Source organism: Burkholderia savannae, from assembly GCF_001524445.2.
In the GTDB taxonomy this organism is placed as follows: domain Bacteria; phylum Pseudomonadota; class Gammaproteobacteria; order Burkholderiales; family Burkholderiaceae; genus Burkholderia; species Burkholderia savannae.
In genome coordinates this window covers 2,974,801-3,030,070 of sequence record NZ_CP013417.1, presented here as the reverse complement: position 1 = coordinate 3,030,070, position 55,270 = coordinate 2,974,801, and the positions used below count along the sequence as shown (strand labels likewise).

The 55,270-nt window shown below is 66.6% G+C and carries 55 protein-coding genes, 1 tRNA gene and 2 pseudogenes (2 of these 58 running past the window's edge); 32 read left to right on the top strand and 26 right to left on the bottom strand.

Annotated features, from left to right (window positions below; translation table 11 throughout):
- The 3 genes from WS78_RS14965 to nadC form a co-directional block, all read left to right on the top strand.
- On the top strand, positions 1–970 hold the 3' portion of the coding sequence (locus WS78_RS14965; RefSeq protein WP_038745263.1) for a DesA family fatty acid desaturase. Its footprint begins 227 nt before the window's first position; only the last 970 of its 1,197 coding nucleotides appear in the window; its start codon lies off the left edge, out of view; the stop codon is at positions 968–970.
- Positions 971–1,140: 170 nt separating this feature from the next.
- Positions 1,141–2,277, top strand: coding sequence for a quinolinate synthase NadA (gene nadA / locus WS78_RS14960; protein ID WP_059574824.1), 1,137 nt, complete (start codon positions 1,141–1,143; stop codon positions 2,275–2,277).
- The gene (nadC, locus tag WS78_RS14955; RefSeq protein ID WP_038745259.1) at positions 2,274–3,158 is read left to right on the top strand and encodes a carboxylating nicotinate-nucleotide diphosphorylase; all 885 of its coding nucleotides are present in this window, start codon (positions 2,274–2,276) and stop codon (positions 3,156–3,158) included. Before nadA ends, nadC begins: the two co-directional genes overlap by 4 nt.
- Before the next feature lie 140 nt (positions 3,159–3,298).
- Here the strand turns inward: nadC and nadB are convergent, their stop codons facing one another.
- The 4 genes from nadB to radC all read right to left on the bottom strand — a co-directional run bounded on the left by nadB (position 3,299) and on the right by radC (position 6,585).
- Positions 3,299–4,900 carry an L-aspartate oxidase gene (nadB, locus tag WS78_RS14950; protein WP_038745317.1) on the bottom strand — a complete coding sequence of 534 codons (1,602 nt, stop codon included), beginning with the start codon at positions 4,898–4,900 and terminating at the stop codon, positions 3,299–3,301.
- Positions 4,901–5,068: 168 nt separating this feature from the next.
- Positions 5,069–5,236 carry a 50S ribosomal protein L33 gene (gene rpmG, locus WS78_RS14945; protein ID WP_004185395.1) on the bottom strand — a complete coding sequence of 56 codons (168 nt, stop codon included), beginning with the start codon at positions 5,234–5,236 and terminating at the stop codon, positions 5,069–5,071.
- Positions 5,237–5,253: 17 nt separating this feature from the next.
- Positions 5,254–5,487, bottom strand: a complete 234-nt coding sequence (gene rpmB, locus WS78_RS14940) for a 50S ribosomal protein L28 (RefSeq protein ID WP_004186391.1) — start codon at positions 5,485–5,487, stop codon at positions 5,254–5,256.
- A 300-nt stretch (positions 5,488–5,787) separates the two neighbouring features.
- Positions 5,788–6,585 carry a RadC family protein gene (gene radC, locus WS78_RS14935; protein ID WP_059574859.1) on the bottom strand — a complete coding sequence of 266 codons (798 nt, stop codon included), beginning with the start codon at positions 6,583–6,585 and terminating at the stop codon, positions 5,788–5,790.
- A 137-nt stretch (positions 6,586–6,722) separates the two neighbouring features.
- On the opposite strand from radC, the gene WS78_RS14930 reads away from it, so the two are divergent.
- From WS78_RS14930 to WS78_RS14890, 8 genes are all read left to right on the top strand, one after another.
- Positions 6,723–7,178, top strand: a complete 456-nt coding sequence (locus tag WS78_RS14930) for an FKBP-type peptidyl-prolyl cis-trans isomerase (protein ID WP_038745257.1) — start codon at positions 6,723–6,725, stop codon at positions 7,176–7,178.
- A 2-nt stretch (positions 7,179–7,180) separates the two neighbouring features.
- Positions 7,181–8,161, top strand: coding sequence for a 4-hydroxy-3-methylbut-2-enyl diphosphate reductase (ispH, locus tag WS78_RS14925; protein WP_059574822.1), 981 nt, complete (start codon positions 7,181–7,183; stop codon positions 8,159–8,161).
- Positions 8,162–8,438: 277 nt separating this feature from the next.
- Positions 8,439–8,942, top strand: a complete 504-nt coding sequence (locus WS78_RS14920) for a hypothetical protein (protein WP_059574820.1) — start codon at positions 8,439–8,441, stop codon at positions 8,940–8,942.
- Positions 8,943–9,163: 221 nt separating this feature from the next.
- Positions 9,164–10,114 (top strand): branched-chain amino acid ABC transporter permease, encoded by a 951-nt coding sequence (locus WS78_RS14915; RefSeq protein WP_038745252.1) that lies wholly within the window; start codon positions 9,164–9,166, stop codon positions 10,112–10,114.
- Positions 10,115–10,124: 10 nt separating this feature from the next.
- The gene (locus WS78_RS14910; protein ID WP_038745313.1) at positions 10,125–11,294 is read left to right on the top strand and encodes an ABC transporter permease subunit; all 1,170 of its coding nucleotides are present in this window, start codon (positions 10,125–10,127) and stop codon (positions 11,292–11,294) included.
- 62 nt (positions 11,295–11,356) lie between these two features.
- Complete coding sequence (locus tag WS78_RS14905; protein WP_038745250.1) at positions 11,357–12,130, top strand: ABC transporter ATP-binding protein; 774 nt, start codon at positions 11,357–11,359, stop codon at positions 12,128–12,130.
- A complete protein-coding gene (locus WS78_RS14900; RefSeq protein WP_038745248.1) occupies positions 12,130–12,846 on the top strand; it encodes an ABC transporter ATP-binding protein in 717 nt (238 codons plus the stop codon). The genes WS78_RS14905 and WS78_RS14900 overlap by 1 nt, the downstream gene beginning before the upstream one ends.
- Before the next feature lie 320 nt (positions 12,847–13,166).
- Positions 13,167–13,835: a DUF2278 family protein gene (locus tag WS78_RS14890; RefSeq protein ID WP_059574818.1), complete on the top strand. Its 669-nt coding sequence runs from the start codon at positions 13,167–13,169 to the stop codon at positions 13,833–13,835.
- A 240-nt stretch (positions 13,836–14,075) separates the two neighbouring features.
- Here the strand turns inward: WS78_RS14890 and WS78_RS14885 are convergent, their stop codons facing one another.
- From WS78_RS14885 to WS78_RS14875, 3 genes are all read right to left on the bottom strand, one after another.
- On the bottom strand, positions 14,076–14,534 hold the full coding sequence (locus WS78_RS14885) for a GNAT family acetyltransferase (RefSeq protein WP_059574816.1): 459 nt from the start codon (positions 14,532–14,534) through the stop codon (positions 14,076–14,078).
- A gap of 5 nt (positions 14,535–14,539) precedes the next feature.
- Entirely contained in the window at positions 14,540–15,724 is a 1,185-nt protein-coding gene (locus tag WS78_RS14880; protein WP_038745242.1) for an acetylornithine transaminase, read from the bottom strand.
- A gap of 279 nt (positions 15,725–16,003) precedes the next feature.
- On the bottom strand, positions 16,004–17,035 hold the full coding sequence (locus WS78_RS14875; RefSeq protein ID WP_059574814.1) for a CDP-6-deoxy-delta-3,4-glucoseen reductase: 1,032 nt from the start codon (positions 17,033–17,035) through the stop codon (positions 16,004–16,006).
- A 28-nt stretch (positions 17,036–17,063) separates the two neighbouring features.
- Between WS78_RS14875 and WS78_RS14870 the strand changes: the two genes are divergently transcribed.
- Complete coding sequence (locus tag WS78_RS14870) at positions 17,064–18,146, top strand: NAD-dependent epimerase/dehydratase family protein (protein WP_038745311.1); 1,083 nt, start codon at positions 17,064–17,066, stop codon at positions 18,144–18,146.
- Here the strand turns inward: WS78_RS14870 and WS78_RS14865 are convergent.
- Positions 18,139–18,327 (bottom strand): hypothetical protein, encoded by a 189-nt coding sequence (locus WS78_RS14865; RefSeq protein WP_038745238.1) that lies wholly within the window; start codon positions 18,325–18,327, stop codon positions 18,139–18,141. The genes WS78_RS14870 and WS78_RS14865 overlap by 8 nt on opposite strands.
- Positions 18,328–18,444: 117 nt before the next feature.
- Complete coding sequence (locus WS78_RS14860) at positions 18,445–19,167, bottom strand: 16S rRNA pseudouridine(516) synthase (RefSeq protein WP_059574812.1); 723 nt, start codon at positions 19,165–19,167, stop codon at positions 18,445–18,447.
- Between the two features lie 151 nt (positions 19,168–19,318).
- On the opposite strand from WS78_RS14860, the gene copC reads away from it, so the two are divergent.
- Positions 19,319–19,690 (top strand): copper homeostasis periplasmic binding protein CopC, encoded by a 372-nt coding sequence (gene copC / locus WS78_RS14855; RefSeq protein ID WP_038745235.1) that lies wholly within the window; start codon positions 19,319–19,321, stop codon positions 19,688–19,690.
- Here copC and WS78_RS35920 read toward each other — a convergent pair.
- The 3 genes from WS78_RS35920 to WS78_RS14845 form a co-directional block, all read right to left on the bottom strand.
- Positions 19,677–20,042, bottom strand: a complete 366-nt coding sequence (locus WS78_RS35920; protein WP_145986804.1) for a hypothetical protein — start codon at positions 20,040–20,042, stop codon at positions 19,677–19,679. The genes copC and WS78_RS35920 overlap by 14 nt on opposite strands.
- Positions 20,043–20,144: 102 nt before the next feature.
- Entirely contained in the window at positions 20,145–21,107 is a 963-nt protein-coding gene (locus tag WS78_RS14850; RefSeq protein WP_059574810.1) for a LysR family transcriptional regulator, read from the bottom strand.
- A 209-nt stretch (positions 21,108–21,316) separates the two neighbouring features.
- Positions 21,317–22,210 carry a LysR family transcriptional regulator gene (locus tag WS78_RS14845; RefSeq protein WP_059574808.1) on the bottom strand — a complete coding sequence of 298 codons (894 nt, stop codon included), beginning with the start codon at positions 22,208–22,210 and terminating at the stop codon, positions 21,317–21,319.
- A gap of 110 nt (positions 22,211–22,320) precedes the next feature.
- On the opposite strand from WS78_RS14845, the gene WS78_RS14840 reads away from it, so the two are divergent.
- Positions 22,321–23,211, top strand: coding sequence for an alpha/beta fold hydrolase (locus WS78_RS14840; protein WP_038745228.1), 891 nt, complete (start codon positions 22,321–22,323; stop codon positions 23,209–23,211).
- A gap of 124 nt (positions 23,212–23,335) precedes the next feature.
- On the opposite strand, the pseudogene WS78_RS14835 reads toward WS78_RS14840, so the two are convergent.
- The 3 genes and pseudogenes from WS78_RS14835 to WS78_RS14825 form a co-directional block, all read right to left on the bottom strand.
- Positions 23,336–24,008 (bottom strand): annotated as a pseudogene (locus WS78_RS14835) (MOSC domain-containing protein).
- A pseudogene (locus WS78_RS35915) lies at positions 23,996–24,124 on the bottom strand (dihydrodipicolinate synthase family protein); the annotation flags it as partial. The pseudogenes WS78_RS14835 and WS78_RS35915, both read right to left, overlap by 13 nt.
- 762 nt (positions 24,125–24,886) lie before the next feature.
- Positions 24,887–25,462, bottom strand: coding sequence for a recombinase family protein (locus WS78_RS14825; RefSeq protein ID WP_059574806.1), 576 nt, complete (start codon positions 25,460–25,462; stop codon positions 24,887–24,889).
- 27 nt (positions 25,463–25,489) lie between these two features.
- On the opposite strand from WS78_RS14825, the gene WS78_RS14820 reads away from it, so the two are divergent.
- Positions 25,490–25,957, top strand: coding sequence for an NUDIX hydrolase (locus WS78_RS14820; protein WP_156437519.1), 468 nt, complete (start codon positions 25,490–25,492; stop codon positions 25,955–25,957).
- 198 nt (positions 25,958–26,155) lie between these two features.
- Complete coding sequence (locus WS78_RS14815; RefSeq protein WP_059574857.1) at positions 26,156–27,106, top strand: universal stress protein; 951 nt, start codon at positions 26,156–26,158, stop codon at positions 27,104–27,106.
- Between the two features lie 12 nt (positions 27,107–27,118).
- On the opposite strand, the gene WS78_RS14810 is transcribed toward WS78_RS14815, so the two are convergent.
- On the bottom strand, positions 27,119–29,410 hold the full coding sequence (locus WS78_RS14810; protein ID WP_059574855.1) for a heavy metal translocating P-type ATPase: 2,292 nt from the start codon (positions 29,408–29,410) through the stop codon (positions 27,119–27,121).
- Between the two features lie 228 nt (positions 29,411–29,638).
- On the opposite strand from WS78_RS14810, the gene WS78_RS14805 reads away from it, so the two are divergent.
- The 7 genes from WS78_RS14805 to WS78_RS14770 all read left to right on the top strand — a co-directional run bounded on the left by WS78_RS14805 (position 29,639) and on the right by WS78_RS14770 (position 36,462).
- Positions 29,639–30,256: a hypothetical protein gene (locus WS78_RS14805; RefSeq protein ID WP_059574802.1), complete on the top strand. Its 618-nt coding sequence runs from the start codon at positions 29,639–29,641 to the stop codon at positions 30,254–30,256.
- A gap of 1,109 nt (positions 30,257–31,365) precedes the next feature.
- Positions 31,366–31,557 carry a helix-turn-helix transcriptional regulator gene (locus tag WS78_RS14800; protein ID WP_059608741.1) on the top strand — a complete coding sequence of 64 codons (192 nt, stop codon included), beginning with the start codon at positions 31,366–31,368 and terminating at the stop codon, positions 31,555–31,557.
- Positions 31,554–32,078 (top strand): hypothetical protein, encoded by a 525-nt coding sequence (locus WS78_RS14795; protein WP_059574799.1) that lies wholly within the window; start codon positions 31,554–31,556, stop codon positions 32,076–32,078. Before WS78_RS14800 ends, WS78_RS14795 begins: the two co-directional genes overlap by 4 nt.
- Before the next feature lie 504 nt (positions 32,079–32,582).
- A complete protein-coding gene (locus WS78_RS14785) occupies positions 32,583–32,795 on the top strand; it encodes a hypothetical protein (protein WP_059574797.1) in 213 nt (70 codons plus the stop codon).
- Positions 32,788–33,135 carry a hypothetical protein gene (locus WS78_RS14780; RefSeq protein WP_059574795.1) on the top strand — a complete coding sequence of 116 codons (348 nt, stop codon included), beginning with the start codon at positions 32,788–32,790 and terminating at the stop codon, positions 33,133–33,135. The genes WS78_RS14785 and WS78_RS14780 overlap by 8 nt, the downstream gene beginning before the upstream one ends.
- A gap of 9 nt (positions 33,136–33,144) precedes the next feature.
- Entirely contained in the window at positions 33,145–33,471 is a 327-nt protein-coding gene (locus WS78_RS14775; protein ID WP_059574793.1) for a hypothetical protein, read from the top strand.
- A 126-nt stretch (positions 33,472–33,597) separates the two neighbouring features.
- On the top strand, positions 33,598–36,462 hold the full coding sequence (locus WS78_RS14770; protein ID WP_059574791.1) for a DUF927 domain-containing protein: 2,865 nt from the start codon (positions 33,598–33,600) through the stop codon (positions 36,460–36,462).
- A gap of 621 nt (positions 36,463–37,083) precedes the next feature.
- On the opposite strand, the gene WS78_RS14765 is transcribed toward WS78_RS14770, so the two are convergent.
- The 4 genes from WS78_RS14765 to WS78_RS14745 all read right to left on the bottom strand — a co-directional run bounded on the left by WS78_RS14765 (position 37,084) and on the right by WS78_RS14745 (position 40,865).
- On the bottom strand, positions 37,084–38,298 hold the full coding sequence (locus WS78_RS14765) for a tyrosine-type recombinase/integrase (RefSeq protein ID WP_059574790.1): 1,215 nt from the start codon (positions 38,296–38,298) through the stop codon (positions 37,084–37,086).
- Positions 38,299–38,470: 172 nt separating this feature from the next.
- Positions 38,471–38,555, bottom strand: a tRNA-Leu gene (locus tag WS78_RS14755).
- A gap of 129 nt (positions 38,556–38,684) precedes the next feature.
- Positions 38,685–39,845, bottom strand: a complete 1,161-nt coding sequence (locus WS78_RS14750; RefSeq protein WP_059574853.1) for an ABC transporter substrate-binding protein — start codon at positions 39,843–39,845, stop codon at positions 38,685–38,687.
- A gap of 78 nt (positions 39,846–39,923) precedes the next feature.
- Positions 39,924–40,865, bottom strand: coding sequence for a CysB family HTH-type transcriptional regulator (locus tag WS78_RS14745; RefSeq protein WP_038745226.1), 942 nt, complete (start codon positions 40,863–40,865; stop codon positions 39,924–39,926).
- A gap of 219 nt (positions 40,866–41,084) precedes the next feature.
- On the opposite strand from WS78_RS14745, the gene WS78_RS14740 reads away from it, so the two are divergent.
- The 6 genes from WS78_RS14740 (at position 41,085) to cobA (ending at position 47,284) form a co-directional block, all read left to right on the top strand.
- Positions 41,085–42,764 carry a nitrite/sulfite reductase gene (locus WS78_RS14740; protein WP_038745224.1) on the top strand — a complete coding sequence of 560 codons (1,680 nt, stop codon included), beginning with the start codon at positions 41,085–41,087 and terminating at the stop codon, positions 42,762–42,764.
- Between the two features lie 22 nt (positions 42,765–42,786).
- Positions 42,787–43,329 (top strand): DUF934 domain-containing protein, encoded by a 543-nt coding sequence (locus WS78_RS14735; RefSeq protein ID WP_059574788.1) that lies wholly within the window; start codon positions 42,787–42,789, stop codon positions 43,327–43,329.
- Positions 43,326–44,075 (top strand): phosphoadenylyl-sulfate reductase, encoded by a 750-nt coding sequence (locus tag WS78_RS14730; RefSeq protein ID WP_059574786.1) that lies wholly within the window; start codon positions 43,326–43,328, stop codon positions 44,073–44,075. Before WS78_RS14735 ends, WS78_RS14730 begins: the two co-directional genes overlap by 4 nt.
- 77 nt (positions 44,076–44,152) lie before the next feature.
- Positions 44,153–45,115, top strand: a complete 963-nt coding sequence (gene cysD / locus WS78_RS14725; protein WP_059574783.1) for a sulfate adenylyltransferase subunit CysD — start codon at positions 44,153–44,155, stop codon at positions 45,113–45,115.
- 22 nt (positions 45,116–45,137) lie between these two features.
- Entirely contained in the window at positions 45,138–46,454 is a 1,317-nt protein-coding gene (locus WS78_RS14720; protein ID WP_038745217.1) for a sulfate adenylyltransferase subunit 1, read from the top strand.
- 59 nt (positions 46,455–46,513) lie between these two features.
- Positions 46,514–47,284: a uroporphyrinogen-III C-methyltransferase gene (cobA, locus tag WS78_RS14715; RefSeq protein ID WP_038745307.1), complete on the top strand. Its 771-nt coding sequence runs from the start codon at positions 46,514–46,516 to the stop codon at positions 47,282–47,284.
- A 245-nt stretch (positions 47,285–47,529) separates the two neighbouring features.
- Here the strand turns inward: cobA and WS78_RS35910 are convergent, their stop codons facing one another.
- From WS78_RS35910 to lptF, 4 genes are all read right to left on the bottom strand, one after another.
- Entirely contained in the window at positions 47,530–47,703 is a 174-nt protein-coding gene (locus WS78_RS35910) for a hypothetical protein (protein ID WP_156432263.1), read from the bottom strand.
- 193 nt (positions 47,704–47,896) lie between these two features.
- A complete protein-coding gene (locus WS78_RS14705) occupies positions 47,897–48,283 on the bottom strand; it encodes a sirohydrochlorin chelatase (RefSeq protein WP_038745305.1) in 387 nt (128 codons plus the stop codon).
- 40 nt (positions 48,284–48,323) lie between these two features.
- Positions 48,324–49,475 carry an LPS export ABC transporter permease LptG gene (gene lptG, locus WS78_RS14700; protein ID WP_038745215.1) on the bottom strand — a complete coding sequence of 384 codons (1,152 nt, stop codon included), beginning with the start codon at positions 49,473–49,475 and terminating at the stop codon, positions 48,324–48,326.
- 3 nt (positions 49,476–49,478) lie between these two features.
- Positions 49,479–50,576, bottom strand: a complete 1,098-nt coding sequence (gene lptF, locus WS78_RS14695) for an LPS export ABC transporter permease LptF (protein ID WP_038745214.1) — start codon at positions 50,574–50,576, stop codon at positions 49,479–49,481.
- Between the two features lie 120 nt (positions 50,577–50,696).
- Here lptF and WS78_RS14690 point away from each other — a divergent pair, with 120 nt between their 5' ends.
- Genes WS78_RS14690 through WS78_RS14680 form a run of 3 tightly spaced genes read left to right on the top strand, consistent with a single transcriptional unit; the run spans position 50,697 to position 53,386 of the window.
- Positions 50,697–52,208: a leucyl aminopeptidase gene (locus tag WS78_RS14690; RefSeq protein ID WP_038745212.1), complete on the top strand. Its 1,512-nt coding sequence runs from the start codon at positions 50,697–50,699 to the stop codon at positions 52,206–52,208.
- Positions 52,209–52,251: 43 nt separating this feature from the next.
- The gene (locus WS78_RS14685; protein ID WP_038745210.1) at positions 52,252–52,668 is read left to right on the top strand and encodes a DNA polymerase III subunit chi; all 417 of its coding nucleotides are present in this window, start codon (positions 52,252–52,254) and stop codon (positions 52,666–52,668) included.
- Between the two features lie 22 nt (positions 52,669–52,690).
- Positions 52,691–53,386, top strand: coding sequence for a DUF2486 family protein (locus tag WS78_RS14680; RefSeq protein WP_059574781.1), 696 nt, complete (start codon positions 52,691–52,693; stop codon positions 53,384–53,386).
- A 139-nt stretch (positions 53,387–53,525) separates the two neighbouring features.
- Here WS78_RS14680 and WS78_RS14675 read toward each other — a convergent pair whose 3' ends face one another.
- Both WS78_RS14675 and ilvD read right to left on the bottom strand, forming a co-directional pair.
- Positions 53,526–53,849, bottom strand: a complete 324-nt coding sequence (locus tag WS78_RS14675) for a c-type cytochrome (RefSeq protein ID WP_038745303.1) — start codon at positions 53,847–53,849, stop codon at positions 53,526–53,528.
- 134 nt (positions 53,850–53,983) lie between these two features.
- Positions 53,984–55,270 carry the 3' portion of a dihydroxy-acid dehydratase gene (gene ilvD / locus WS78_RS14670; RefSeq protein ID WP_059574779.1) on the bottom strand. 387 nt of this gene lie beyond the right edge of the window, so 1,287 of the gene's 1,674 nt are visible here — the last part of the coding sequence; its start codon lies beyond the right edge, outside the window; it ends in the stop codon at positions 53,984–53,986.

Genomic DNA, 55,270 nt, shown 5'->3' with positions numbered 1-55,270 from the left:
GATCCACCGCAAGCACCACGCGAAGTGCGAGACCGAGGAAGATCCGCACAGCCCGCAGACGCGCGGCATCTGGAAGGTGCTGCTCGAAGGCGCCGAGCTGTATCGCGCGGAAGCGAAGAACGAGGAGACGATGCGCAAGTACGGCCACGGCACGCCGAACGATTGGCTCGAGCGCAATCTCTACTCGAAGTACCCGATTCTCGGCGTGAGCCTGATGATGGTGATCGACGTCGCGCTGTTCGGTTTGGTCGGCCTCACCGTGTGGGCGGTCCAGATGGTGTGGATTCCGTTCTGGGCGGCGGGCGTCGTCAACGGCCTCGGCCACTTCTGGGGCTATCGCAACTTCAACGCGGCCGACGCGAGCACGAACCTGTTCCCGTGGGGCATCGTGATCGGCGGCGAGGAACTGCACAACAACCACCATACGTTCGCCACGTCGGCGAAGCTGTCGAACAAGTGGTACGAGTTCGACATCGGCTGGATGTACATCCGCATCATGTCGGCGTTCGGGCTCGCGAAGGTGAAGAAGATCGCGCCGACGCCGCGCCTCGCCGCGCGCAAGACGGTGCTCGACCAGGAAACGCTGCAGGCCGTGCTGTCGAACCGCTACGAAGTGATGGCGCGTTACGCGAAGACGCTCAAGCGCGCGTACAAGCAGGAGCTCGTGCACCTGAAGGAGCTCGGCGCACGCGAGAAGTATCAGCTGATGCGCGGCGCGCGCAAGTGGTTCCATAAGGAAGAGGCGGGCCTCGACGAGCCGCAGAAGCGGATGCTGCCGGAGATCTTCGCGAACAGCCAGAAGCTGCATACGTTCTTCGAGTTGCGCACGGAACTTGCCGCGATCTGGGAGCGTTCGAACGCGTCGCGCGAACAGCTGCTCGCGCAGCTGCAGGACTGGTGCCATCGCGCCGAGCAAAGCGGCATCAAGGCGCTGCAAGAGTTCGCGACGCGCCTGCGCCGCTACGCCTGAGTCGTTCGCGCCGAAATCGATTAGAATTTCAGGACGTCACAAACCCCGCGCTGGCGGGGTTTTTTCTTTTGGGCGCGCCGTTCGACGACGGCGGCCGATCAGCAGGGCTGAGCTTTGCACAGAACCGGAACAAGCGCTGAGGCGATAACGCCGGTCGATAGGAGATGAGGATGCAATCGGCGATCAAACCCGTCGAGTACGACCGCCCGCTCGCGGCAGGGGCGGCCTGCGGCGTAGGCGAGGCGTGGGCGAAGGTGCCCGAGCCGCTCGCCGCCGGCGAGCGCGACGCGCTGAAGGCGCGGATCAAGGCGTTGCTCGAACGCGAGAAGGCCGTGCTGGTCGCGCACTATTATGTCGACGCGGATCTGCAGGAACTCGCGGACGAGACGGGCGGCTGCGTCGCCGATTCGCTCGAGATGGCCCGCTTCGGGCGCGATCACGACGCGCGCACGCTCGTCGTGGCCGGCGTGCGCTTCATGGGCGAAACCGCGAAGATCCTGAGCCCGGACAAGCGCGTGCTGATGCCCGACCTCGACGCGACGTGCTCGCTCGATCTCGGCTGCCCGGTCGACGAATTCTCGCGGTTCTGCGACGCGCATCCGGACCGCACGGTCGTCGTCTATGCGAACACGAGCGCCGCGGTGAAGGCGCGCGCCGACTGGATGGTCACGTCGTCGATCGGCCTCGAGATCGTCGCCGATCTGCATGCGCGCGGCGAGAAGATCATCTGGGCGCCGGACCGGCACCTGGGCGGCTACATCCAGAAGAAGACGGGCGCGGACATGCTGATGTGGCAGGGCTCGTGCCTCGTGCACGACGAATTCAAGGGCATCGAGCTCGATCTGCTGCGCCGCGAGTATCCGGACGCGAAGATTCTCGTGCATCCCGAATCGCCGGAGAACGTCGTCGCGCTCGCGGACGTCGTCGGTTCGACGACGCAGCTGATCGACGCGGCCGTGAAGCTCGACGCGCAGCGCTTCATCGTCGCGACCGATCTCGGCATTCTGCACAAGATGCGGCTCGCGGCGCCGGGCAAGACCTTCATCGAGGCGCCGACGGCCGGCAACAGCGCAACGTGCAAGAGCTGTGCGCACTGCCCGTGGATGGCGATGAACGCGCTGTCGAACCTGGCCGAGGTGCTCGAGCGCGGCCACAACGAGATCTTCGTCGATGCCGCGATCGCCGAGCGCGCGCGCGTGCCGATCGACCGGATGCTCGATTTCGCCGCGCGACGCAAGCAGCGCGTGCAGGCGAGCGGCGACCTGCAGCGCGACCAGTCGCTCTTCGCGAACGTGGGGGCGGCATGACGAACGACGCAGTGTCGCCGCTCTTCGCGGAAATCTCGCGCGAATACGGCGCCGCATTCGACGCGGCGATCGCACGCAACGTGGCCGACACGCTCGCCGAGGACGTCGGCAGTGGCGATCAGACCGGGCGTCTCGTGCCGGACGGCGCGCCGCGCCGCGCGCGCGTGATCGTGCGCGAGGAGGCCGTGCTGTGCGGCGTGCCGTGGTTCGTTGCGGTGATGCGCGCGGTCGATTCGTCGATAGAAATCGACTGGCGGTATCGCGAAGGCGACCGGATGGCGGCGGATTCGATCGTCTGCGAACTGCGCGGCCCCGCGCGCGCGCTGCTGACGGCCGAGCGCAACGCGCTCAATTTCCTGCAACTGCTGTCGGGCGTCGCGACCGCGACGCGCCGCTACGTCGACCGGATCGCGGATACGCGCACGCGCATTCTCGACACGCGCAAGACGCTGCCGGGCCTGCGGCTCGCGCAGAAATACGCGGTGCGCGTCGGCGGCGGCGCGAACCAGCGGCTCGCGCTCTACGCGGGCATCCTGATCAAGGAGAATCACATCGCGGCGGCGGGCGGCGTCGGCGAGGCGCTCGACGCGGCGTTCGCGCTGAACGCCGACGTGCCGGTGCAGATCGAGGTCGAGACGCTCGATCAGCTGCGCACGGCGCTCGCGCACGGCGCGCAGTCGGTGCTGCTCGACAACTTCACGCTCGACATGATGCGCGACGCGGTGCGCGTTACCGAAGGCCGTGCGGTGCTCGAGGTGTCGGGCGGCGTGAACTTCGACACGGTGCGCGCGATCGCGGAGACGGGCGTCGACCGGATCTCGATCGGCGCGTTGACGAAGGACGTGCGCGCAACCGACTACTCGATGCGCATCGTCGAATGACGTGATGGCGGCGCGCGTCCGGCTCGCCGGACGTGCGGCTCGGCCGAGGAAAAAGGCTGCCGGCGCATTGCGCGCCGGCGGCCTTTTTTTGTCGCGCCGGTTTCGAGGCGCTTCGTGGCGCGCGGCAGGCCGTTGGGCCGTTATTTCGGCACGCGCCGCGGCGGGGTGAGCACGGTCGGCAGCGCCTTGGGCAGCGCGTGCGGCCAGTCGCGGCTGTAGTGCAGCCCGCGGCTTTCGTGGCGCGCCCGCGCGCTGTCGACGATCAGCGACGCAACGTCGACGAGATTACGCAGCTCGAGCAGATCGCGGCTCACGCGGAAGTGCGCGTAGTACTCGTGGATCTCGTCGCGCAACAGCTTCAGGCGATGCTGAGCGCGCTCGAGGCGCTTGTCGGTGCGCACGATGCCGACGTAGTTCCACATCAGGCGGCGCAGTTCGTCCCAGTTGTGCGCAACGACCACTTCCTCGTCCGCATCGGCGACGCGACTCTCGTCCCACGCGGGCAGCGGGCCGTGCGTCGCCGAATCGTAGCCGGCGCTTTCGATCGCGTCGGCGGTCGCGCGGCCGATCACGAGGCATTCGAGGAGCGAATTGCTCGCGAGGCGATTCGCGCCGTGCAGGCCGGTGTAGGACGTTTCGCCGACGGCGTACAGGCCGGCGATGTCGGTGCGTCCGGCCAGGTCCGTGACGACGCCGCCGCACGTGTAATGCGCGGCCGGCACGACCGGGATCGGCTCCTTCGAGATGTCGATGCCGAACTCGAGGCAGCGCGCGAAGATCGTCGGGAAGTGCTCGCGCAGGAACGCTTCGGGCTGGTGGCTGATGTCGAGATACACGCAGTCGATTCCGCGCTTCTTGATCTCGAAGTCGATCGCGCGCGCGACGATGTCGCGCGGCGCGAGTTCCTCGCGCGAATCGTGCGCGGGCATGAAGCGGGTGCCGTCCGGCAGCTTCAGGAGGCCGCCTTCGCCGCGCACCGCCTCGGAAATGAGGAACGACTTCGCGTACGGATGGAACAGGCACGTCGGATGGAACTGGATGAACTCCATGTTCGCGACCCGGGCGCCCGCGCGCCACGCCATCGCGATGCCGTCGCCCGTCGCGGTGTCGGGGTTCGTCGTGTACAGATAGACTTTGCCGGCGCCGCCCGTCGCGAGCACCGTGTGCGGCGCCTCGATCGTCATCGTCTGTCCGGTGCTCACGTCGAGCGCGTAGAGGCCGACGCAGCGCCGGCCCGGCAGGCCGGGCAGCCCGAGGCGATCGGACGTGATGAGATCGATCGCGTGGTGATCCTCGAAGAACGTGATGTTCGGGTGCGCGCGGGCGCGCTCGGACAGCGTCGCGAGCACCGCGTGGCCCGTCGCGTCGGCCGCGTGGATGATGCGGCGATGGCTGTGGCCGCCTTCGCGGGTCAGATGGAAGCCGAGCTCCGCGGCGTCGTCCTTCGTGAACGGCACGCCTTGCGAGATCAGCCATTCGATCGCTTCGCGGCCGTGCTCGACGATGTAGCGCGTGGCCGCCTCGTCGCACAAGCCGCCGCCCGCGATCAACGTGTCGTTCACGTGGTTCTCGACGCTGTCCGCCGAATCGAGCACCGCGGCGATGCCGCCTTGCGCGTAGTCGCTCGCGCCCTCCATCAACGAGCGTTTCGCGATCAGCGCGACGCGCCGCGTTTGCGCGAGATTGAGCGCGACCGACAAGCCGGCGAGGCCGCTGCCCACGATCGCCACATCGAAATTCATCTGCATCTCCGTTTCTTGCGCGTTTCGTCTTATCTTTTCCGCCATGCGCAATGCGGGCGGAAAGGGCAGAGCATACCGCGCCGAAGAAGCGGGTGTGCGCGCGCCAATGCAAAAAGCCCCGCGATTGCGGGGCTTTTCGTCATCGTCAGGCTCTTTGAAACCGGAGAATTACTTGATCTTGGTTTCTTTGTACGCCACGTGCTTGCGGGCGACGGGATCGAACTTCATGATCTCCATCTTTTCCGGCATGTTGCGTTTGTTCTTCGTGGTCGTATAGAAGTGACCCGTGCCAGCGGTCGACTCGAGCTTGATCTTGTCGCGTGCGCCTTTCGCCATGTTCGTGCTCCTTGGACTTAGGCTTCGCCGCGTGCGCGCAGATCAGCGAGCACGGAATCGATGCCGTTCTTGTCGATCAGGCGCAGGCCGGCGTTCGAGACGCGCAGACGCACCCAACGGTTTTCGCTTTCCACCCAGAACCGGCGGTTTTGCAGATTCGGCAGGAAGCGACGCTTCGTCTTGTTGTTGGCGTGGGAAACGTTGTTGCCGCTCATCGGCGCTTTCCCAGTTACTTGGCATACGCGTGCCATGAGAGCACTCCTAATACGCTGAATTCGGGTTCGATCGCCGTGACGGTTCTCTTCCTCGCATGGCCGCGTGAACTTCGGCCGTGCCGGGAAAAGCGCCTCCGATCCGTGAATGTTGGCCTGACGACCAAGTCCACGAGACCGCTTCAGCGGCTTCAGAACTGGTTGGAAAAAAGACAGACGACAATTCTAACAGAAAAACTTCAGGAAAATCAAACCCAATTTCGCGGGCGGATGTCGCGCGTCGGCGGGCCCCGGCTGCGTGGAGGCCCGCCGCGTGCGGCGCGCGCCGGCGGCGGCGCGCTAGATCCAGCCCGCCTGTGCGAACGAAAACGTGTCGCTCGCGCCGACGACGAAGTGGTCGATCAGCTGCACGTCGACGAGCGCGAGCGCGTCGCGCAGCACGCGCGTCAGGCGCCTGTCGGCGGCGCTCGGCCGCACCGCGCCCGACGGATGATTGTGCGCGACGATGAGCGCCGCCGCATTCAGCGCCAGCGCGCGCCGCACGATTTCGCGCGGATAGACGGCCATGCGCGTGAGCGACCCGTGCGCGGTTTCCTCCGATTGCAGCAGCCGATGCCGCGCGTCGAGAAAAAGGCAGACGAACACTTCGTGCGGCCGCGTGCCGATCAGGAGCCGCAGGTAATCCTCGACCGCGCCCGGCGAATCGACGAGCGGCCGCTCGCGGGCCCTCTCGGCGAGCGCGCGGCGCGCCAGCTCGACTACCGCGACGAGGATCGCGGTGCGTGCGGGGCCGATCCCGCGCAGGCCCTTGAAATCGTCGGGCGCCGCGTCGAGCAGCGCGCGCAGCGAGCCAAAGCGCGCGAGCAGCGTGCGCGCGAGCGCGAACACGTCGTGGCCGGGCAGCCCCGAGCCGAGGAGGAGCGCGACGAGCTCCGAGTCGGACAGCGCGGCGGGCCCGCGCGCGAGCAGGCGCTCGCGCGGCAGGTCGCGGCCGCGGCGCGCCGCAGGGACGCTCGCGGCGGGCGCGGCGGGAGGGCCTGCCGGCGCGACGGGCGGTGCGACGGGAAGCTCGACGGGCGGCTCGCGCGCCGGCTTGCCGTCGATGTCCTCGCGGGCGATGAGAATCTCGTACTGCATGCTGCCGACCTCCAATATCCTGCGTCCTCGCAAGGCGAATCGCGTCCGCATTCCGCTTCGGCCGCCGAGGTGACTTACAATATGGGCTTTGCGCCGCGCAGCCCGCCGTTTTCGGGCGCCGATTGAACGAGTACCACATGAGCCTCATCGACCTTGCAGAAGTGAAGCCCGGTTCGCACGTCACGCTTCATTACCGGCTCGCCCTTGCCGACGGCGCCGACATCGTCAACACCTTCTCCGACAAGCCCGCCACGCTCCTTCTCGGCGCGGGGCAGCTTGCGCCGTCGCTGGAGGAAATTCTGATCGGCCTGAAGGCGGGCCACCATTCGACCTTCCGGCTAGCGCCCGAACAAGCGTTCGGGCCGCGCAATCCGGACATGATCCAGCGCGTGTCGCTCGCGACGCTGCGCGAGAACGGCATGGTCGGCGAGGATTTCGCGCCGGGCGACCTGATCGAGTTCAACGCGCCGGACGGCGGCCGCTACGCGGGCGTGCTCAAGGAGATCGGCGAGACGTCCGCGCTCTTCGATTTCAATCATCCGCTCGCGGGCCAGGCGCTCACGTTTGAAGTGAAAATCATCGGGATTCTGTAATCATGAGCACCACCGATACGCTGTCCGGACGGGTCGCCGCGGCCGACGCCGAGATTCTGCTCGCCCAGCCGCGCGGCTTCTGCGCGGGCGTCGATCGCGCGATCGAGATCGTCGAGCGCGCGATCGCGATGCACGGCGCGCCGATCTACGTGCGCCACGAGATCGTGCACAACAAGTACGTCGTCGAGGATCTGAAGAAGAAGGGCGCGATTTTCGTCGAGGAACTCGAGGAAGTGCCGTCCGGCAACACGGTGATCTTCAGCGCGCACGGCGTGTCGAAGGCGGTGCGCGACGAGGCGGCCGTGCGCGGGCTGCGCATCTACGACGCGACGTGCCCGCTCGTCACGAAAGTGCACGTCGAGGTCGCGAAGATGCGCCAGGAAGGCGTCGACATCGTGATGATCGGCCACAAGGGGCATCCGGAGGTCGAAGGCACGATGGGCCAGGTCGAGCGTGGGATGCATCTCGTCGAGAGCGTCGAGGACGTGTACAAGCTCGAGCTGCCCGATCCGGAGCGCGTCGCGCTCGTCACGCAGACGACGCTGTCGGTCGACGACGCGGCCGAGATCATCGGCGCGCTGAAGGCGAAGTTCCCCGCGATTCGCGAGCCGAAGAAGCAGGACATCTGCTACGCGACGCAGAACCGTCAGGATGCGGTGAAGTTCATGGCGCCGCAGTGCGACGTCGTGATCGTCGTCGGCAGCCCGAATAGCTCGAATTCGAGCCGCTTGCGCGAGGTGGCCGAGAAGCGCGGCGTCGCCGCCTACATGGTGGACGCGCCCGAGCAGATCGATCCGGCCTGGGTCGCAGGCAAGCGGCGGATCGGCGTGACGGCGGGCGCGTCGGCGCCCGAGGTGCTCGCGCAGGCGGTGATCGCGCGCTTGCGCGAGCTCGGCGTGACCAACGTGCGGGCGCTCGACGGCATCGAGGAGAACGTGTCGTTCCCGCTGCCGCGCGGCTTGAACCTGTCGCCCGCCACCTGATCGCCGGTTTCGACTGCCGTTGGATTGCAAAAAGCGCGCCTTAGGGCGCGCTTTTGTTTTGGGCGTATTTTCTTCGGGAGCAACCATTCGGCACCGATACGGTGCAACTGAGTTGCAATATCATTCGAAATCGTGTGCTCAAAAAAGGTTGCAATGCAGGAAAACCCTGTCGAATCAGGAATATTGGTCGTCCTATAAATAGAGTTACAATGCGCCCGTTTTCAGGCCTGGTGGCCTTTGAAACATGGTTTTGGCAAGGCGCTGGAGACCTTATTCGATGCATCTGGAGTTGGTTTACGCCGGGCCCGTCGACGCTGCGGTTGCGCTCTTCGCAGCGGCCGCCGACGGACGCGACGGCGGAGCGGCGGCGCAGGCCGCGGCGGCTCCCGCCGCTTCCCCGAGCGACGTCCTCGTCGTCGGGGCCGGGCGTCCTGCGGCGAATTTCGTCGCGGTGCCGACTCAGATCAAGCGTGCGCGCGCCGACGTCGTTGCATCCGTCGGCATTGGCGCGCCGGGCGACCTGGTCGCGCGACGCACGGCAGCCGTTCGCGCGGCGCCGGCGTTCCGGCGTGCGCCGATCGCAAGCGGCGCAGTGCGCGCGACCGCCGACACCACGAGGCGCGCCAACCCGAGCGAAGCTTTCGACGTGCCGCAGCCGATGCCGGTGCCCGCCCCCGAGGCGATGGCCGGTGTCGTGCGCGGTCGCGTCGGAGGCGCGAAGGCTGGCGCATGGACGCTCTACGACTTCAAGGAGGCCAAGCACACCGTCCTCAAGTCGTGAACTACAGACGGGACTCGCGACGGCACCGAGGCTTCAGTGCGGTGCCGTTTTTGTATCCGTCCCGGCAAGACGCGCGGTCGCACAGTCCGCTTCGTCCGCGCCGGGCCGACATCACCTTACCGGTTTGATTTAGTACCCGCAGTGTCGTTGAGATGGCGCGATTCCATCGCTTATCCGCGTGGCGGAGCGCTCATCCAGCAGCACGGGCCAAGGAGCTTTAAATGGATATTTTCGTCCAGCAGATCCTCAACGGACTGGTGCTCGGCAGTGTCTACGCCATCATCGCGTTGGGCTACACGATGGTGTACGGCATTCTCGGCATCATCAACTTCGCGCACGGCGACGTGTTGATGGTGGGCGCGATGGTCGCGCTTTCCGCGATCACGGTGCTGCAGAATCACTTCCCGGAGCTGGGCCACGCCGCCACGCTGACGATCGGGCTCGTGATCGCCGCGGCCGTCTGCGCGTGCGTCGGCTTCACGATCGAGCGCGTCGCGTACCGGCCGCTGCGCCGCGCGCCGCGTCTCGCGCCGCTCATCACCGCGATCGGCGTGTCGATCCTGCTGCAGACGGCCGCGATGATGATCTGGTCGCGCAATCCGCTGCCGTTCCCGCAGCTTCTGCCGACCGATCCGATCAACGTGATCAAGGCGGGCGAGAACAATCCGGGCGCGGTGATTTCGATGACCGAGATCACGATCATCATCGTCGCGTTCCTCGTGATGGCCGGTCTGCTGCTCCTCGTGCACAAGACGAAGCTCGGCCGCGCGATGCGCGCGATCGCCGAGAATCCGAACACGGCGAGCCTGATGGGCGTGAACCCGAACTTCGTGATTTCGGCGACGTTCATGATCGGCTCCGCGCTCGCGGCGCTCGCGGGTGTGATGATCGCGTCCGAATACGGCAACGTGCACTTCTACATGGGCTTCATCCCCGGCATGAAGGCGTTCACGGCCGCGGTGCTGGGCGGGATCGGCAACCTGGGCGGCGCGATGGTGGGCGGCGTGCTGCTCGGCCTCATCGAGCAGTTGGGCGCCGGCTACATCGGCAATCTGACGGGCGGGGTGTTCGGCAGCAATTACCAGGACGTGTTCGCGTTCATCGTGCTCATCATCGTGCTCGTGTTCCGGCCGTCGGGCCTGTTGGGCGAACGTGTCGCCGATCGCGCGTAAGGAGAACAACATGACATCCATTCAACCGATCGAATCGTCGGCTTCGCTCGTCGAGGAGCGTCATCCCGCGAAGACAGCCACCATCGGCATTCTGACCGCGGCGTTCGTGATCGCGGCGCCGCTGCTCATCGGCGCGGCGGGCGGCAACTACTGGGTGCGCGTGCTCGACTTCGCGATGCTGTACGTGATGCTCGCGCTCGGCCTGAACGTGGTGGTCGGCTTCGCCGGCCTGCTGGACTTGGGCTACATCGCGTTCTACGCGGTGGGCGCGTACACCGCGGCACTCCTGAGCTCGCCGCACCTGACGTCGCACTTCGACTGGATCGCTCAGCTGGTGCCGGGCGGCCTGCACGTGCCGTTCCTCCTGATCGTGCCGATCGCGATGGCGCTCGCGGCGCTCTTCGGCATCCTGCTCGGCGCGCCGACGCTGCGCCTGCGCGGCGACTACCTCGCGATCGTCACGCTCGGCTTCGGCGAAATCGTCCGGATCTTCATGAACAACCTCGACCGCCCGGTCAACGTGACGAACGGGCCGCAGGGGATCACCGGCATCGATCCCGTCAGGGTCGCGGGCTTCAACCTGTCGCAGACGCACGAGATCTTCGGCTTCTCGCTGCCGTCGGTCTACATGTACTACTACCTGTTCGTGCTCTGCGCGCTGCTCGTGATCTGGGTCTGCACGCGCCTGCAGCATTCGCGGATCGGCCGCGCATGGGCCGCGATCCGCGAAGACGAGATCGCCGCGAAGGCGATGGGCATCAACACCCGCAACGTGAAACTGCTCGCGTTCGCGATGGGCGCGTCGTTCGGCGGCCTGTCGGGGGCGATGTTCGGCGCGTTCCAGGGTTTCGTGTCGCCGGAGTCGTTCACGTTCTGGGAATCGGTCGTGGTGCTCGCGTGCGTCGTGCTGGGCGGCATGGGCCACATTCCGGGCGTGATCCTCGGCGCGGTGCTGCTCGCCGTGTTCCCCGAATTCCTGCGCTCGACGATGAGCCCGCTGCAGCACATGCTGTTCGGCCACGACATCGTCGATACCGAAGTGATCCGCCAGGCGCTGTACGGCCTCGCGATGGTGATCATCATGCTGTACCGCTCGGAAGGCCTGTGGCCCGCGCCGAAGCATGAGGACCGAATCGCGAAACTGGCGAAGCGCGGCGGCAAGAAGCCGGTGCGCGCCTAAACGACGTGGGACCGGCGTCGGGCGCTGAAGCGCCAGCGCCGGTCGACACAGGAGAAAAGGTAATGAGCGAACAAATTCGACTGTCCGTCAAAGGCGTGAACAAGCGCTTCGGCGGCCTGCAGGCGCTGTCCGACGTCGGCCTCGAGATCAAGGAGGGGCAGATCTACGGCCTGATCGGCCCGAACGGCGCGGGCAAGACCACGTTCTTCAACGTGATCACGGGGCTCTACACGCCCGATTCCGGCGAGTTCCGGCTCGACGGCGAAACGTACACGCCGACCGCGGTCCACCAGGTCGCGAAGGCGGGCATCGCGCGCACGTTCCAGAACATTCGCCTCTTCGGCGGGATGACCGCGCTCGAGAACGTGATGGTCGGGCGCCACGTGCGCACGAAGCACGGGCTTCTCGGCGCCGTGTTCCAGACGCCCGCGGAGCGCAAGGAAGAGCGCGAGATCAAGGAGCGCGCGATCGAGCTGCTCGACTACGTCGGCGTGCTGCAGTACGCCGACTACACCGCGCGCAACCTGTCGTACGGCCACCAGCGCCGGCTGGAGATCGCGCGCGCGCTCGCGACCGATCCGAAGCTGCTCGCGCTCGACGAGCCGGCGGCCGGGATGAACGCGACCGAGAAGGTCGAGCTCACGCGTCTGCTCGACAAGATCCGTTCGGACGGACGGACGATTCTCCTGATCGAGCACGACGTGAAGCTCGTGATGGGGCTGTGCAACCGGATGACGGTGCTCGATTACGGCAAGGTGATCGCCGAAGGTCTGCCGCATGACGTGCAGAAGAACCCGAAGGTGATTGAGGCATATCTCGGCGCAGGGGTGCACTGATGGCATCGGCAATGTTGAAAATCAAGGGCTTGCAGGTCAACTACGGCGGCATCCAGGCCGTCAAGGGCGTTGACATGGAAGTCCGCCAGGGCGAGCTCGTCACGCTGATCGGCGCGAACGGCGCGGGCAAGACGACGACGATGAAGGCGATCACGGGCCTCAAGCCGTACTCGGCGGGCGACATCGAGTACGACGGCCATTCGATCAAGGGCGTGCCGCCGCACGAGCTCCTGAAGCGCGGCCTCGCGATGGTGCCGGAAGGCCGCGGGATCTTCGCGCGGATGTCGATCGTCGAGAACATGCAGATGGGCGCGTACCTGCGCAACGACAAGGACGGGATCAAGAAGGACGTCGACCGGATGTTCGGCTTCTTTCCGCGCCTGAAGGAGCGGGCGACGCAGCTCGCGGGCACGCTGTCGGGCGGCGAGCAGCAGATGCTCGCGATGGCGCGCGCGATTCTGTCGAAGCCGAAGCTGCTGCTGCTCGACGAGCCGTCGATGGGCCTGTCGCCGATCATGGTCGAGAAGATCTTCGAAGTCGTGCGGACGATCTCGAAAGAAGGCATCACGGTGCTGCTCGTCGAGCAGAACGCGCGCCTCGCGCTGCAGGCGGCCGACCGCGGCTACGTGATGGATTCGGGCACGGTGACGATGGAAGGCGACGCGAAGCAGATGCTCGACGATCCGAAGGTGCGCGCCGCGTATCTGGGCGAGTAAGCGTGACCGATGCCGGCCGCGCGCGGGGCGTGCGGCGCGGTGCTCGAAAAGCCGTCACGGTTCGCCGTGGCGGCTTTTTCTTTTGGTTTTGGGTTCGTGTCCGGATGGTTCGGTGCACCGGCTCGGTGCGCGGATGGCGGCGGCCGCGCTGCGCGCGAGGGGATGACCGCCGCGCGTAGCCATCGACAAAGCACGCGGCACGGATGCCGCGCCTTCGCGTCGACTTCGAAGCGCGCTGTTTCGCGCTCGCCGATCGGCCTATCGAAAACCGACACGCAGCTCGGGCACAATGTGCGTGCCACCATCGAACGGAGACGCGCATGAGCCTCGATTACGGTTTCGTGAAAGCGAAGATCAAAGCGGTTGCGGGCCTGAAGGCGGCGGGGCGCGCGAACGAGACGCAGTATCACGTCCATCTGACGCTCGCGCTGCCCGGCGGCGATTGGGACGTCGCGATCAACGTCGGCACCAACGACGCGGACGACTTGCTCAAGTACAAGCTCGTCTACGATTTTCATCATCCCGTCACGCAGACGCTCGCCGCAGCCGCGGAAGGTTACACCGGCCTGACGAACGACAGCGCGCTGCCGGCGCTAGACTACGTGCGCAGCGACATCCTGAGCGAAACGGGCGCGTGGCGCATGAGCGACGTGATGGACGGCACCGAGCACCCGGAGCCGATTCCGTCGGTGCTGCGGCTCGTCGACGCCGCGCACCGGCAGAACCTCGATCTGTACGTGTTCGGGCGCACGTACCTCGAAGGCAACGGCATTCACGACACGCACATGAACCAGGGGTCGGCCGGCCCGCATTTCCTGCATCAGCTGGGCGACGACGCGAACGATCACAACGACGTGTGGCAGGACGGCGCGCTCCTCGTCGATCTCGGCGGCGCGCAGTGGGCCGCGTACTTCGCGGCGTTCGAACAGCAGGCCGTGCCGACGGACAGCCTCGGCAATCCGCTGCCGGGCGCGGGGCCGATTTCGTAGCGAGACACGAGCGGCGGCGCGCCGCGTGGGCTGGGGGCGCGGCGCGCGCACGAGCCGGCGCGCCGATGCGAGGCGGCTCGCATCGGCTCTAAACGGCCCGAAACGGGGCTGGCCAGCGCGGGCGAACCGGGGCGCGGGCGAACCGGCGTGAGCGATGGTCCATGCTGCGCGATGCGCGGCGACCGAAGGCGGGCGACGCATGCCGCGCGGGCTGGCGGCGCGCGGCCATCGCTTGCGACGTCAGTCCGCCGCGAGCCGCTTGCCGAACGAGATCCGCTCTTCCGCGCGGTAACCGAGCGCTTCGTAGAACCGGCACGCGCCGTCGTTGCCCGGCAGCACGTGCAGGTTCACTTTCGGGCAGCCGCGCGCGGCGAGCGCCGCCTCCGCATGCGCGAGCAGCGCGCGGCCGACGCCGAGCCGCCGCGCGCCGGGCTCGACGGCGAGCGAATACAGCCAGCCGCGATGGCCGTCGTAGCCGGCCATCACGGTTCCGACGACGCGCTCGCCGGCGATCGCGACGAAGAACAGCTCGGGCTGCGTCGCGAGCTTGAGCTCGATCGCGCGCTGCGGATCGCGGTGCGGCGTGCTCGCGTCCGAGTACGACGGAAACGCGTCGCGCCATACGGCGAGCACGGCGCTGGTGTCGCCGCGCTCGAACGTTCGGATCGCGACGCTCTCCGCGACGGTTCCGGTCGACATGGCGATCAGAGCGAGTCGAGCACCGAACGCAGCATCGCCATCATCTGGTCGATCTCGTCGTTCGTCACGTCGAGGGCCGGCATGAAGCGCAGCAGGTTCGGGCGCGCGGCGTTCAGCAGCAGGCCGTCCGGCTGCATCTCGCGCGCCTTCTCGACGATCTGCGGGCCGATGTCCTTGCCGAGCAGGAGCGCGCGCAGCAGGCCTTCGCCACGCTCGCCTTCGAAGCCGCGCTCCTCCGACAGCTCGAGCAGCCTGCGCTTCAGGTATTCGCCGCGCGCGCGCACGCCTTCGAGGAAGCCCGGCGCGACGAGCTGCGAGATCACCGCATGGCCCGCCGCGGTCATCAGCGGGTTGCCGTTGTAGGTGCCGCCCTGGTCGCCCGCCTCGAACACCGCGACGTCGGCCTTCGACAGCAGCGCGGCGAGCGGCACGCCGCCGCCGATGCCCTTGCCGAGCGTCATGATGTCCGGCTCGACGCCGGCGAGCTCGTACGCGAACAGCGTGCCCGCGCGGCCGCAGCCGCTTTGCACTTCGTCGACGATGAGGAGGAGGCCGTGCTGCTTCGTCAGCGCGCGCAGCTGCTGCATGAATTCGCGCGACGCCGGGATCACGCCGCCTTCGCCCTGGATCGGCTCGAGCATCACGGCGACGGTCTTGTCGTTGATCAGCCTCTCGACCGAGTTGATGTCGTTGATCTCGGCCTTCGGGAAGCCCGGCACCTGCGGCGCATAGATCGTGTCCCAGCCCGCCTTGCCGCTCGCCGACATCGTCGCGAGCGTGCGCCCGTGGAAGCTGTGGTCGAACGTGATGATCTCGTACGCGCCGTTCCTGAACTTGCGGCCCCATTTGCGCGCGAGCTTGATCGCGCCTTCGTTCGCTTCGGCGCCGCTGTTCGCGAAGAACACCTTGTCGAACACGCTGTGCTGCGTGAGCAGGCCCGCGAGCTTCGCCATCGGCTCGTTGTAGAACGCCGGCGACGGGTTCAGCAGCTTCTCAGCCTGGGCCTGCAGCGCCTGGACGAGCCCGTCGTTGCAATGGCCGAGACAGTTGACCGCCCAACCCTGGATGAAATCCAGATAGCGCTTGCCGGTGTGGTCGTAGAGCCATGAACCCTTGCCGTGCGTGAACACGATGTCGGGGCGGTTCGTGATGTACATCAGCGAGTCGATCGGGTAGTCGTTCAGCGGCATGGCGGCAGGCTCCAGGGTGCAGTCGGCGAAAAGGCAATAAAAAAAGCCACGGTACGCCGTGGCTTGGTGGTTCGAACAGCTTGTGCGTAACGGGGAAGCGGTTACGCGCGAGTCCGTGACGAGCCGGCGGCATCCGTGCGGAGCGGCGAGCGGCGACGTCGGAGAGCGGACTGGGAGCGGTTCATGTGCGCAAGCATAAGGCATCACGCGGCCCCAAGTAAACCGCTGCGACGCGACAATTCGATGTCGCGGCGGTTCTCTCCGGGGGCCGCGCGGCGCTCAGACCGTGTGCGCGAGGTCCGCGGCGCTCGTAAACGAGTCCGCGTAGAACTCGTCGGCGGACAGGCCGTGGTGCTGCGTGAAGTCGCGCTGCGCGGATTCGACCATCACCGGCGCGCCGCACGCGTACACCTGGTAGCCGGACAGATCGGGCAGATCCTCGATCACCGCGCGGTGCACGAAGCCCGTGCGGCCCGTCCACGCGTCGCTCGCGTCCGGCTCGGAGAGCACCGGCACGAACTTGAAGTTCGGGATCTCCTTCGCCCATTGCTCGGCGATGTCGAGCAGATACAGATCCTTCTTGCGGCGCGCGCCCCAGTAGAGCGTCATCGGGCGCTCGAGCTTCGCGTGATGCGCGTGCTCGATGATCGCCTTGATCGGCGCGAAGCCCGTGCCGGACGCGAGCAGCACGATCGGCTTGTCCGAATCCTCGCGCAGGAAGAACGTGCCGAGCGGGCCTTCGAAGCGCAGGATGTCGCGCTCCTTCATCGCACCGAACACGTGATCGGTGAACTTGCCGCCCGGCATGTGGCGGATGTGCAGCTCGATCGGGCCTTCCTCGTGCGGCGCGGTCGCCATCGAGTAGCTGCGGCGCGCGCCGTCCTTGAGGATGAACTCGATGTACTGGCCGGCGAGATACAGCAGGCGCTCGTTCGCGGGCAGTTGCAGCTTCAGCACGATCACGTCGTCCGCGCGGCGCTCGAGCGCCGCGACGCGGCACGGCAGCTTCTTCACCTGGACGCCGTCGACGCCCGCGATCTCGCGCACGTCGACTTCGAGGTCGCTCTGCGGCTTCGAGCAGCACAGGAGCGCGAGGCCGCGCGTGCGCTCGTCGTTCGACAGCGCCGACGCGGAGTGCGGCCCCTGCTCGAACTGGCCTTGCACGACCGTGCCCTTGCACGAGCCGCACGCGCCGTTCTTGCAGCCGTAGGGCAAATGGACGTTCTGACGCAGCGCCGCCGCGAGCACGGTTTCGTCGGCCTCGACCTGGAACTGCCGGCCGCTTTGCTTGAGGGTTACGTTAAAAGCCATAAGTCGTTGAGAACAAAAAGTGGGGACCGTGCAACGCGCGCACGGCGGCTACAATGCATTCCTACGGATCAATCGATACACCATGATTGCGACACGAATCCTGCGCCGGCCGCGCGTATTGATCGTCGGCTGCGGCGACGTCGGCATGCGCTGCGCCGCTCAGCTGCGCGCGCGGCGCCAGAACCTGCGCCTCGTCGCGCTGACGAGCCGGCGCTCGCGCTGCGCCGAACTGCGGGCGGCGGGCGTCGTGCCCGTCGTCGGCGATCTGGACGAGCGCGCGACGCTCAAGCGGATCGCGCGCGTCGCGCACGTCGTGCTGCATCTCGCGCCGCCTCAGGCCACCGGCGATGCCGATCGCAGGACGCAGGCGCTCGTCGCCGCGCTCGCGTCGCCGCGGCGGCCGTCGCGTCAGCTCGCGCCGGCGTACGGCAGGCTGCGCGCGGGGCGGGCCGCTGCCAGATCGGCTCGGCCGCCTTTTCGGGCAGCGCGTATTGTAACCGACGCCCTGTCGCGTCCCGTCGTCGTCTACGCGAGCACGAGCGGCGTTTACGGCGATTGCGGCGGCGCGCGGGTTGACGAAACGCGTGCCGTGCGGCCTGCGAATCCGCGCGCGCGACGGCGCGTGTCGGCCGAACGCCAACTGCGCCGCGCGACCGCGCGCGGCGCGCTGTCCGCGCGCATCGTGCGGATTCCGGGCATCTACGCGGCAAACCGGCTGCCGCTCGCGCGGCTCGAGAAGGGCACGCCAGCCCTCGTCGAGGCCGACGACGTCTACACCAACCATATCCATGCCGACGATCTCGCGTCGATCCTGTTGCGCGCCGCCGCGCGCGGCAAGCCTGCGCGGGTCGTCCACGCGAGCGACGACACCGAGCTGAAGATGGGGGATTACTTCGAGCGAGTCGCGCGCGCGTTCGGCATGCGCAGCCCGCCTCGCATCACGCGCGCCGAAGCCGAACGGCAACTCGAGCCGATGCTGCTGTCGTTCATGCGCGAGTCGCGGCGGCTCGCGAACGCGAGGATGAAGCGCGAATTGCGCGTCGCGCTGCGCTATCCGAGCGTCGACGACTTTCTGCGCACGGTCGCCGCGCCGCGCGCGATCATCAAGTGATCGCCGGCAACGCCTCGATCAGCAGGAAGCACAGCAGCGCGCCGATCAGCGCACCGATCAGACTCGGATGATATTTGCGCTTCAGGTGCATCGCGGTGAGCAGCCCGCCGATGATGATCGCGCCGAGCCCGGCGAACGCCAGGATCACGGACGAAATTTCGATCGGATTGTTGATGGTCATGATGTCCCCCCAAACCTGGAACGTATTGTGGTTTTGTATCGAGTATAGCGGGGCTTGATGACGTTGCCATGCTGCAACGCGGCATGGCTCGGATGGCCGAACGGCGGCCGTTCGGGCTTACCCTGACAGGGTTTTCGCTGTGTCGCGCAACGCGGCCAGGTCGTGCTCGCCCAGCCAGCGCCACGCGCCTTCGGCGAGATCCGCCGGCAGCGCGAAGCCGCCGATGCGCGCGCGGTGCAGCGCCTCGACGCGGTTGCTCGCCGCCGCGACCATTCGTTTAACTTGGTGATATTTCCCTTCGGCGACCGTCAGTTCGAGGAGTCGTTCTCCTCGGGCCGTCGCGGCGAGCGCCGCGAGCGGCTGCAATTCGCCGTGCAGCAGCACGCCCGCGCGCAGCGCGTCGAGCTGTGCGTCGTCGAGCGGGTGGCGCACCGTCGCGACATAAGTCTTCGGCACCTTGCGCTTCGGCGACGTGTACGCGTGGACGAACTGGCCGTCGTCGGACAGCAGCAGCAGGCCGGTCGTGTCCTGGTCGAGGCGGCCGACGCACTGGACGCCGCGCTCGGCGAACTGCGGCGGCAGCAGGCTGAAGACGCTCGCATGATGTTGCGGCTCGCGCGAGCATTCGTAACCCGCCGGCTTGTTGAGGACGACGTACGCGCGCGCGTGGTACGGCCACGCGACGCCGTCGACTTCGAACACGAGCCGGGCGGTGTCGAACGGCGCGTGCGCGTCGGTGCACGCCGCGCCGGCGACGGCGACGCGTCCCGCTTCGACGAGCGCGCGGCACTGGCGGCGCGAACCGAAGCCTTGCGTGAACAGAATGCTTTCGAGATTCATGGCGCGCGCATTGTACCAAGCGCATCGGACGCGGATCGGGCAAACGGCGCGCGGCGCGCTCGGGCGCAAGCGGGCGCGAGGGCTGGTAAGCTCGGGGCCCCGCGGCCGCGCCTCGCGCGACCGCCATTCCTCGTTCGAACGAAGGCAACCTATGACCATGACAATGACTTCCGCCGCGCGGCGCGGCCTCGCCGCCGCGTTCGCACTCGCGCTGTCGAGCGTCGCGTTCGCGCACGCGAAACCCGAAAAGACCGATCCGCCCGCGAACGCGGCGGTCGCCACGCCGCAGGCCGTGTCGATCGACTTCACCGAGACGCTCGAGCCGGCGTTCAGCTCGATCGTCGTCGTCGACGCGGCGGGCGCGCCGGCCCAGGCCGCGAAGGCGGTCGTCGACGCGACCGATCGCAAGCGCATGTCGGTCGCGCTCAAGCCGCTGCAAGCGGGCGCGTACACGGTGAAGTGGGTGGCGGTCGCAACCGACGGCCACCGCACGCAGGGCAGCTACAGGTTCACCGTGAAATAAGCCGGCCGCCCGGCGATGCACCGCCGCGGCGTTCGCACGCGCGGCGGCATGGGGCGCATTCGGATGTTCCCGATCCGCCGTCCGGAATCGTCCGGCAGCGCTTCGTTTTCGCGGAAGCGGTCAATTTGATTCGATCTGCTCGGTCGTCGTCTTGCCGGATCGATTCAATGACGCTCGATTTTGAAAATATGCCGTCTCGTTCAAGGCGAATCACGCAAAGCGAGCGAAGTTCGCTCGAAAGAATCGCTCGCGCATTACGCATGCCGACGAACGTGACGACCGCCGCCGCGACGCGAAGAACGATCGCACGATGCGGCTCACCGCCCCGACGGCGCGTGGCAAGCCTCTTCATCCTTTCCGTCGCCGAATGTCTCGCGGCCGAACGCCGTCGTGCCGCGCGCGCGGCGGGGCGTGCGGCGGCGGGGCGCAACGAAGCGCAACTGCCGCGACGCGCTCAGCGCAGCCGCGTGACGACGGCGCGTGCGCCGAGCGCCGGCGCATCGCCGCGATCGCCGACGACGCGCGGTCCGATCCGTATCCGCTCTTTCAGGAAGTCGAGCATCGCGTGCACGCGCTTCGGCAGATGCTCGCTCGGCCCGACGAACACAGCGTTGATCACTTCCTCGTCGCCGGGATTGAACGCTTCGAGCACCGGCACGAGGCGCCCGGCGTCGACGTCCGCGCAGACGTGAGAGCGCGCGAGCCGCGCGAGCCCGAGCCCGCAGAGGGCCGCGTCGCGGATGCTCTCGCCGTCGCCGAGCAGCAGGCTGCCGCCGGACGGCAGCAGGCGCTGGCCGTCCGCGACGACGAACGGCCATGCCTTCGCGTTGCCGCTCAGGCCGATGCGGTTGTGGCGATCGAGATCGTCGGGAGTCTCGGGCGCGCCGTTGCGCTCGAAATACGCGGGCGAGCCGACGACGACCATCCGGCTGCCGCCGAGCTTGCGCGTCACGAGCCGCGAATCGTCGAGCGCGCCCGCGCGGATCGCGATGTCGCTGCGGTCGTCGAGCAGATCGACCACCGTGTCCGACAGCACGATGTCGAGCGTGATGTCCGGATAGCGGCGCTGGAACTCCGGCAACAGCGGCAACAGATGATGCTTGCCGAACGGCACGTGCGAATTGATCCGCAGGCGTCCTTGCGCAATCGCGCCGCGCGTCGCTTCGCGCTCGGCGTCGGCGATGTCCTCGAGGATGCGCACGCACCGCTCGTAAAACGCGGCGCCTTCGGGCGTGAGTTGCAGCTTGCGCGTCGTGCGGTTCACGAGGCGCACGCCGAGCCTCGTCTCGAGCCGTTGAATGAACTTGCTGATCGCCGACGGCGTCATGTCGAGCCGTCGTCCCGCCGCTGAAAATCCGCACGACTCGATTACCTGAACGAAGACGGCCATCTCGGAGAAACGATTGACCTCGCGCATGGAATGGACGATTTGACGAGCTTTTAAATGGACGAATCCTAGTATATCCGCGACTTGTTTTCGCATTCGCGGGATTTTCTTATTTTCATCTTCGTTGATTTTCATCGGTACGTTGCCGATCGTTTATCCCGCCTCGCGCGCTTCGTATCGGCGATTCGTTGCCGAGGCGGACGTCTCGAACGACGTGGACGCGCCGATGTGCCGATGCGTCAATTCGCCGGCTCGAAGCGGCGGCGGCGTCCGGTTTCGCGCACCGCGTCGATCAGCGCGGCGCTCGCGGGCGTCGGCCGCTGCGAGAACGCGTAGAAGCGCGCGGCGGGCAGCGCGGGCAGGCCGTCGCCCGGTCCGCATTCGCGCAGGCCGTCGCGCAGCTGACTGCGCGCGACGGCGGTGACGGCGAACCCCGCGAGCGCCGCCGACACGCAGCCCGCCATGCTGGCGCTTTCGAACACGATGCGAAACGGCCGCAGCGCGGCGCCGAGTGCGGCGATCGCCGCTTCGCGGTAGACGCAAGGCTCCGGAAAGAGCGCGAGCGGCAGCGCGTCGGCCGCGTCGAGCGCGGCGTCCGACGCGCACGCCCACACGAGCGGCTCCTCCCACAGCAGTTCGCCGGCTTCGTCGATGCGACGGCAGCGCTTGCCGAACACGACGTCGATGCGGCCCGACGTCTGCTGGCGCAGCAGATCCGCGGTGATGCCGACTTTGAGCTCGATCGCCGCTTGCGGATGCCGGCGGCGAAACGCGTGCAGCACCTGCGGCAGCCACGCGCTCGCGAAATCCTCGGACGCGCCGACGCGCAGCCGCCCGTGCAGCGCCGAGCCGCGCAGCCGCGCGCGCGCTTCGCGGTCCATCTCGACGATGTTGCGTGCGTACGCATAGAGCGTCTCGCCCGCGGGCGTGAGCTCGAGGCGACGCGTCGTGCGGGCGAGCAGCACGACGCCCGCCGCCTGCTCGAGCCGCTTGATGTGCCCGCTGACCGCCGACGGCGTGAGCGCCAGATGCTCGGCGGCGGGCGCGAAGCCGCGACGCTCGACGACTTCGAGGAACGTGCGCAGCAGCACGATGTCGAGCGACATCGACGGCGAATCCGACGGCGTATCCATGCGGGCAACCCATTCAATGCGATATTCGAATAATAGACGATGATTCTTTGTGAATCGTGATGAGCGATCGGGCTACGATCGGCGTGACCTGACGATCGACGGAGGCCACGATGCCCGACTATGCGTTTGCGACGACTCCCTTGCTGGACGTCGCGTATCTCGAATGGAACCCGGGCGGCGCGCGCGCCGCCGTGCTGCTGCACGGCTGGCCGGACAGCCCGGCATGCTGGAAAGCGGTCGCGCCCGCGCTCGCCCGCGCCGGATATCGCGTGCTCGCGCCCGCGCTGCGGGGCTTCGCGCCGACCCGCTTTCGCGACGCGGCGACGCCGCGCAGCGGGCAGCTCGCCGCACTCGGGCGCGATCTGCTCGATTTCGTCGACGCGCTGCGGCTCGAGCGCCCGGTGCTCGTCGGACACGACTGGGGCGCGCGAGCCGCGGCGAACGCATGCGGGCTGCGCGAGCGGACCGCGTCGCATCTCGTGATGCTGTCGGTCGGCTACGGCACGAACGATCCGAATCAGCCGCTGTCGCTGCAGCAGGCGCGCAACTACTGGTATCACTGGTTCATGGCGACGCCGCGCGGGGAGCGGGCGGTGCGCGACGACCGCCGGGCGTTCGCGCGCGCGATGTGGGACACGTGGGCGCCGGCCGGCTGGTACGCGCCGGGCGATTTCAACGAGGCGGCGATCGCGTTCGATGCGCCCGACTGGGCGGACGTCGTGCTGCATTCGTACCGGCATCGCTGGGGCTTCGCGAGCGGCGATGCCGCCTATGCGGACGACGAAGCGCGGCTGAATCCCGCGCCCGTTTTGTCCGTGCCGACGCTCGTGCTGCACGGCGGCGCGGACACCTGCAATCACCCGGACAGTTCCGCGTCGCGCGAGCGTTTCTTCGCAGGACGCTACGAGCGCGCCGTGCTCGACGGCGTCGGCCATTTTCCGCAGCGGGAGGCGGCGGCGCGGGTTGCACACGCGATCTCGACGTTCTGCGCGGATGCCTGAGCGCGGCGGGGCGACGGCGCGCGACGGTTGATGCGTGGCCGTTTCACGTTGCTTGCTGTCTGTCGTCTGTCGTCTGTCGACCGTCGACCGTCGAGCGGGCGCGTCAGCTGTCGAGCCGCTTCGTTCAGTCCTCGACCGCGCCCGCATTCAGCCGTCGCTCGGACAACTGACGTCATGACGGCGGCAGCGCGTCGATGCGCGACAGCGCTTCGAGTGTGCCCGCATCGGGCGGGCGCCGGTACGGCACGTCGAGCATGCTCGACAGCGTGCCATTGCGGCCGCTCGCGCAACGCGAGCTCGCCGTCGTGCTCGCCCCAGCCTTCGTCGAGTACGCGGTAGCGCCAGCCCGTTCGCCCGCTTTGCCGGGCGCGCGCGGACATTTGGGGGAACCCGAAGCGTGCGTTGAGCTTCCGGCGCGGCTGCCGCGACTGCGGCACCTGCGGCACCTGCGGCGTCGCGCCGCCGAGCGTGCAGACGTCGCCGATGCGTGCGTCGCGCGCGATGATGCCGCGCGTCGACAGGTTCTCGCCGAATGCGCTCGGCCGCGCGAGCACGTCGCGCACGCCGATTCCGGCCGCTCACGACGGCTGGTGATCGAACGCGTAGCGATGAACCGCCTTGTCGGGGCCGCCATGATGCTTGCGAGCGGCCTGCTCGTCACCGGCGAATCCCGTTTGGCCGAGCCGAAGCCGATCGCGCGCCGGTTGCTTGTCGATCGCGCTCGCCCGCGGCGTGCACGCGAGCGGTTCAATGGCGGCGATCAGCCGCGCGTCGAGCTTGGCGTTTACGGGTTGCATGCGCGCCCTGTCTCGCGCAGCGCGTCGAGATCTGCGGCAAGCTCGCGCGTCCGGTCTTCGTTCGATGGCCGCAGCGGCTCGCGCGGCTCGTCCGCGTCGAAGCCGGCAGCGCTCAACGGGACCAGTTTCGGACGTTTGCGTGCGACGCAAGATTCCCCCGGTGCGCAGACGTCGCGTGCGACGCGTGACGAAGGGATGGGGCGATGGCCGCCGAGCCGGTGACGGGTGGCGCCCGGTGTGGGCGAATCGGAGCGAGCGGGAGTGCGACGGCGCACGCGCGAGCGGCGGCGGGAACGAGTAGCGGCGGGCCCGAATGAAAAAGCCCCGCGCTGCTGGTGTCAGGCGGGGCTCGATGCGGTGGCACGGTGGCGAAAAGCGTGTTCGCCGGCGGCCGGCGCCGCGATGAGCATCGGCGCGCTGCGCGCGATGCTTCGATGTCTGTTTGGTGCCAGGGCCGGAATGAAATTATTCGCTGTGAGGCCCGTATTGTAAGGGGATTGCTTGGAGGGCGTTGTGGAGTTGCCCCCGGAGTTGCCCCCGCGCTGCCGGCGCAGCCACTATACGAAGAGATCGAGGTCCATTCTTGCCTCGCCAGACGCGAAATTTTCTGGAGAATTGGAGATAACGGCTCAACTCGGCCTGTCTGCCTTATCTGGCGGGGCTTTGGTCATCTCCAAGTGTATCTCCAACACACCTATTTTTCTGGAGATAAGTTTGGAGATAAGCGTCGAATGCATCGAGCCACGTCGACCAGCTCGGGAATTACCCCGCCGTCTGGGACGCTGCGCGCAAAGAATCTCCCGTGCCGCCACTCCTCCGCGCGCAGAAACAGAAACGGGCCTTGCGGCCCGTGAAAAGTGAATTTGGTAGGAGAGGCGTTACGCCGCGTCGCGTACCCGCATGATTGTCTGGCGGCTCGTGCCGAATTGTCGGGCGAGCGCGGCCACGCTCGCCCCCGCATCCAGCTCGCGCAGCACCTCCGCCCGCTGTTGGTCCGACAGGGCGGACGGCCGTCCCATCGTCTTGCCTTCTGCCTTAGCGCGAGCGATGCCGGCATGCGTTCGTTCGATCAGCAGATCGCGTTCGAACTCGGCCACCGCGTTCAACACCTGCATCGTCATCCGGCCGGCCGCACTCGTCAGATCGACGCCGCCCAAGGCGAGACAATGAACCCGGATACCGCGCTCGGCCAAACCCTCGACCGTGGCCCGCACGTCCATTCCATTGCGGCCGAGCCGATCGAGCTTCGTCACGATCAGCACATCGCCTTCTTCCATCCGGTCAAGTAACTTTGCGAAGCCCGGCCGCTGATCGGCGCTCACGCTCCCTGAGATGCTTTCCGACACGACGCGGCGCTTGTCGACCGAGAAGCCGGCTGCCTCGATCTCGCGTAACTGGTTCGCGGTGGTCTGGTCGGACGTGCTGACGCGGGCATAAGCGAAGGTTCGGGACATATCGGGCACTCAATCTGTACGAAATAGATGTCCGAATATAAACGCCTGTCCAAAATACTTCAACCCTTATTTTTGGACAGGGCGGAAAGGGGTTGTCCGAAAGGGATCGGTTTTGGACAGGCGCATTTGATTGGAGCGCCGATTGCCTTCTGGTCGGTCGCTGGGACAGACAGGAAGGTGCCACTATTCGAACGACAACAACCGACCTTCAAGGGGCAGTCGAGTCATGAACTCGAGGAAGAAACCGGCTTGATAAGGTTGAAGCTGGCCTACGCCTTTCAGTTCGTTGGGGCGTCGAGGCTTCATCAGGTCTTCGTCGCCGACGTTCCCACTCAATCCGATCCGCGGCCTGGCAAAGAAATCAATTTGTGTCAGTGGTTCCGGTATGTCGACGTCCAGTCACTTCCAACCAGCACGCCCATGCCAAAGATTGTCGAACGTCTCTATGACCATTCTTGCGCGAACGTGACCGATTCGCTTGCAATCGGCATTTAACCCGGAATTCATCACCAGACGAATTCGTACGATAGCAGGTCACCAAACGCATTTAGAACGTGTGCTCTTAATTCAGTCGAACGTGAACCGTGTCGGCACCGCTATGGCGAACGTGCTTGACGAAGGTCAACCAGGCAAAAGCTGTCCGCGCGAAAAATTGCCGTGTACAAGACCGTCTGTTGCCATTGGGAGACATTCATGAGCACCACCACTTCACCCGTCCAGGCCGTCCCCACTCCGCTGCGAGTGCTGATCGCGGTCAACGGTTCGAGCGCATCCGCTCATGCACTCGCCTATGCCAAAGCGTTCCTCCCATCGAATGCAGCGGTGCACATCATTAGCGTTGCGGAAAATCCGAGAACGCTCGTCCCGCTCGGATCGAAAACCATGGCGTTCCTCGAATCCGCGCGCGTCGAGTTGCTCAGGGATGCGTCTGATGCGGTGTTGCGCGCCAAAGCTGCAATGGATCGCGACGATCTCGTCATCGACACGGAAGTCATCGACCTCGCCACACGTGGCGGGGATGTCGTGAATGCACTGGCCGACAGCGCGCAAACCTGGCAGGCCGAACTCCTGATCGTCGGCGCACGTCAGCATCATGGCTTGCTCGGATGGGTCGAAGGGACGGTATCCGGCCCGCTCGGCAAACTCATCGGATGCCCGCTGCTCATCGTTCCGGAAGGTTTCGCGTCGGTTGCCGAGCATCTGCCACGGCGAATGCTGTTCGCCGTTGACGGAAGCGCGATTGCACTCGACGCATTGCGGACAGGGTTGACATTCTCGCGGGTCGACACCGAATTACGTGCGATATACGTGGTTGATCGCCCCCCAATGCTGGGCGACTTCGCCCTTGGCGGGGCACTGGAAGAAGCATTGATCGGCGAAGGAAATCATGTGCTCCAGAGTGCCACGGCCATAATCGAAGGCATGGCCAGACATGCGCAGTCGCAACTTATTCACGCAGATCGAACCGGCGCGGACGTTTCCCATCTGATCGTGCGCGACGCGATCGAATGGAATGCCGACGTGGTCGTCATGGGCACTCACGGGCGGCGAGGCGTGACGGGCTGGCTCGTCGGCACCGTGGCCGGACGCGTGGCGCGCATCACGAAAACTCCGGTCCTGCTCGTACATGCGTCGCGTGCGTGACGCGCTTCGTCGTCACGCATCCGCACCCACGGCGTGGAACAACTCCTCCTCCTGGGCGCAATGCAGGCGCACGATCGCTTCCAGCCCGTACAACAAGCGCTGTATCGCCTGCACCTGCATGGTGTTCGAGCCGTCGTGCGGCAGGTCCGCGACCATCTGTCTGAGCGATCGGACCATCTTGAAGATCTCCCGGTGCGCGCCGCTCATCGCAGCCAGCGGGTCCTCCCCGCCGAGAAGCGGGGCAAGGCGCGCGTAGACGTCCCGATCGTCGGCGCGTTCGTGCGGCAGCAGCCGTTCGTCGAGCGAGTCGATCATCTGGACCAGCTCGCTGGCGATGGCGGCCCCGGATAGTCCCGGCAGACGATCCGCGAGATCCCGGATCTGGTCCAGCAACGGTGACAATGCCGTGTGCTCGCGCCTGAGCTGCTCGACGTCGACATCGTCGAGCCGGGCGTTCGTCGGCCTCGGGCGAACCAGCAACACGCGCAACGCATTGACGATGACCGCGACGTCGATGACTTCCTGAATCACCGCGCCGGCAATCGGCTGCAGGAATCCGGCCGCCGCAATCGTCATCGCGACGACCGACAGCGACATGCCGGCCACCACGCTCTCGAGTGCGATTCGGCGCGATCGACGTGCGATACGCATCGCATCCACGAGTCGATCCAGCCGATCGACCAGCAAGACCACGTCGGCGGCTTCGGATGACGCGGCCGCTCCCCGCGCACCCATCGCGATGCCGACGTCGGCCGCGGCCAGCGCCGGTGCGTCGTTCACACCGTCACCGACCATGATCGTCACGCCCTCCTGCCGGGCAGCCTGGATGGCGGCAAGCTTGTCCGCCGGCGTCTGCTCCGCGCGAACATCGGTGACGCCCAGCAGTTCGCCGACGGCCTCGGCAATGTCGTGCCGATCACCGGTCAGCATGACGAGACGCTCGACGCCTTCACGTTTGAGCAACCGCAATGCTCGCGGCGTTTCCAGCCGCACCTGGTCGGCCATTTGAATCGCGCCGATCATGACGCCATCCACGCCGACGAATACGGCAGCCCCGCCCTCGCTGGCGACGCGTGCCAGGAATGCGCCGCTCCACGGCGTATTCGTCGCGCATGCCGACACGTATTCGAACTTGCCGATCGCAACGGTCCTGTTGTCGACCTGGCCCGTCACGCCTTCGCCGGCCGTTTCGATGACAGCCGACGGCAACGACAGGTCGATGCAACGTTCGCGCGCCGCGACCGTCAGCGCGTCCGAGATGACGTGGCCCGACGCTTGGGCCAATGACGCGGCCAACCGCAACACATCGTCCGCTGCGACGTCAGCGCCGCACTCGATCGCAACGATGCGTGCCCGTCCTCCCGTCAGCGTCCCGGTCTTGTCGAAGAACAGAGTCGTCGCTTGTGCAAGACGCTCCAGCGCACCCCCGCCTTTGACCAGAATGCCGCGTTTCGAACAACGCGACATGCCGGATACGATGGCGACCGGCACGGCGAGGATCAATGGACACGGCGAGGCCACGACAAGCACGGCAAGCGCACGTGCGACGTCACCGGTCAACAGCCATGCGATTCCCGCGACGAGTAGCGATGCGAGCACGAAGAATGCGGCGTAGCGATCCGCGAGACGCACGGACGGGCTGCGCTCGCGTTGCGCACGCTCGACCATACGGACGATGCCGGCAAACGTGCTGTCACTCGCCGTCGTGCGGGCAACCATTTCGAACGGGACGCCGGCGTTGACCACGCCGCTGCATGCGTTTTCCCCGGAACGGCGTCGCAGGGTGGACGATTCGCCCGTCAGCATGGACTCGTCCAGTTCCGCGTCGCCGGTCAATGTGCCGTCGACGGGCACGAACTCGCCGCTCCGCACCAGCAGCCTGTCGCCGGGGACAAGGGTGTCCGGCGCAACCGAGCGCCATTCCCCGTTCTCGAAACGGGTCGCCTGCCGGGGGGCGCGGCCGAGCAGGGCGCTCATCTCGCGTTGCGCGCGGTTCTGCGCATACCGCTCCAGCGTCCGCCCGCTCGCCAGCATCAACGCAATCACCGCCGCCGCAAGCGTCTCGTCGAGCACGACCGCCAGCGCGATCGCGAGCCACGCGAGCACGTCGATGCCGGCCTGCCGCCTCATCACGGCCTTGACCAGCGAGACCGTCAACGCGAGCAGGACCGGCAGCGTCCCCAGCAGCCAGGCGAATCGCGCGAGCGACGGCTGGCCGAACGCCACGCATACGCCGCCGCCGGCGAGCGTGGCGGCCGCCAGAATCAGCATCACGAGATCGATCGACCAGGGGACTCGGGACATGACCATTGCTCCGATAGCCGTGCATGGTGGTGTTCGCGGTATCCGGTTTCGGTGGCGGACGGCGTGGCATCAGTCTAGGGAGCGCCGCGCTTTGAGCATTGACATGGGTCAGGACGGCGTGCCTCCCGTGAACGACCGGCACGCCGCGTTGCTTGACGTGAGTCAAGCCATCGGCCCCTTTCCTCAGCAAAATCGAGCCGTGACACCGGATGGCTTGGAGTCGATATCGTGCAGACGCTGGCTGTACTCTTCGTGCTGATTCTTCTGCTGAATCTCATGCCGGCGTTCGCCCCGCCCACGTGGATGGCGATGTCGTGGGTCGGGTTCAACCTGCCCGACGGCAATCCGTTCATCTTTGCCGTTGTGGCGGCCGGCGCGGCGACGACCGGCCGTGTCATCCTGGCGACCTTCGCGAGATCGCTCGTCCGCTCCCGCTGGATCCGGGATTCCGACCGCGACAATATCGACGTCGCCACGCGCTGGCTGCGACAGCACCGGACGCTCACCGCCGGCGCGTTCTTCTTCTACGCGTTGAGCCCGCTGCCGTCGAACTACCTCTTTATTGCATACGGGCTTTCCGGGTTGCCGCTCAGAATCATCGCGGCGGCGTTCTTCATTGGCCGCGCAACGACCTATGCAATCTGGGCGCATCTCGGCCGCTTTGCGTCGACCCGGCTGGACGTGGAATCGGAACTCGAAGGCACGTATCTCGGAGGCTACTTCATCGTCACGCAACTGGTCTTGCTTGGCCTCGTCTTCGCGCTGATGAAGCTCGATTGGCGTGCGCTCGTCAATGAACGCCGGCTGACGTTTAGACGCGGCCATCATCCGCGCGGTTCCGATTGACACGCGGCACACGCGATCTTTCGATCGGGCTCATCGTCCAGCCGATCCAAGCTACCGGACGCGGATCCCGGATGCGACCGCGGGGAGCAGCTCGGTACGGCCACCCAGTTCATGCACTTCCTCAAGCGCCAAGGCGACAGAGCAAACTCTATGGCGCAATCGTCGAACTACATCAGCGTCCGCAAATGCTGAGGACCAAGCGTTCGGCCTATTCGATTAGATGGCGGGTTACGGTGTGTAACCGACGTTTGAACGTCCGAGAGCCGACGCATGTGAACGGCGGCTCATGGCAGAACTGAGTCAGATGATCTGACGCTGTCTGCTTGATCTAGTCCAGCCTTATACAGCTTAGCTAATAGAGGCTGAGTATCAGCGACGGTAACACGGGCCAACGGCTATCTCAATTTAGACATAATCGACGGCGAGTCCGACAAGGAATGGGCTCGGGAGGCGATGGTGGCAATGGAAATAGGACGAATTGCCGTCAATATCAATCGATTCGGCAAACTCTCACTCGATTGAGCCTAGGATGCGGGTCAATCCCCTTTGCGGCTCGCAATCAGCGCGACATTGCGCTACTGCCTATCGTCCTCAGCCGCTGACATCACACGGAACGTCACGGAACCAAGCCGCACGACAAGGGATACAAAGCGTCGTCACGTCACAAGCCGCTTACGCGACGAGCACCGAAACAGTGCTTTTAGGGGCATACCCCTTTCGTTATAATTACATCCTTGTCGGCACTCAGACGAACGCCTGCGGCCCTTATGGGCTGTACGTTTCGGACGGAGGATGCGGAAAAGCTTGGGTCAAGCAGACTGCGCCAAGCCGACAGAAGGGTGCCGGGGGCGTGCTACCAACACAACCCCCGGCGATTTTTTGGCTTGGGAGCCTGTTCCGTGGAGGGAACAACACAGCTATCACATCTTTGTGGAAGATAGTGAAGCACTGTAGTCGATGCGAACAATAAGGGGGGTGGCGCGCCGCGTCAAGCCCCTACGCGCGCCACGCGTGGATTTTCATCGCCTATGCTTTTGCGATAGTGCTGTGATTTTATACAGCACCTTCGCCGTACCCCCTCTCGGAACAGGCCGTTTTCTAGGTGGAAAATGGCTTTCAAACTGCTTCGTCTGATCGGCGTCCTCGATACTGTCGGCGTCAAGAAAACAACGCTGTATCGGTGGATTCGCGAAGGCACGTTTCCAGCGCCCGTCCAGTTGGGTGCCAGGAGCGTCGGCTGGCGCGCCACAGACGTCCAGCAATGGGTCGAATCCCGTCAGTCCACGCGGGGGGAAGTATGAGCGCGCCCGCCCTCATGATCGATCGCGGCGGTCCCTATGGTCGCGCCATGTGCGCGGCCGTCACGGCCCGCGACGCTGCATTCGTGCGCTGCCGCGACGCCCGACTCCGCAAGCTCGCCGGAATCCTCGATGACATCGAGGGGCGTTTCTGGAATCGTGGCGACGACGCTGGCAAGCTCGTTGCGATTGCCGTCATGCTTGCCTCGACACTCGCGCTCGAAGCCCCGCGTCTGACGACAAAGCAACTTGGCTCCGCTTGCGAGAAGTTCGTCCAGGCGATCACCACTGCCGAACAGGATTCGGCGAACTATCGCCGTCGACAGTATCGACATCTGCGGAAAGCCTATCGTGCGCTTTACAACGACATCGATGCGCAGTGCACAGACGTGACGCGCCGCTTGGAAGTAAGCGCCATGCTGCGAGGCGTCGCGCTCGGCCAGTCACTAGCGCAGGGCAGCTCGCAACTGGATATCGAACAGCTCAAGCTGGCAACGGCCGTGCTCAAGGGGGAGGCTGCCTGATGCTCGCCCAAAGTCACTTTGTATCCGGCAATGCGCAGCGAGGGGCGTCGCGATTTGCGTCGTCTTGCGCCGCGCGGTATCCTGTGCGTGTCGCTGAAACAGCAGCGTCCGGGCGTGGAAACCCGCTTTCACAAAGGCGCACGACGGCGCGAGCCGTTTTTTTTCGTGCGTTCGCCTTCGCGCGCCTTCTTCCATGGCGGGCCTTGGTCAATGGGCCAGCTTCGGCTGGGCCGCTTTCCTTTGTGAGCGGTTTTCCACCCCAAAAGCCTTGCGCCCGCCACCTCTCATGTGGAAATGAGTCGGCGGGCCTCCCAATTGCACACAAAGGAGGCCGCACCTTGCGCCAGTCCACGCACGCCCATACCAGGCAATCCCAAGTCATCCAGTCGATTGTCCGACGCGCCTTGCGCGACGCAGCAACGGCTGACACGTACCAGTCCGCACTTGATGCAACCGGTGCAGCGCTGGCCGCCATCGCTGCACTCGTCCGTGCGGAGGTGCGACATGGCTGATCAGCGCCTGCTGCACGAATCCTCCATGATCGCCCTGTGTGCGGCCGATCAATTCGCCAATCTCGAAGCCTTGTTCGACGCCATTCGTCAGCATCTTGACGAGTTCACTTACGAGCGTTCGCTCGTCGAAATGGGCCGCGACGTGGCGAGCCAGTACTCGGCCAGCATGCGTCGCCTGTCGAAGCCGGAGGTGAACCATGTCTGAGCAACGCATCCGCACCGCCGTTGTTGACGGATTCGACAACGCCCCGCCGCTGGATACCGGCGCACCGATCGAGCTGCAATTCGCCGTCGACCTGGGCGCGATCTGCGCCGACGCATGGCTTGACCTGAAAGGCGACGTGCGGCTGCACGACTACGCGGCGCATCAAGCCGCCGCGTTCGCGCGCGGCATGGAGGCCTCCATGCAGGACGCGGGCGACGTCGACGCGCACCGCGTGACGATCAGCCGCCAAGCGTTTGCAGCCGGCCTCATGGGGCGCGTGCAACAGCACCTGTTCGCGGCGCTCGGCCTCGTCACGCGCGAACCGCGCACGACGCACTGAGGGGCAGTCATGGCAAAGACGAACAAGAATGCCGTGCAACCGCTCGCGTCGCACTTCGTGGCCGAGGTGAACCGGCCGGACGGCAACCGCATCGGCACGCGCATCAGTGACGCGATGGAGCTGCTGGACAGCCTGCAATGGGCGGCACACAAGGCCATGTCCGATGACGACTACTGGCTTGTGCTGAGCCTGTTTCGCGCGTCCCTGCCGTCGATCGGTGCGGCGCTGGAGGCGGCCAACGACGCCCTTGGCGAGTCGCGGCTCGGCCGCTACGTCTACAGCAACGACGTCACGGCCGGCGGTGCGGTTCTGTCGGTGCCTCGCGCGGCTGGCTAAGACCCGCCGCTAGGCATCGTCGAATCATTCAATTCTTCGCGCGTCGGGTAGCTGCTTGTCCGATATGGAGTACTAATCGGCAGTCGACCGACGCGCGTCCAGTGGGAACCTATGAGTAACGCACCCATGTCCGAATTCGAGCGGGCGAGAGTCGCGCTCGGCTATGTTCCGCCCGACGACCGCGACACGTGGCGTCAGGTGGGGATGGCGCTCAAGGCCGAGTTTGGCGAGGAGGGCTTCGCCCTCTGGAACGAATGGAGCCAAGGCGCGCAGAACTACAACGGCAAGGACGCACGCGATGTGTGGAAGTCGTTCAAGGGCGGCAAGATCACCATCAACACGCTTTTTCACCTCGCCAAGCTTGGCGGCTTCGATCCGCGTGCGCATCGAGCGAAGCCGGTCGATCCAGCGGAGCGCGAGCGGCAGAAGGCCGAGCGCGCGGCCCGCGAAGCGGCCGAACTGGCCGCGCTGACCGAGAAACAGCAAGCCGCGTCGGCGCTCGCTGAATCGATCTGGTCGGCGGCCGAGCCTGCGCCGGCCGATCATCCGTATCTCGTTCGCAAGCGCATCCCGGTCGACGCGCTGCGCGTCTATCGCGGCGGCTTGTGCATCGGCACGGCCGCGTGCGACAGCGCACTCGTCATCCCGGCGCGTGATGCGGACGGCAAGCTGTGGACGCTGGAGTTCGTCCTGACGGACGGCCAGAAACGCTATCTGCCGAACGGCCGCAAGGCGGGCTGCTTCTCGCTGATCGGCGGTCCGCTATCTTCCGCGCCGTCCACGCTGCTGATTGGCGAGGGTTACGCCACGTGCGCGACGCTCGCGGCCGCGACGGGCTATCCGGCCGCCGTCGCGTTCGACGCCGGCAACCTGCACGCCGTGGCGACGGCGCTGCGCGGCCAGTATCCGGACGCCAGCATCGTCGTGTGCGCCGATGACGACCACACGACGAAGGGCAATCCGGGCGTGACGAAGGCCCGCGCGGCGGCCGAGGCCGTCGCCGGTATCGTCGCCGTGCCACACTTCGGTCCGAACCGCCCGGCGGCCGGCACCGACTTCAACGACCTGGCTGCGCACGTCGGCCCGGATGCGGTGGCCGCCGCCGTGCGCGCTGCGCTCGCGCCGATCGGCTCGTCGGATGCCGGCAAGAGCAAGGTTGCTCCAGCGGCCGCGAAGCCCGCCAAGCGCCCGAAAACGGCCCGTGCGCAGGACGGCAAGTCGCGGTTCGTCGTCGACGACAAGGGCGTGTGGTTTCACGGCTTCAACAATCAGGGCGATCCACTCCCGCCGCATTGGGTCAGCACGCGTATCGACGTGATCGCTGAGACGCGAAACGAGATGAACAGCGAGTGGGGCTACCTGCTCGAATTCACGGACCGCGACGGCATCCTGAAACGATGGGCGGTACCGGCCGGCCTCTTTGCCGGCGACGGCACGGAGCTGCGCCGCATGCTGCTCGATATGGGCGTGAAGCTCGGCGTCACGCAGATCGCCCGCACGCAGATCGCGAACTATGTGCAGATGGCGCAGCCGGACGAGCGCGTGCGCTGCGTGCCGCGCGTCGGCTGGTATCACGGCGCGTTCGTGCTGCCCGATCGCGTCATCGGCACCGGCAAAGAGGCGCTGATCTATCAGGCCGACACGCCGATCCAGAGCCAGTTCAAAGAGCGCGGCACGCTGGACGACTGGCAACGCGAGGTCGCGGCCTACTGCGTCGGCAATAGCAGGCTGCTGTTCTGCGTCGCTACCGCCTTCGCTGGTCCGCTGCTGCACTTCTCCGGGCTTCAGTCGGGCGGCTTTCACCTGCTCGGCACGACGTCGAAAGGCAAGTCGACGGGCGGCGTCATCGCCGCGTCCGTGTTCGGCTCGCCGGATTACGTGCGGAGCTGGAAGGCGACCGACAACGCGCTCGAAGCCGTCGCCACGCAGCATAGCGACGCGCTGCTGATCCTCGATGAAATCGGGCAGGTCGAGCCGCGCCTGGTCGGCGATGTGATCTACATGCTCGCGAACGAGTCGGGCAAGGCCCGTGCGTCGCGGAGCGGCTCGGCAAAGCCGGTTCTCACGTGGCGGCTGCTGTTCCTGTCGAACGGCGAAAAGAGCGTGTCCGCGCTGATGGCCGAGGGCAACAAACCCATGAAAGGCGGTATCGAAGTGCGCTTGCCCGCGATCCCAGCCGAGGTTGGCGAAATGGGCGTCGTGGAGAAACTGCACGGCTTCCCGACGCCGGCCGCGCTGATCGAGCATCTAGAGCGGCACGCCGGCATGCACTACGGCACGGCCGGCCCCGCGTTCATCGAGTGGGCCTCGTCGCAGGCCGGCGAGCTGGCCGAGCATCTGCGCGTGCGCGTCGACGAGCTGGTCGGGCAATGGGTGCCGGATGGCTCGCATTCGCAGGTTGCCCGCGTCGCGAAGCGGTTCTGCCTCGTTGCGGTGGCCGGCGAGCTAGCGACGGCGCACGGGCTGACCGGCTGGCCGCAGGGCGAAGCGGTCGAGGCCGCCCGTCGCTGCTTCGAAGGCTGGCTCGAATTGCGCGGCGGCACGGGTAATTCAGACGAAGCGGATGCGGTGCGACAGGTGCTGCACTTCCTCGTCGCACACGGCGACAACCGTTTCGTGTGGATGAACCGGGCGCAGGACGACCATCGGCCGAACGCGCCGCACCGTGCGGGCTGGAAACGACTCGTGAAACACGACAAGAGCAGCGTCGCCATTGAGTCGGATCAAGCGTATTACGCCGAGTTCGGCGAGAAGATGAGCGCCGAAGACGCGGAAAGCGTCGAGACGGAATACCTGATCGAATCAACCGTGTTTCGCAAGGAGGTGTGTGCCGGCTACGATCATCGGATCGTCGAGAAGGCATTGATGAAGCGGGGCGTGTTGATGCCGCGCAGCGATGGGCGTCCGTATCGACAAGAACATATCCCCGGCATGACAAAGCGGCTCATGGTCTATCGCGTCTTGCCGTCCATCTTCTCACTCGAAATCTGAGTTGCACCGCTGCCGTCCGGGAGGGCGGTGGCGGACATCCCTTTGCGCGGCATTTTTCGCCCGCGCGTCAAAGTTACTTTGAGCGATACGCGCCAGATGGAACTGGGCGGGCGGTTGCCGCGACTCTTGCGTGGGATGTAACAATCCGGGTTGGTTTATCTCCAGTATCTCCAGCGCTCTCCAAATCGTTTGGAGACACACGAAGCCTTACCCCATAAGGCTTTGCGGCCGATTCAGGCGTTTATCTCCAACTCTCCAACTCATTTTGCATCGACCGGACAGGCGTCGACCGTCTGCTTCTACCGCGAGGCCAGACGGGGCGCGGCTCTCCGGGATTCGACGGGCATCAGAAGCGCGTTTTCGAGGGGGGTGTCCGCGATGCGCCCCGATCGGGCATTGTTGCGCCGGCGGCAAATGTCGGGGCGGCCGGAAAGCGGGGGACCCTGCGTCCAGGGCAAAGACGCGGGGGCTCACACCCGCGTCTTTTCTCTACTGACGGCAAACATAGGGGGGGCACATAATAATAAGGGGCCAAATCATCGGCTTGCCTTATGCCTAGGCCGTGTCTGTTTTACTGGTGGGAGACGCACGGAAGGGGGTCATACTCGCAGCGGCACGGGTCTATCTTGCCGCCGCGATCGGAATGATTTCTGCCCCGGCTTTGAGCTTGTCGAGGTAGTCCGCCCACTGTTGCATCATCGAGCGTCGTGCCTTGATGAACTTTGTTCGGTTGTACGCCCGCCCAAGGCTGTCAGGGACCGTATGCGCTAGTTGGTGCTCGATCACTTCCGGCTTTTCTTCCAGCTCTTCATGCAGGATCGTCCGTGCCATTGCCCGGAAGCCGTGACCGGTAATCTCGGTGCGAGTGTCGTAGCCGAGCCGGCGAAGGGCTGCATTGATAGCGGCCTCGCTCATCGGCCGATTTCGGTCGCGAGCACCGGGGAACACGTAGACGCCTTCGCCAGTCAGGGCGTGAAGCTCGCGCAAAATCGTGACAGCCTGCGCGGCCAGCGGAACAAGGTGATCCGTTTTCGTTTTGTTGACGAAATAGCGCCATTCGCCTTTGTCGAGGTCGAATTGTGCCCATTCTGCTTTCCGCAACTCGCCCGGCCTAACGAACAGCATGGGGGCTAGCTTGAGCGCGCAGAGAACCGGGAACGTGCCCGTGAAGCCGTCGAACGCGCGAAGCATCTCACCCACTTTCTCCGGCTCAGTGATAGAGGCAAAGTGTGTTGTCTGCGCGGGCGGGATTGCATCTACCAGATCGCGGGCCGGATCGGCCTTGCAGTGCCCCTCTTTGATGCCGTAGCGGAATACCCGGCTAATCTCGCTGCGGATGCGATGGGCGGTAAATCTGGCTCCACGCCCGTCTACGCGCTTCAGCACGACCAGTATCTCCGGGGCGTCGATTTCAGCGATAGGGCGCTTGCCCAGCCATGGGAATACATCGTTCTCCATGCGGGCGAGCGTCTTGGCATGCTGCGCTGGCTCCACGGTCGTCTTCCGCTCGTTCATCCAGCCGCGAGCGACAACCTCAAACGAATTGGCGGCTGCGAGCAGGCTGGCTCTTTTTTCCGCCTTCTTCGCTTCACCCGGATCGATGCCGGCAGCGAGCTTTTCACGGGCTTCGTCGCGCTTCTTCCGTGCGGTCGCCAATGTAACTTCCGGGTAGACGCCGAGCGAGTAGCGCTTTTCCTTGCCCCCAAATCGGTATTTGAGGCGCCACCACTTGCCCCCGCTCGGGGCGATTTCCAGATAGAGGCCGCCTCCGTCGAACAGGCGCACGGGCTTGTCGGCAGGCTTGGCGTTCCGGATGGCTGTATCGGTTAATGGCACGGGGGCAACTCCTGACAGGTAAGGCAATTTCGGATCGGTTGCCCCCAATGTTGCCCCCGCTTGCCCCCGGCTGTCTACGCACCACACGGCACTTTGCCGGAATGAAAAAACCCGCGAAGCCTTGTGCTGTCGCGGGTTTTGGGACTTCCGGGAATTTCCCGGAACTATGTCATGGTGCCCAGGGCCGGAATCGAACCGGCACGCCTTGCGGCGGGGGATTTTGAGTCCCCTGCGTCTACCAATTTCACCACCTGGGCAAACCTGCGCCGCGCATGCGATTGCGCGCGGCGGAAACGTGGATTATCACTGAAATTCCCCATGTGGGCAAGCATCCGGCTGACGGCGTCGCGCAGGTGTGCGGCTCAACGGCTCAACGGCTCAACGGCTCAACGGCTCAGGTAGACGAACGCACCGTGCGTCACGATCCCCATCACGCTCGCGCGCTGGTCGAGCCCGACGTGATCGGCGGCGCTCGTGTTGACGATGCCGTTCGGCACGACGAGCTCGTGCGCGCGTTCGAGCTCGGCGCGCAGCGCCGTGCGGAATGCCGGCGTGCCCGGCTGCGCGGTTTTCTGCGCGCGGCTGACCGCGTCCGCGAGGCGCGGGTAGACGCCCGCCGCGTCGCCCGCGAACTGCGTGACCGTGTCGCGCCCATACTTCGCCTCGTACGCGTCGACGAACGCGAGCGCCGCCTGCTTCGCCGGATGGTCGGCGGGCAGCGTGCGCGCGACGACGACGGGCTGCGTCGGAAACAGCGTGCCTTCGACGTCCTTGCCCCCGAGCCGCAGGAACTCGGGCGTCGCGATCCCGTGCGTCTGGTAGATCGGCCCTTTGTAGCCGCGCTCGATCAGCGTGCGCTGCGGCAGCACGGTCGGCGTGCCCGCGCCCGCGATCAGGATCGCGTCCGGCTTCGCCGCGATCAGCTTCAAGGCCTGGCCCGTCACGCTCGCGTCAGTGCGGTTGTAGCGCTCGGTCGCGACGATCTTCAGCTTGCGCAGCTCGGCCAAGCGCGTGAATTCGTCGAGCCAGCTGTCGCCGTAGCTGTCCGCGAAGCCGATGAAGCCGACCGTCTTCACGCCGTGGCTCGCCATGTGGCGGGTCAGCACGTCGGCCATCGCGCGGTCGCTCTGCGCCATCTTGAACGCCCACACGCGATTGCCCTGCTGCGGCTCGACGATCGATCCGGAGCCGATCAGCGTGATCATCGGCGTCTGCGCGGCGGCGACGGGATCGAGCGCGGCAAGCGCCGCCGGCGTGATGTTCGGCCCGACGACGACGTCGACCTTGTCCTCCGTCACGAGCTTGCGGATGTTGCGCACGGCGATGCCCGGGTCGGACGCGTCGTCGAGCACGATCACCCGCAGCTTCTGTCCGGCGATCGTTTTCGGCCACATCAGGATCGCGTTCTTGCTGGTCTGGCCGATCGTCGCGGCGGGGCCCGTCGTCGACAGATCCACGCCGACCGTCAGATCGGCGCGCGCCGCGGCGCTGACGAGCGCGAGCGCGGCGCACGCGGCCGCGCGGCGCAACAGGCGGGTTGGCTTCATCCCGAAAGTCTCCATGCCGGTTCGAGGCGGCGCGCGAGCGCGAAGCGCCGCCGCGCTTCGCCGCCCGCGCGCCGGGCGTCACAGCTCGTAGGTTTCGGCCTCGCCCTTGAGCGCGGTCTCGACGAGCTTGCGGTTGAGCGTCGGCGACAGCAGCTCGACGAGCGTATAGATGTAGCCGCGCAGATACGCACCCTGCTTGAGCGCGACGCGCGTCACGTTGCTGCCGAACAGGTGCCCGACCGGGATCGCGCGCAGATTGCGGTCGCGCTCCGGATTGAACGCGATGTCCGCCATGATGCCGACGCCGAGCCCGAGCTCGACGTAGGTCTTGATCACGTCAGCGTCGATCGCCTCGAGCACGATGTCGGGCGTGAGGCGGTGCAGCGCGAACGCCTGGTTGATCTTCTTGCGGCCGGCGAACGCGTCGTCGTACGTGATGAGCGGGAATTGCGCGAGATCGTCGAGCGACAGCGTCTTGCGCTCGAGGAGCGGGTGGTCGGCCGGCACGACGGCCGCGTGATGCCACTGGAAGCAGGGCAGCGACACGAGCTCCTTGTAGTCGGCGATCGCCTCCGTCGCGACCGCGAGATCCGCCTGATCGTGGATCACCATTTCGGCGACCTGCGTCGGGCTGCCTTGCAGGATCGACAGGTGGACCTTCGGGAAGCGCTTCTTGAACTCGGCGATCGCGGCGGGCAGCGAATAGCGGGCCTGCGTGTGCGTGGCCGCGATCGTCAGGTTGCCCTGGTCCTGCGCGGCGTAATCCTTTCCGACCCTTTTAAGGCTTTCGACCTCCTGGAGTATCCGCTCGACCGACGCCAGGATGATCCGCCCCGGCTCGGTCAGCGAGCGCACGCGCTTGCCGTGGCGCGTGAAGATTTCGACGCCGAGCTCGTCCTCGAGCTCGATGATGGCCTTCGAGACCCCCGGCTGCGACGTGTACAGCGCCTTCGCGGCTTCCGTGAGGTTGAAATTCTGGCGGACGGCCTCGCGCACGAAACGAAATTGGTGCAGGTTCATTTATAACCCTTCCGCATATCAACAGAATTTTTTAGTCGTTTGAAATATAAAGCGAGTTTATTACGATTGCCCCGTGTTTTTCAAATATGGATATCTGTAATCGTCATTTGCAAATGACCGGCCGGGCGGATGGCCGGCTCGGCGCGGGCGGTGCAGGATTCGGGCGCGGCGTGGCTAGGACGCCGCGCGGTCATATCGAGCAAACCCTGGGGTCCCCGAATGTACCAGTACGATCAGTACGATCAAACGATCGTCGACGAGCGCGTCGCGCAGTACCGCGACCAGGTCCGCCGCCGCTTGTCAGGAGAATTGAGCGAGGACGAGTTCCGTCCGCTGCGGCTGCAGAACGGCCTGTACATGCAGCGCCACGCGTACATGCACCGCATCGCGATTCCGTACGGCAATCTCCGTAGCGACCAGCTGCGCGTGCTCGCCCGCATCGCGCGCGAGCACGACCGCGGCTACGGCCACTTCTCGACGCGCTCGAACATCCAGTTCAACTGGGTGACGCTCGAGGACACGCCCGAGATCCTCGCGAAGCTCGCGTCGGTGCAGATGCACGCGATCCAGACGTCGGGCAACTGCATCCGCAACATCACCGCCGACCAGTTCGCGGGCGTGGCGCAGGACGAGGAGATCGATCCGCGTCCGTGGGCCGAGATCCTGCGCCAATGGTCGACGTTTCATCCCGAATTCGCGTGGCTGCCGCGCAAGTTCAAGATCGCGGTGTCCGGCTCGAAGGCCGACCGCGCGGCCGTGCAGATCCACGATCTCGGCGTCTACCTGAAGAGGAACGAGGCGGGCGAAGTGGTCGCGAGCATCCTCGCGGGCGGCGGCCTCGGCCGCACGCCGATCGTCGGCGCGATCATCCGCGAGAACCTGCCGTGGCAGCACCTCATCACGTATTGCGAGGCGGTGCTGCGCGTCTACAACCGCTACGGCCGCCGCGACAACCTGTACAAGGCGCGCATCAAGATCCTCGTGAAGGCGCTGTCGCCCGCGAAGTTCGCGCAGCAGGTCGAAGAGGAGTGGCAGCATCTGAAGGACGGCCCGTCGACGCTCACGCAGGAGGAGCTCGAGCGCGTGTCGCGGTACTTCGAGCCGCCCGTCTACGAGAAGCTCGCCGACACCGACGCGTCGTTCGAGCAGCATCTGCTCGAAAACCGCGCGTTCGCGCGCTGGGTCGAGCGCAACGTCGCGCCGCACAAGGTGCCGGGCTACGCGGCCGTCACGCTGTCGCTGAAGAACCACCGCGTCGCGCCCGGCGACGCGAGCGCCGAGCAGATGGAGCAGGTCGCCGACTGGGCCGACGCGTATTCGTTCGGCGAGCTGCGCGTGTCGCACGAGCAGAACCTGATTCTCGCGAACGTGAAGAAGCGTGACCTGTTCGCGGTGTGGGAGAAGGCGAAGGCGGCCGGTTTCGCGACGCCGAACGTCGGCCTCCTGACCGACATCATCGCCTGCCCGGGCGGCGATTTCTGCTCGCTCGCGAACGCGAAGTCGATTCCGATCGCGCTCGCGATCCAGCAGCGCTTCGACGATCTCGACTACGTGCACGACCTCGGCGACGTGTCGCTCAACATCTCGGGCTGCATGAACTCGTGCGGGCACCACCACGTCGGCAACATCGGCATTCTCGGCGTCGACAAGGACGGCGCCGAGTGGTACCAGGTGTCGCTCGGCGGCGAGCAGGGCACCGGCGCGGGCGGCGCGCGTCTCGGCCGCGTGATCGGCCCGTCGTTCTCCGCGGAGGAAGTGCCGGACGTGATCTCGAAGCTGATCGACACGTTCGTCGAGTCGCGCATCGACGGCGAGCGCTTCATCGACACGTACGATCGCATCGGCATCGCGCCGTTCAAGGAGCGCGTCTACGCGGCGCGCCAGACCGCGCACGCGTAACCCAGCGTAGAGGAATCAGCAGATGGCTTTGATTATCAAGAATCGCGAAGTGGCCGACGACGCCTGGCAAGTCGTGCGCGCGGCCGAAGACGGCGCGCTGCCCGCCGTCGACGCGCTGCCGGCCGGCAAGGTGCTCGTGCCGCTCGCGTTGTGGCAGGCCGGGCGCGACGCGCTCGTCGCCGCGAAGCGCAAGGACGAGCTCGGCGTGTGGCTCGCGCCCGACAGCGAACCCGCCGACCTCGCGCCGGATTTCGACCGCATCGCGGTGATTGGCGTCGAATTCCCGCGTTTCGCGGACGGCCGCGGCTACAGCATCGCGCGCCTGTTGCGCGAGCGCCACGGCTGGACGGGCGAGCTGCGCGCGATCGGCGACGTGCTGCGCGACCAGTTGCTCTACATGTCGCGCTGCGGCTTCGATGCGTTCGCGGTGCGCGCGGACAAGGACATCCGCGACGCGCTGAACGCGTTCGGCGAGTTCTCGCAGCGCTACCAGGGCGCATTCGACGAGCCGGCGCCGCTGTTCCGCCGCCGCGCCGCGGCGGCCGACGCGAAGGTGAGCGCATGAGCGCCGCCGACGCCACGACGCTGCCCCCGGCGCTCGCCGCGAAGATCGAACGGCTCGACGCGCTGCTCGCGCAGATCGCCGAGCGCCATCCGAAGGTGAAGTTCGCGAGCAGCCTCGCGGCGGAAGACATGCTCGTCACGCACGCGATCCTGTCGAAGGGCGTGGCGATCGGCGTCTTCTCGCTGAACACGGGCCGCCTGCATGCGGAGACGCTCGACATGATCGAGCGCGTGCGCGAGCGCTACGGCTACGAGATCGAGCAGTTCCATCCGCGGCAGGACGCGGTCGACGCGTACGTCGCCGACCACGGCCTGAATGCGTTCTACGAGAGCGTCGAGCTGCGCAAAGCGTGCTGCAACATCCGCAAGGTCGAGCCGCTGAACCGCGCGCTCGCGGACGTCGACGCATGGGTAACCGGCCAGCGGCGCGAGCAGTCGGTCACGCGCGCGGAGCTGCACGAGCAAGAGCAGGACGACGCGCGCGGGATCGCGAAGTACAACCCGCTCGCCGACTGGACGGAAAGCGACGTGTGGGCGTACCTTACGGCGTTTGACGTGCCGGTGAACCCGCTGCATGCGCGCGGCTACCCGAGCATCGGCTGCGAGCCGTGCACGCGCGCGATCCGCCCCGGCGAGGACAGCCGCGCGGGCCGCTGGTGGTGGGAGTCGCGCGATACGAAGGAGTGCGGGCTGCACATTTCGATCACGCCGATTCCGGCGAGCGCCGAGGCCGGCGCCGCGCACTGAGCACCTTACAAAATACTGATATTGCGCCGCCCGCGACTGCGGGCGGCCCAAACCCGGAAGAGAGAAGGACTGAAATCATGAGCACGACGCTCGAGCAATCCGCCGTTGCCCCGCCCGCCGGTGACGCCGCCCGCATGGGCCATCTCGACTGGCTCGAGGCCGAGTCGATCCACATCCTGCGCGAGCTCGTCGCCGAATGCAGCAAGCCGGCGCTGCTGTTCTCGGGCGGCAAGGATTCGGTCGTCGTGCTGCACCTCGCGCTGAAGGCGTTCGGGCTCGGCGCGAACCGCAAGACGGCGCTGCCGTTCCCGCTCGTGCACATCGACACGGGCCACAACTACGGCGAAGTGATCGACTTCCGCGATCGCCGCGCGCAGGAGATCGGCGCCGAGCTCGTGGTCGGCCATGTCGAGGATTCGATCAAGCGCGGCACCGTCGTGCTGCGCCGCGAAACCGATTCGCGCAACGCCGCGCAGGCCGTCACGCTGCTCGAGACGATCGAGCAGCACGGTTTCACCGCGATGATCGGCGGCGCGCGCCGCGACGAGGAGAAAGCGCGCGCGAAGGAGCGGATCTTCTCGTTCCGCGACGAATTCGGCCAATGGGACCCGAAGGCGCAGCGCCCGGAACTGTGGAGCCTCTACAACGCACGCCTGCACAAGGGCGAGCACCTGCGCGTGTTCCCGATCTCGAACTGGACCGAGCTCGACGTGTGGCAGTACATCGCGCGCGAGAAGCTCGAGCTGCCGTCGATCTACTACGCGCACCAGCGCGAGATCGTGCGCCGCAACGGCCTGCTCGTGCCCGTTACGCCGCTCACGCCGATGCGCGAGGGCGAGACGAGCGAAATCGCTCAAGTGCGCTTCCGCACGGTCGGCGACATTTCGTGCACGTGCCCGGTCGAGAGCGACGCGGACGACGTCGAGAAGATCATCGCCGAGACGGCCGTGACCGAGATCACCGAGCGCGGCGCGACCCGGATGGACGACCAGACGTCCGAGGCCGCGATGGAGCAGCGCAAGAAGCAGGGCTATTTCTGACGCACGCGAGGACATCCACATCATGAGCATCATCGAGAACAACGAAGACCTCGGCGTGCTGCGCTTCATCACCGCGGGCAGCGTCGACGACGGCAAGAGCACGCTGATCGGCCGCCTGCTGTACGACAGCAAGGCCGTGCTGTCCGACCAGCTTTCCGCGCTGTCGCGCGCGAAGAACAAGCGCACGGTGGGCGACGAGCTCGACCTCGCGCTCCTGACCGACGGGCTGGAAGCCGAGCGCGAGCAGGGCATCACGATCGACGTCGCGTACCGCTATTTCGCGACCGCGAAGCGCAAGTTCATCATCGCCGACACGCCGGGCCACGAGCAGTACACGCGCAACATGGTGACGGGCGCGTCGACGGCGCACGCGGCGATCATCCTGATCGACGCGACGCGCGTGACGTTCGAGGGCGGCCTCGCGCAGTTGCTGCCGCAGACCAAGCGCCACAGCGCGATCGTCAAGCTGCTCGACCTGCAGCACGTGATCGTCGCGATCAACAAGATGGATCTCGTCGACTACAGCGAAACGCGCTTCAACGAAATTCGCGACGCGTACGTGAAGCTCGCGCAGCAGCTCGGCCTGACCGACGTGCGCTTCGTGCCGGTGTCGGCGCTGAAGGGCGACAACATCGTCGCGGCGAGCGAGCGCATGCCGTGGTACGCGGACGAGCCGCTCCTGAACGTGCTCGAGGCGCTGCCCGTCGAGACGCAGGCGCACGACGCGCTGCGCTTCCCGGTGCAGTGGGTCGCGCGCCAGGACGGCAGCTCGGCCGACGATTTCCGCGGTTACATGGGCCGCATCGAAGCGGGCGAGGTGAAGGTGGGCGACGAGATCGTCGTGCTGCCGTCGAACCGCACGGCGACGATCGCCGAGATCGTCGCGCCGGTGCCGGGCGGCACGGCGGCGGTCGAGCGCGCGTTCGCGGGCCAGACGGTGACGATCCGCCTCGCGGAGGACGTCGACGTGTCGCGCGGCGACACGTTCGTGCCGCGCGGCGAGAGCGTGGAGCCGGCGAAGAAGCTCGAAGCGGATCTCTGCTGGTTCGACGACGCGCCGCTTTCGCCGCAACGCAAGTATTTGCTGAAGCAGACGACGAGCACCGTCTTCGCGAAGATCGGCGCGGTCAAGCAGGTGCTCGACGTGCACACGCTGTCGCACGCGACCGACCGCCACGACCTGAAGATGAACGACATCGGCCGCGTCGCGCTGACGCTGCAAAAGCCGATCGTCTGCGACACGTACGACGCGCATCCGGGCACGGGCGCGTTCGTGTTGATCGACGAGGCGACCCATCACACGGTCGCAGCGGGTATGATTCGTGCGTTTTCCGCGTGACGTCGCGCGCCGCATCGGCGGTGCCCGCCGGCACGTGCGCACGAAGGGGATCGATGCAAATGGGTAAGGTGTATCTGATCGGCGCAGGGCCGGGCGCGGCGGACCTCATCACGGTGCGCGGCGCGCGCCTGCTTGCCGGCGCCGACGTCGTGCTGCACGACGCGCTCGTCGAGCCGGCGATGCTCGACTATGCGCCGCGCGCGCGCAAGATCGCGGTCGGCAAGCGCTGCGGGCAGCGCTCGAGCGCGCAGCACTTCATCAACAAGCAGATCGTCGACGCGGCGCGCGAGCACGCGGTCGTCGTGCGGCTGAAGGGCGGCGATCCGATGCTGTTCGGCCGCGCGGACGAGGAGATGCGCGCGCTCGAAGCGGCCGGCATCGATTACGAAGTGGTGCCGGGCATCACCGCGGCGCTCGCGAGCGCCGCCGCGCTCAAGCGTTCGCTGACGCTGCGCGGCGTGGCGCGCAGCGTCGCGTTCGCGACGAAAAGCCGCGCGCCGGGCAGCGACGAGATCCGCGAGCAGGTGAACGCGGATTCGCTCGTCTACTACATGGGCCGCGACAGCGCGCCCGGGATCGCGCAGCAGTTGATCGACGCGGGGCGCGCGCGCGCGACGCCGGTGGCGATCGTCGAGGCGTGCAGCACGCCGCGCGAGCGCACGCTCACGCTTACGCTCGCGGAGATGGCGGCGGGCGCGGCGCAGGCGTGGCTCGATCCGGCGCAGCCGAGCCTGTTGATGATCGGCGACGCATTCGCCGAGCGCGGGCGGCTCGCGGGCGACGCATCGGACGACGATGCGCGCAAGAACGGGATGCGCGACGCGGCCTGATCTCGGTCGCGGCTGCCGCGCGGCAACGATGCGCGATGCGCGATGCGCGATGCGCGATGCGCGATGCGCGATGCGCGATGCGCGATGCGCGATGCGCGATGCGCGATGCGCGTAGACTCGTCTGCCGGGTGCTTCGTTCCGCCCGGCGACGCAAGTCTCTGCATGATCCACCCGCTCGCCGGCCGCAGGCGAGGCCGCGAAGAAGCCGGCCTCGTCGGCGACGCACAACCGACGACTTCGCCCGGCTACTCGTTCCGATTCGGCGCCATGTCGGCCGCGGCCGACGCCATGCGGGCCGCGGGCCGCCAGCCGATCAGTTTCGCGAGGAAATCCCACGCCATCAGCAGCGCGCCGATCGTGAACACGACGTCGCCGGGCAGGCGCATCCTGTCGGGATCGTCAGGGGGCGGCGAACGCATCAACGTCCGTCGACGGCGAACGGAACGTCGAGCCGGCATCCGAATCGATTCGGATGCGCGAACGGAGCTTGAGCGGCTTGCCCGCTGTCAAGCGGCGTTGCGGGTATCCGCCATGCGGCGGCTCGGTGATCAGGTTGGCCGGCGCATTGCCGCCACCGTGGCGTCGGTCGCCGCGTCTGAACGGGAAAGGCGGTCAGGGCGCGCGGTCGGCGCTTTGCTGCAGGCAATATCCGACGATCGCATCGAGCACCGCATCGTCCTCGCCGACCGCCGTCGCGCAGCGAATGTCGATTGCCGGATGCGCGGCGCGGCACGCGTCGATCAGTTGCGGCAGATCGCGGCGAACGTGGCCGCCCTGGCCGAAGAACACCGGGATCACGGTGATCGCGCCGCAGCCTTGCGCGGCGAGCTCGGCCGTCGCGGCGACGAGCGACGGCTCCATCAATTCGAGAAACGCGAGCACGACGGGCGCATCGGCGCCGCGCGCCGCGCGCAGCTTCGCCGCGAGGCGCTCGAACGGCTCGGCCCAGCGCGCGTCGCGCGCGCCGTGGCCGAACAGGACGATTCCGTGTTTGTTCATCGTGTTCATCGCGCTCTCCGATGACGACGCATGCGCGCGCTCAGTGCCGGTCGACCCACTTCAGCGCGAAGAGGCCGAGCGCGAGATAGATGCAGCCGGGCAGGGCGGCCGTCAGCGGCGCGGGCCACGTGTTCAACGTGCCGATGTGCGAGAACAGCGTGTTGAAGAGCTGGAAGCTCATCCCGAGCATGATCCCGCCGAACACCTTCACGCCCACGACGCCCGCGCGCGTGTGCAGATACGCGAACGGCAGCGACAGCACGAGCATCACGAACACCGCGAACGGATACAGCAGCTTGCGCCAAAGCGCGATGTCGTAGCGCTGCGTGTCCTGCTGGTTTTCCTTCAGGTGCTGAATGTAGCGGAACAGGTTGAAGAGCGACATCCGCTCGGGCGACACGAGCAGCACCGACAGGATCTGCGGCGTCAGGTCCGAGCGCAGCGAATACTGCGGCAGCGTGACCTGCTGCGCGCGGTAGACGGGGTTCAGCGCATCGGCCGGCTGGCCGCCGCCGGCGCCCGGCAGGTTCGTGAGCTGCGTGTCGGTGACGTCCGTCAGCAGCCAGTGGCCGGGCGGCTGATAGCGGCCGCTCTTCGCGATCCGCACGTTCTGCAGGTTGAACTTCGAATCGAACTCGTAGATCCGCACGTCGCGGATCGTCGAATCGGGCGACAGCTGGCCGACGTTGACGAAGCGCGTGACGGGCTCGCCGTTGTCGCGCGCGGTCAGCGTGTCCTTCACCCAGACGCCCGACGCGAAGTTCGTCGACACCGACGAGCCGAGCGCCTCGAGCCGCACGCGCTCGGACAATTGATCCGAATACGGGCCGATGAATTCGCCGATCAGATAGGTCGCGATGACGATGGGCACGCCGATCTTCAGGAGCGAGCGCAGCGCCTGGTTCGTCGCGAGGCCGGACACGCGGAAGATCGTGAATTCCGAGTTCGCGGCCATCTGCGCGAACACGTAGATCGAGCTGATCAGCGCCGCGACCGGGATGATTTCGTAGAAGCGCGACGGCGCCTGTAGCGCGACGCGCAGCACCGCGTAGCCGAACTTGTAGTTGCCGTGGCCGACCGAGTTCAGCTCGCTGATCAGGTCGAAGAAGAAGAACAGTCCGGAGAACGCGAACAGCACGAAGATGAACGTGACGTAGATCTGCCGCGCGAAGTATCTCTCGTAGAGGCGCATCGGTCAGGCTCCCTGCGAGCGGCCGAGCGAGGCGCGCGAGAACAGTGGCCGGTTGCGCACGCGCAGCCAGAACAGGAACGCGACGACGCCGGCGGCCACGACGTGCAGCCCGACGAGCCCGACGCCGAACGGGATCTTGCCCCGTTCCATTTGCGACTGGACGACGTTCAGCAGATTCGAATAGGTGAGGTAGATCAGCACGGCCATCACGAGGTTCACCGTGCGGCCGCGGCGCGGGTTCTGGTACGCGAGCGGGATCGCGAGGATCATCAGGTTGATCGCGATGAGCGGCAGCCCCGCGCGCCACGCGAATTCGGCGAGGTTCTGGTTGGTCGGATTGCGCAGCAGGTCGGGCGTCGAGGTGCCCGTCGTGGTCGGCTGGCTGACGATCTGCTTGCTCTGGATCTTCACGCCGTAGCGCTCGAACTCCATGATCTTGAAGTTCGGCTGGCCGGGCACGCCGTCGTAGCGGCGGCCGTCCTCGAGCACGATGAAGCGGTCGCCGTTCTTCATCGTCTCGGTGTGGCCCGTCTGCGACACGACGACGTTCACCTTGCCGTGCTCGGTCGTCGTGACGAACACGTTCTGCACCTTCGCCTGGTCGGGCGACATCTTCTCGATGAAGAACACGCGATTGTTCGCGGCGGACTCGCGGAACTGGCCGGGCGCGAGGAGCGAGACTTCGTCGCGCTGCTGGAAGCGCGCCTTGATGAGCTTGCTCTGCTGGTTCGACCACGGCCAGCCGACGAACGCGAAGAAGGCGATGAGGAGCACGATCGGCGTCGCGAACACGCCGATCGGCTTGATGAGCCGCGTGAGGCTCACGCCGGACGCGAGCCAGACGACCATCTCGGAATCCTTGTACCAGCGCGTGAGCACGAACAGGATCGACACGAACAGCGTGCCGACGAGGATCATCGCGAGATAGCCGATCACGGTGAGGCCGATCAGGACCAGCACGTCCTTCGGGTTCACCTCGCCGGACGCGGCGTAGCCGACGATGCGAATCATCATCGACGTCAGCATGATCGTGAGCAGCACCATGAAGACGGCGCCGGCGGTGTACGCAAGCTCGCGCTGGAGGGAGCGTTCGAAGATCATTATTGATGCGAAGAGGGCGGGAAACAGCGCACGAGTGGGGGGCGCTCACGCCGCACGGGAAAAATAGCGGATAATTGCGGCTTTCATCCTTAGCCCAGATTTTATCCGAGGACAAGCGCGATGGACTTTAGCATAAAAGGCTGTGATTGGAGCAAAGGCGCGGCGAAGGGTTTCCTGACGGGGAAATCCGACTGCATCGTGCTCGGCGTGTTCGAGGCGCAAACCTTGTCCGGCGCGGCGCTCGACATCGACGAAGCGACGAAGGGGCTCGTCTCTCGCGTGATCAAGGCGGGCGACATGGACGGCAAGCTCGGCAAGACCTTGTTTTTGCACGAGGTTTCCGGCATCGGCGCGTCGCGCGTGCTGCTCGTCGGCCTGGGCAAGCAGGATGCTTTCAGCCAGAAAGCCTACAACGACGCAGTCAAGGCCGCGTGGCGCGCGCTCCTCGGCACGAAAGTGGTCCAGATTACTTTCACGCTCGCGCAGCTGCCCGTGCCCGATCGCGCGTCCGACTGGGGCGTGCGCGCGGCGATTCTCGCGCTGCGCAACGAGACGTACAAGTTCACGCAGATGAAGAGCAAGCCGGACGCGAGCGCGCAGCCGCTCAAGCGCGTCGTGTTCAGCGTCGATCCGGCCGCCGACAAGGCGGCGAAGGTCGCCGCGAAGCAGGCCGTCGCGCTCGCGAACGGGATGGACCTGACGCGTGATCTCGGCAACCTGCCGGGCAACGTCTGTACGCCGAGCTATCTCGCGAACACCGCGAAGAAGCTCGCGAAGGACTGGGGCCTGAAGGCCGACGTGCTTGGCCTCAAGCAGATCCAGGCGCTCAAGATGGGCTCGTTCCTGTCGGTCGCGAAGGGCTCGGTCGAGCCGCCGCAATTCATCGTGCTGCAATACCAGGGGGCGGCCGCGAAGGCGGCGCCCGTCGTGCTCGTCGGCAAGGGCATCACGTTCGACTCGGGCGGCATTTCGCTCAAGCCGGGCGAGGGCATGGACGAGATGAAGTACGACATGTGCGGCGCGGGCTCGGTGCTCGGCACGATTCGCGCGGTCGCCGAAATGGGCCTGAAGCTCAACGTCGTCGCGATCGTGCCGACCTGCGAGAACATGCCGGCCGGCAACGCGAACAAGCCGGGCGACATCGTCACGAGCATGAAGGGCCTGACGATCGAGGTGCTCAACACCGACGCGGAAGGCCGCCTCATCCTGTGCGACGCGCTCACGTACGCGGAGCGCTTCAAGCCCGCCGCGGTGATCGACGTCGCGACGCTGACGGGCGCGTGCATCATCGCGCTCGGCCATCACAACACGGGCCTCTTCTCGAAGGACGACGCGCTCGCGGGCGAGCTGCTCGACGCGTCGCGCGAGGCGGGCGATCCGGCGTGGCGCCTGCCGCTCGACGACGAATACCAGGATCAGCTGAAGTCGAACTTCGCGGATCTCGCGAACATCGGCGGGCGTCCGGCCGGCAGCGTGACGGCCGCGTGCTTCCTGTCGCGCTTCGCGGAGAACTACCCGTGGGCGCACCTCGACATCGCCGGCACCGCGTGGAAGAGCGGCGCGGCGAAGGGCGCGACGGGCCGTCCCGTGCCGCTGCTCGCGCAGTTCCTGATCGATCGCGCCGGCGCGTGATGGCGCGGGGTTCGACGATCGGCGCGGCGGGGCGCGGCGAGCGATGACGCGCATCGACTTCCATACCAACGTCGGCGATTCGCTCGCGTACGCGTGCCGGCTGCTGCGCAAGGCGTATCAGGCGGGGCAGCCCGTCGTCGTGTGCGCGGAGCCCGCGCGGCTGCGCGCGCTCGACGAGCGGCTGTGGACGTTCTCGCCGCTCGATTTCATTCCGCATTGCGCGATCGACAACGCGCACGCGGCGACCACGCCGATCGTGCTGACCGCGGATCTCGAGCGCGCGTCGCATCATGGCATCCTGCTGAACCTGGGCGCGGACGTGCCGGCGCAGTTCGCGCGCTTCGAGCGGCTGCTCGAAGTGGTCGGCAACGCGCCCGACGAGCTCGCGGCCGGACGCGAGCGGTACCGGTTCTACCGCGACCGCGGCTACGCGCTCAACAACCACAAGCAGGGCGGCTAGCCCGCGCAGACGGAGGACAACCGTGGTCGAAGCCAACGAATCGTCGATTCCCGTGCTGACCGACGTGCTCGTGCCCGGCAACCCCGCGCTCGCGCGGCCGCCCGTCGCCGGGCGCGTGCAGGCGGACGCGGCGGCCGATGCGGCGGCTGATGCGGTGGCCGGTGCAGTGGCCGGTGCGGCGGGCACCGTGGAAGAGGCCCGCGCGGCCGAGCCCGCGGCGCGCGACGCGTCGCCGAGGCTCGTCGACGAGCTGCGCGCGCCGACGCACGTCGAGCCGCCGTTCGTGCCGACGCCGGATGCGCTCGCGGCCGAGCTGCCGACCGCGTATGCGGCGCCCGCGGCGTACGCCGACGAATTGCCAGCCGCGCATTTTGCGGCGGATCTCGCGCCGCCCGCTGCACTGCCGTCGTCGACGCCCGATGCGGCGCGCGCCGCGCCGCCGTATGCCGCGCCGTCGCTCGCCGCGGACCTCGAGGCGCGGCAGATCGCCGACCGGCTGAAGAGCCGGATGACCAACTATCTGACGGGCGAGGGGCGCGGCCTCATCGAGGCGCGATGCCGCGACGCGTTGCAGGACCATGCGGGCTGGCTCGTCGGCCAGATCGCGCGCGAAGTCGCGCTTGCGCTGGAAACCGAGGTGGCGGGCTGGGTAACGGAGGAAGTCGGCGCGGCGCTCGCCCGTCGCAACGAGCACGGCAACGGCAACGCCGCCGCATGACGGCGGGCCGGGGCGGCTCGTCGGCCGCGCTGCGCCGCACGGGGCGTGAGAGGCGGCGCGCAGGTGACGCGCTGCGTGCACCGCCATCGCGCAATCATGCGCGAGACGCCGTCGTCGGCGTCTTGTCTTTCCATGCGGCTTACTTGAGCGTCAGTACCCAGTGCGCGAGCGTGCCGGCCTCGGCGCTCGTCAATTGCGTGTTCGCGGGCATCGGCACGCCGCCCCACACGCCGACGCTGCCCTTGACGATCGTCTGAGCGAGATAGCCGGCGGCGTCGCCGCGCGCGGCGTACTTGTCGGCGATCGCGCGGAACGACGGCCCCATCAACGTCTTGTCGATCGCATGGCACGCCATGCAGTTCTTGCGTTGCGCGAGCGCGAGCCCGTCGGACTGCTGCGCATGCGCATTTGCGGCCGCGGCAACGAGCGCGATTGCCATCAGGCGCAAGGTCGTTCTCTTCATGCTGGTCTCCGCCGGCACAGCGTCCGGCTTGGCGGTGCGCGCATTATAAAAGGAAAGGGGGCGCGAGTACGTCGCGCCCCCTTCGTCATCTTGTCGCTTTTTGTGGTTCCGCCGTGGCGGCGCGCGCTCGCGCGTCAGCCCGTCACCGCGCCCTCGTTCGCCGGGCGGGCGAGCGCCGCATACTTCGCGAGCACGCCGCGCGTGTAACGCGGCGCCGGTTGCTTCCATGCGGCGCGGCGGCGCGCCAGCTCGGCGTCGTCGACGTTCAGTTGCAGCAGCAGCTTGTGCGCGTCGATCGTGATCGAATCGCCCTCCTGCACGAGCGCGATCGTGCCGCCGACGAACGCTTCCGGCGCGACGTGGCCGACCACCATCCCCCACGTGCCGCCCGAGAAGCGGCCGTCCGTGATGAGGCCGACCGATTCGCCGAGGCCCTTGCCGATGATCGCCGACGTCGGCGCGAGCATCTCCGGCATCCCCGGGCCGCCCTGCGGGCCGAGGTAGCGCAGCACGACCACGTCGCCCGCGTTGATCTTGTCGTCGAGGATCGCCGCGAGTGCGCTCTGCTCGTCATCGAACACGCGCGCCGGGCCGGTGATGACCGGATTCTTCAGGCCGGTGATCTTCGCGACCGCGCCGTCCTCGGCGAGGTTGCCCTTCAGGATCGCGAGATGGCCTTCCTTGTACAGCGCCTGGTCGATCGGGTAGATCACCTTCTGGTCGGCGCGCGGCGCGCCCGGCACGTCCTTCAGCTCCTCGGCGATCGTGCGGCCCGTGATCGTCGTGCAATCTCCGTGCAGCAGGCCCGCGTCGAGCAGGATCTTCATCACTTGCGGAATGCCGCCCGCCGCGTGCAGGTCGGTCGCGACGTACTGGCCCGACGGCTTCAGGTCGCAGATCACCGGCACGCGTTTGCGGATGCGCTCGAAATCCTCGATCGACCATTCGATCTCGGCCGCGTGCGCGATCGCCAGATAGTGGAGCACCGCGTTCGTCGAGCCGCCGGTGGCCATGATCACCGACACCGCGTTCTCGATCGACTGCTTCGTGATGATGTCGCGCGGCTTCAGGTCGCGCTTCACCGCTTCGACGAGCACGCGCGCCGATTCGGCCGCCGAGTCGACCTTCTCCTGATCGGGATTGGCCATCGTCGACGAATACAGCAGCGACATGCCGAGCGCCTCGAACGACGAGCTCATCGTGTTCGCGGTGTACATGCCGCCGCACGAGCCCGTCGTCGGGCACGCGTTCTTTTCGACCCCTTCGAAATCTTCCTGCGACATGCGCCCGGCGGTGAACTCGCCGACCGCCTCGAACGACGACACGATCGTCAGGTCGCGGCCCTTCCAGTGGCCGGGGCGGATCGTGCCGCCGTACACGTAGATGCCCGGCACGTTGATTCGCGCGAGCGCGATCATGCC

What these genes read in the sequence shown, in the direction of transcription:
- nadA (WP_059574824.1), top strand. Translation starts at nt 1,141, where the DNA reads ATGCAATCGGCGATCAAACCCGTCGAGTACGACCGCCCGCTCGCGGCA.
- nadC (WP_038745259.1), top strand. Translation starts at nt 2,274, where the DNA reads ATGACGAACGACGCAGTGTCGCCGCTCTTCGCGGAAATCTCGCGCGAA.
- nadB (WP_038745317.1), bottom strand. Translation starts at nt 4,900, where the DNA reads ATGAATTTCGATGTGGCGATCGTGGGCAGCGGCCTCGCCGGCTTGTCG.
- rpmG (WP_004185395.1), bottom strand. Translation starts at nt 5,236, where the DNA reads ATGGCGAAAGGCGCACGCGACAAGATCAAGCTCGAGTCGACCGCTGGC.
- rpmB (WP_004186391.1), bottom strand. Translation starts at nt 5,487, where the DNA reads ATGGCACGCGTATGCCAAGTAACTGGGAAAGCGCCGATGAGCGGCAAC.
- radC (WP_059574859.1), bottom strand. Translation starts at nt 6,585, where the DNA reads ATGCAGTACGAGATTCTCATCGCCCGCGAGGACATCGACGGCAAGCCG.
- WS78_RS14930 (WP_038745257.1), top strand. Translation starts at nt 6,723, where the DNA reads ATGAGCCTCATCGACCTTGCAGAAGTGAAGCCCGGTTCGCACGTCACG.
- ispH (WP_059574822.1), top strand. Translation starts at nt 7,181, where the DNA reads ATGAGCACCACCGATACGCTGTCCGGACGGGTCGCCGCGGCCGACGCC.
- WS78_RS14920 (WP_059574820.1), top strand. Translation starts at nt 8,439, where the DNA reads ATGCATCTGGAGTTGGTTTACGCCGGGCCCGTCGACGCTGCGGTTGCG.
- WS78_RS14915 (WP_038745252.1), top strand. Translation starts at nt 9,164, where the DNA reads ATGGATATTTTCGTCCAGCAGATCCTCAACGGACTGGTGCTCGGCAGT.
- WS78_RS14910 (WP_038745313.1), top strand. Translation starts at nt 10,125, where the DNA reads ATGACATCCATTCAACCGATCGAATCGTCGGCTTCGCTCGTCGAGGAG.
- WS78_RS14905 (WP_038745250.1), top strand. Translation starts at nt 11,357, where the DNA reads ATGAGCGAACAAATTCGACTGTCCGTCAAAGGCGTGAACAAGCGCTTC.
- WS78_RS14900 (WP_038745248.1), top strand. Translation starts at nt 12,130, where the DNA reads ATGGCATCGGCAATGTTGAAAATCAAGGGCTTGCAGGTCAACTACGGC.
- WS78_RS14890 (WP_059574818.1), top strand. Translation starts at nt 13,167, where the DNA reads ATGAGCCTCGATTACGGTTTCGTGAAAGCGAAGATCAAAGCGGTTGCG.
- WS78_RS14885 (WP_059574816.1), bottom strand. Translation starts at nt 14,534, where the DNA reads ATGTCGACCGGAACCGTCGCGGAGAGCGTCGCGATCCGAACGTTCGAG.
- WS78_RS14880 (WP_038745242.1), bottom strand. Translation starts at nt 15,724, where the DNA reads ATGCCGCTGAACGACTACCCGATCGACTCGCTGATGTACATCACGAAC.
- WS78_RS14875 (WP_059574814.1), bottom strand. Translation starts at nt 17,035, where the DNA reads ATGGCTTTTAACGTAACCCTCAAGCAAAGCGGCCGGCAGTTCCAGGTC.
- WS78_RS14865 (WP_038745238.1), bottom strand. Translation starts at nt 18,327, where the DNA reads ATGACCATCAACAATCCGATCGAAATTTCGTCCGTGATCCTGGCGTTC.
- WS78_RS14860 (WP_059574812.1), bottom strand. Translation starts at nt 19,167, where the DNA reads ATGAATCTCGAAAGCATTCTGTTCACGCAAGGCTTCGGTTCGCGCCGC.
- copC (WP_038745235.1), top strand. Translation starts at nt 19,319, where the DNA reads ATGACCATGACAATGACTTCCGCCGCGCGGCGCGGCCTCGCCGCCGCG.
- WS78_RS35920 (WP_145986804.1), bottom strand. Translation starts at nt 20,042, where the DNA reads ATGAAGAGGCTTGCCACGCGCCGTCGGGGCGGTGAGCCGCATCGTGCG.
- WS78_RS14850 (WP_059574810.1), bottom strand. Translation starts at nt 21,107, where the DNA reads ATGCGCGAGGTCAATCGTTTCTCCGAGATGGCCGTCTTCGTTCAGGTA.
- WS78_RS14845 (WP_059574808.1), bottom strand. Translation starts at nt 22,210, where the DNA reads ATGGATACGCCGTCGGATTCGCCGTCGATGTCGCTCGACATCGTGCTG.
- WS78_RS14840 (WP_038745228.1), top strand. Translation starts at nt 22,321, where the DNA reads ATGCCCGACTATGCGTTTGCGACGACTCCCTTGCTGGACGTCGCGTAT.
- WS78_RS14825 (WP_059574806.1), bottom strand. Translation starts at nt 25,462, where the DNA reads ATGTCCCGAACCTTCGCTTATGCCCGCGTCAGCACGTCCGACCAGACC.
- WS78_RS14820 (WP_156437519.1), top strand. Translation starts at nt 25,490, where the DNA reads ATGTCCGAATATAAACGCCTGTCCAAAATACTTCAACCCTTATTTTTG.
- WS78_RS14815 (WP_059574857.1), top strand. Translation starts at nt 26,156, where the DNA reads ATGAGCACCACCACTTCACCCGTCCAGGCCGTCCCCACTCCGCTGCGA.
- WS78_RS14810 (WP_059574855.1), bottom strand. Translation starts at nt 29,410, where the DNA reads ATGTCCCGAGTCCCCTGGTCGATCGATCTCGTGATGCTGATTCTGGCG.
- WS78_RS14800 (WP_059608741.1), top strand. Translation starts at nt 31,366, where the DNA reads ATGGCTTTCAAACTGCTTCGTCTGATCGGCGTCCTCGATACTGTCGGC.
- WS78_RS14795 (WP_059574799.1), top strand. Translation starts at nt 31,554, where the DNA reads ATGAGCGCGCCCGCCCTCATGATCGATCGCGGCGGTCCCTATGGTCGC.
- WS78_RS14785 (WP_059574797.1), top strand. Translation starts at nt 32,583, where the DNA reads ATGGCTGATCAGCGCCTGCTGCACGAATCCTCCATGATCGCCCTGTGT.
- WS78_RS14780 (WP_059574795.1), top strand. Translation starts at nt 32,788, where the DNA reads ATGTCTGAGCAACGCATCCGCACCGCCGTTGTTGACGGATTCGACAAC.
- WS78_RS14775 (WP_059574793.1), top strand. Translation starts at nt 33,145, where the DNA reads ATGGCAAAGACGAACAAGAATGCCGTGCAACCGCTCGCGTCGCACTTC.
- WS78_RS14770 (WP_059574791.1), top strand. Translation starts at nt 33,598, where the DNA reads ATGTCCGAATTCGAGCGGGCGAGAGTCGCGCTCGGCTATGTTCCGCCC.
- WS78_RS14750 (WP_059574853.1), bottom strand. Translation starts at nt 39,845, where the DNA reads ATGAAGCCAACCCGCCTGTTGCGCCGCGCGGCCGCGTGCGCCGCGCTC.
- WS78_RS14745 (WP_038745226.1), bottom strand. Translation starts at nt 40,865, where the DNA reads ATGAACCTGCACCAATTTCGTTTCGTGCGCGAGGCCGTCCGCCAGAAT.
- WS78_RS14740 (WP_038745224.1), top strand. Translation starts at nt 41,085, where the DNA reads ATGTACCAGTACGATCAGTACGATCAAACGATCGTCGACGAGCGCGTC.
- WS78_RS14735 (WP_059574788.1), top strand. Translation starts at nt 42,787, where the DNA reads ATGGCTTTGATTATCAAGAATCGCGAAGTGGCCGACGACGCCTGGCAA.
- WS78_RS14730 (WP_059574786.1), top strand. Translation starts at nt 43,326, where the DNA reads ATGAGCGCCGCCGACGCCACGACGCTGCCCCCGGCGCTCGCCGCGAAG.
- cysD (WP_059574783.1), top strand. Translation starts at nt 44,153, where the DNA reads ATGAGCACGACGCTCGAGCAATCCGCCGTTGCCCCGCCCGCCGGTGAC.
- WS78_RS14720 (WP_038745217.1), top strand. Translation starts at nt 45,138, where the DNA reads ATGAGCATCATCGAGAACAACGAAGACCTCGGCGTGCTGCGCTTCATC.
- cobA (WP_038745307.1), top strand. Translation starts at nt 46,514, where the DNA reads ATGGGTAAGGTGTATCTGATCGGCGCAGGGCCGGGCGCGGCGGACCTC.
- WS78_RS35910 (WP_156432263.1), bottom strand. Translation starts at nt 47,703, where the DNA reads ATGCGTTCGCCGCCCCCTGACGATCCCGACAGGATGCGCCTGCCCGGC.
- WS78_RS14705 (WP_038745305.1), bottom strand. Translation starts at nt 48,283, where the DNA reads ATGAACAAACACGGAATCGTCCTGTTCGGCCACGGCGCGCGCGACGCG.
- lptG (WP_038745215.1), bottom strand. Translation starts at nt 49,475, where the DNA reads ATGCGCCTCTACGAGAGATACTTCGCGCGGCAGATCTACGTCACGTTC.
- lptF (WP_038745214.1), bottom strand. Translation starts at nt 50,576, where the DNA reads ATGATCTTCGAACGCTCCCTCCAGCGCGAGCTTGCGTACACCGCCGGC.
- WS78_RS14690 (WP_038745212.1), top strand. Translation starts at nt 50,697, where the DNA reads ATGGACTTTAGCATAAAAGGCTGTGATTGGAGCAAAGGCGCGGCGAAG.
- WS78_RS14685 (WP_038745210.1), top strand. Translation starts at nt 52,252, where the DNA reads ATGACGCGCATCGACTTCCATACCAACGTCGGCGATTCGCTCGCGTAC.
- WS78_RS14675 (WP_038745303.1), bottom strand. Translation starts at nt 53,849, where the DNA reads ATGAAGAGAACGACCTTGCGCCTGATGGCAATCGCGCTCGTTGCCGCG.